The sequence below is a fragment of the Vibrio sp. 10N.239.312.D08 genome (assembly GCF_041466145.1).
In the GTDB taxonomy this organism is placed as follows: Bacteria; Pseudomonadota; Gammaproteobacteria; order Enterobacterales; family Vibrionaceae; genus Vibrio; species Vibrio crassostreae_C.
The window spans coordinates 57672-115342 of sequence record NZ_JBFSSD010000008.1 but is presented as its reverse complement, the minus strand read 5'-3'; the positions used below and the strand labels follow the sequence as shown (position 1 = coordinate 115342).

The window sequence follows — 57671 nt, the reverse complement described above, 5'->3', positions numbered from 1 at the left end:
CATCATCAACTCACGCGAGCGAAACCGATGAACAACGATAGCGCTTTACGAGGTAACTCGTTAAGTGATTAAGCAGAAGTCAGCAGACGGCATAGTAGCCAAACGCCCATCGTAATGGTTGGGACAAGGTGAAGGCCTGAACATTTAGAAGAAGGAGGAGTCTTGTCAAACTTGTCGATACCCACTACGCCGACAGGCGATTACTATCAACAGCGTAATGATAGGCAACCATCCTTCAACAGCGATCTATTCACTCAATTGCTCCGATCTGAAAATTTACAGCAAGCATGGCGTCAAGTTAAAGCCAACAAAGGTGCGGCAGGTATCGATGGCATGACCATCGACGCCTTCCCGCTTTGGCTACAACAAGGGGGCTGGCAGCAATGTAAATCTCAATTAGAGCACGGTGAATATAAACCCTCAGCGGTCAGACGTGTAGAGATTGATAAACCCGATGGCGGTAAACGCAAATTGGGGATCCCTACCGTTATTGATCGAGTGATACAGCAAGCCATTGCTCAAATACTCACCCCCCTGTTTGACCCCTTCTTTTCGACTAACAGCTTTGGCTTTAGGCCGAATAGAAATGCCAAACAAGCGGTACTGAAAGTACGGGATACCATTAAACAGAAACGAACATTTGCTGTCGATGTTGACCTGTCTAAATTCTTTGACCGAGTTAATCATGATCTCTTGATGACTCAACTGAAGGAAAAGATACAGGATAAGCGTCTACTGGCGCTTATTGGTAAATACCTCCGTGCCGGTGTGATGGTCAACGACCAATTTGAAGCAAGCTCGGAAGGTGTGCCTCAAGGTGGTCCACTCTCGCCATTACTATCAAACATTATGTTGGATAGTCTGGATAAAGAGCTGGAAAACAGAGGGCATCAATTCGCCCGCTACGCGGACGACTTCATTATTCTGGTGAGGTCTCAACGAGCGGGAGTCCGCGTGCTAAAGAGCATTACTCACTACCTCGCCACGACGTTAAAACTGGTTGTTAATGAACAGAAAAGCCAAGTGGTTAAGGTAGCTCAAAGCAAGTTCCTTGGTTTCACCTTTTCCCGAGGTAAGATCCAGTGGCACGCTAAAACGGTACGTATTTTGAAACAAAAGATAAGGCGACTCACAAACCGAAACTGGGGTGTCAGTATGAGTTATCAATTATTTAAACTACGGCAATACCTGCAAGGCTGGATTAATTACTTTGGCATCGCTAACGCTTATCAAGCGTGTGTCGATTTAGACCAGTGGATACGTCGACGAGTACGTATGTGCTACTGGCGTCAGTGGCGTAAACCACGGACAAAGGTGCAAAACTTACTTAAACGCGGAGTCTGGATCCAAACTGCCGTTGGTTGTGGTATCACAAGCAAAGGGCCGTGGCGAAGTTCGAAAACACCTGGGATACAGCAAGCACTGAGTAATGATTACCTTAGGAAAGCGGGATTATTTTCACTGAAAGACGGATGGATCGCTGTTCAATATCCAAACCAGAAGATATAAGTTAGGCGTTCTGAATGAACCGCCCTGTGCGGATCCGCATGCAGGGTGGTGTGGGGGCTGGAGGGTAAATACCTCCGGCTACCCGATTAGTTCTAATTTACCCAAGCTGATCAATAGCGCGGAGAAACAAACGACCTAAACTTGTAATCTCATGACTAGATGCCTTAATCATACCTGTCTTATCGTCAAACTCAGGGAACTCACCCTTTTTAGGCTTCTTAAATCGAGGTTTGAGTAAGTTCAAAGCTACAAGATTATTCTTATGAGTTTGATGAATAACATATTTGTCGATTTCATCCTGAGTAGATCCCATGACTGCAGGAGGTACACGAATAATGTCACCATGTTTTCCCCAAAATTCCTGCTCTTCTCCAGGAGTTTGATACAAAACATAAGACTTTAAAGTCAGTATTTCGATATCGTTTAATTGCCCTAGAATTCCTAACAAACGCTTATATTCAATATGTTTTACTTCTGGCTCAGTTAGGCTATTTTTAAGCAATGATGCGATGTAGTCGAGCCTTTCTTGAGATAAAGCTCGTGAAGCAAAGATGAAACCATCTTCTAGAATATCAATGGACTCTTCTGAGTTGAGCTTATCCTTAACTTTAACTTGCTCTTTAACTGATATTTTAGTTTCTAATTCAACCAGTAGTTTTTCGATTCGGTCAATTCTCTGGTTAGGAATTATTGAACCTACCACTTCTGCTGCTAAAGGACCCACAAATGGTATTGCACCCACCACACCCTTGCCAATCACTGCTGCCAAATCGGATTTATTCGTACTCAAAGTTGTCTCCTTAGAACTAACACTTTAATATCGTGCCAGCACGAATTTATGTATTCAGCATATCTCATGAAACCTATCTAACCAACTGAAAATTATGTATATAATTAAGATTTAATCTAATTTCTAGTTGAAAACCGTGCAAGCACATATTGCTTCCAATTTAAGGCATGTTATCAATCAAAAACTTCCCTTTAGTTCTCTATTATTCAATAGCTTAGAAATAGTTGAGCAACATATTCGTGCGTAAGTGTGATTGAAGGTTAGTCTGTTGTGGATTAGAACATTTAGCTATATTGTTGGAACTCTAGGCATGAGGAAAAGTAAGGCAAGTTACAGGGTTTCAAACTGAGTTCAATCCCTCTCTAGCTCACTTTGGGGCATTTTCGAGCAAGAAAATGCCACGGGTAAAAATTCAGCCTGTGAAGGCTTTGGATAAAAGAGTGATAGAGACGTTACTTCTACAGTCTTATCCGAGATTAAGAAAAGTAACTTGAAACCTTAAAGGCTGGCGTTTTTCTGTTTAAGTGAGCTGATAAGATACTCAATGTTGTAAGTGTCGTTTTCCGAAATTAGTTCGTTATGCTCCAGAAAAATTTCGCCGATTGGGAGTTTGAAAGCTGATATAAACACCTCATCAAATGGGAGGTTAGTGCTAGGCGTTGCCTCTAGAAAACTGTCAAATTGCCGAGAATCCCATCCTTGCTTCTGCCTTAATGTATCTCTATTTGAGAAGTACATTACGAATCCACCGCAAGTATAAAATTTAGTTGCACTCTCAATATGTTGTAGCGCAATAACACCTAGCAATTCTACTTGTGATAGAAGATGACCTTGCTCTAGAATTTCATCCGATCTTCTTACATCAACAAACTTATCTTTGATTACCCAGCTAACCGCTTCATTTTGCTTCTCTTCTTGCATAAAACAGTCATAGTGCAATGTATACATTGATGTCTGCTTGTACTTTTCAATTGCATCAAAACCAATATATTTTGCAATGAACTCGTCAGAGTATGGGTAAGTGATTATGTCACCAGTTCTAGCGTAGATCTCTTCATCATTGAGTAACACTGGCATCGGATCTATCGCTAACCTCATTACAGCTACAGTCCCAATACAACTCTCTACATATCCAACAAATTCATCGACAAATACTTCATCACCATATTTGTTTTTGATTCGATTTAATGGGTGATTTCTACTCGCATAAAGTTTGTCAAAACCCTGTTTGTGGACGTACTTATTGAGACGCTTTTTAACTTTCTCTGTCTCGTCAAAAAACTCTGAAAGTTTACTTTTGATATCCTTAAATTCGCTCTCATTTGATTCCAAGTGTTTAATCATACCTGCATACATTGGAAAATGTTGCTCAGACTTCCATTTCTCTAGTTCTCTTTTCCTAACTTCTTCTTCAGAGTCATAGAGGTACATCATCGTCATTACGACTTCTAATGACTGACGTAGAGAGTAAAAGGCACAGTCAAAATAACCCTGCTCGAACAAGGCAAGACTATTGACAATCAGGTGGCTTGCTTCAAATATGAAGGTGTTTGCAATACTAGCATCGGCTCTTCCAGTGAAACTGTCTTCAATGTTAGACACATCGAGAAGTAGTTTTTCTTTACTAGGAACTTGTAGAGGCTTGAGATGCCTCGTTACTTTATATTTTCCAAAATCCATATTTTACTCGACTGTTTTTCCCCTTGGTCGCCCATAGTCCATCAAGTAGACACTATATTGGGCGAATACACATTACGCCCACTCTATATCACCCCATATGCAGGACTAGGCTGGACGTTGGCTCTGTTATATCTAGCCATACATTCTTCGATGTATCGAAATATAGTCATTGCTGCGTTAATCATCGCCTGCGCTTCTGGTTCAAGAAGCAGTTCGTTATTATGCGCAAGACTTGCATGGTTACGAATAGTACCCAGAGCATTGATGGTAGCAGCCATACTGTTAAGAACATTCGCAACTTCTGATGGCCTATTTCCCTGAGACTGAAGAGCGGGGTGATTGCTCTTCAGTTCTTTGAAAGCCTTTTGTGCTGTAACACCTGAATCCAATGGAATACTCGCATCTTGGCAAAGGCTAACGATGTATGCATGAAGTGCAGTATGGACACGATCAATTGCACTTGCTGGCGGTAGTGTTTTTGCATCTTGCAGCGCCCTAATGACTGTTTGAGACATAGATTCTGGAGGCTCTGGCACCTGAACATTTCCTGCCATTACCAGCTTACCATTGTTGATATGACAAGGCATTCCATGCCTAGATAGAATTTGGTTTATGTGTGCGTCTGTAGGGACGGTGATTTCGAAACGAGATAGCTGCTCAAATGCATTATAGATTGCAGCAATAAAGCCCGGGCCATTCTTCCTTGCCTCTGCCATGTACCATTCCAGATCGCCTTTTGCCCAGTCAATATTAGAACTTCTGCTGAACTCTATTCCCGCTGGCTTCGCTATGTGCTTCTTATAGATTTCAATGAGGCTTTTTTCCTCACACCTTTCGTTGAAATTAACTCTCCCTATCAGTATCTGCAATTCTTTAAAAGCATTGTCAGGGATAGCAAAAGGATATTCAGTTGCAAACTGTAGTTCAGCGGGTAGTTCGAGAGGCATCTTCATCCCATTATTATGTAAATCGTCTATGAGAAGAATATTATCACTGATTTCCGATATGGAAGAAACTTTAACAGATAGTTACGCTTTTTGAGTTAAGTACATTTCGGATAAGCTGTAGTCCTTCCTATTGCTTGCACGTTAGTTGTATTAGCTAATCTAATGCAAACTTTACTCGTTTGAAAATGCGTTAAAATGATTCGTAACTTGTTTCGGGGCAAAGATTACTTAGAGTAAATGAACTAAATTGATGTGTAGAAAGAAACCAACATGGTGCAGAATTTTTATCATGGTACTGATTTGACTTATTTGGTGTTAGGATAATGGAATGAAAAAGACCACGCCAACTCCACACGATGCGCTCTTCAAGCAGTTTCTCACTCACCCTGAAACCGCTAAGGACTTATTGGATATTCACCTGCCTGCTGAGCTGCGTGAAATCTGTGATTTGACGACCCTAAAGCTCGAATCAGGCAGCTTTATAGAAGAAAACTTACGGCCTTACTATTCGGATGTCCTTTATTCTCTTAAAACGTCTCAGGGGGAAGGGTACGTCTATGCGTTAATCGAGCACCAAAGTCGGCCAGATAAACACATGGCGTTCAGACTGATGCGTTACGCTATTGCTGCCATGCAACAGCATATTGAAGCGGGTCATGGGCACTTACCCTTAGTGATACCTTTGCAGTTTTACCATGGCCAAGTCTCGCCGTATCCTTATGAAATGAATTGGTTAAAAGGGTTTGCGAATCCTGTTGTGGCTAAGGCACTCTATACTCAAGATTTTCCGTTGGTCGATGTCACGGTCATCTCCGATGATGAGATAATGCAGCATCGCCGTATCGCGTTACTTGAACTTGTACAAAAGCACGCTAGGCATCGCGATATCATGGATTTCCTTGAGCCTCTGGTCACATTGCTCTTAACCGATTACACTACAGATAAGCAAGTACAGTCATTGATGAGCTACCTACTCCAAGTGGGTGAAACGAGTAACCTAGAAGCGTTAATTACGTCACTGGTCTCATCAGTACCGAAACACGAGGAAACACTTATGACTATTGCAGAACAATTGCGCCAACAAGGCGAACAACGTGGTCGCCAAGAAGGGCGCCAAGAAGGGCGCCAAGAAGGTATACAATTAGGTGAGGAAAAAGGTCGTCAAGATGCACTCAAGGAGATGGCGCGTAAGATGCTGCTTAATGGTCTAGATCAACAAACCATTATGGATGTCACGGGATTGAATACAGACGAACTCGCACAACTTTCTCATTAGCTGCTCAAGCATAAAGGGTTGTGTGGCAAAGTGGTGGTGTTGATAAAATCTGCCTGGAGATAAAGCTACATCGTCTATGGCTAACCGTTGGCTTCTAACTGGCATAGCCAGAGCTATAATTTTTGTTTGTAGTTTTGACATTTACTATCATTTCACCTATCTGAGCGTTGTAGTATTTCAAACTCGTTTTACCGCTCGTTAGCGCCTTTTCCGCTTCATTTATTGCTCCACTCTCTTCCCAAAGCATTACCTTCTTTCGAGGTGAGTTTCAGTGAGGGACAACCTTTCTTTTTTAGAGGCTCATGGCACAACAAAACTGACTTCCGCACTCATGGTTTCGGGTGTATCGACATGAACAGCCAAGTGCAGCTTTTGCCATGCTCTGCGTTTCTTTGCATCAAGCTTTTTCACTTTCCACTCTCCCTGACCAAAAAGATGGAGGCTAATTGAGTTAATGGCTAGACGGCGAATAGCCCTTTAGATTTATTGTGATATTTGACTTGAACCGCGTTCGAACGCTTACCCTTGAAGATTGAGTACGGACGGTTCTTTTTCTAACGCCAATCAATCTATAAAGTACGTATTAAACTTAAATATTGGGCGTTCTCCCTTCGGTCGGCTCATTCCGTCGCTTCACTCCTCTCGCGATAACTTATGGCACTGTTATCGAGCAAGCTCGATGTGACATTAAGTTACTGCGAACAATCACCCAACGCCTCCGCTACTGCGTAGCTGCGCTTCGTCGTGCCTCCTTATTGCCTTTCACTGGCTTCAATTAAGTTCGAGTAAGGGCTTGTTTTCTTATGTGCCGATTTTCCTTTCGACTCGCATCACTGGATGGCGCTCGCAGACTGTTCACCATCCTCAATCAGAACCTTCTCTGCAAGGGTAAATAAACGCTTCGCGCCCCTGCAGAGAAGAACCCTGTTTGAGGTCTGGACAGCCAAGCGGCTCCATAAAAGTGATACTCAAACAAAAAGGAAACTCCTCATGGCACAACAAAACTCAACCCCAACTCTCTCTAAATCGAATTTCAGCGACCAGCGTTTCGCCGCTGGGCACGAAAGCTCACCAAAAAATGATATCTCTTTATTGCGTATTCCTCAGCGTACAGAGGAAGAAGAGCACGGATTTTCTCTTACGCCGTGTAGCGACATTACCTTAGCTGAACTCAAAATCGCGGGATTTACTTCGCGTGATTCTAAGTTCTACCCATCCACTCTGGCTGAGGTTGAGAAGAGTATCTTACACCACTTTAAAATAGGGGACTTAACTGACAATTTTATTGTGAAGGATGTATCAACCCCTTCGAGAGCCCTCTTTTCGTTCCATCGTTGCCCGTTTTAATTACTGGGATATTTTTGTATTAACGTCAGGAGTAAGTCATGAAATATCTCTCTCACTATATTCAAGCCAAACAAACGCAAGCATTTAATGAAGCTGGGGCATTTTTTGCCTTTTCCACTAAACAGTTCGATGAAGCAAAAAAAGAGGGCGTGAAATATGCGTCGTTAGGTATGGGCTTAATTTGCCCTGTTGATAAGGCGAAGCAATTAATGAACCGTTTAGATTCTATTGCTCAAGAAGGGATCGTCGAAGACATCGAAGAGAATGGTAAAAAATCGATCATTCGCCGTGAGCTATTCAATCACGAGTGTTTCTATACCAATGACATTTGTGATTGTGTCGAAAAGCTCGAAGAGTATGGCATTTCTTACGATGAAGTGTATGAGGTGTTTAATCACATTCGTAAAACGGAAGACGTTTATTAAACGCTAAAAGTAAAGCGCCTTGATATTTGCTGTATCAAATATCAAGGCAAATTCAATTTAAATACAGGGGTAAATAAAATGAACATTAAAAATGTTACATCAGGTAACGAAGAAACAAAAGAAAAAAATTATGTTTGTACGGCTGTGCAGTTTGATCTTGGCAAAGTTGTTTGTACACAAGGCATTGCTGAACTGCTAAATAACAATATTGGTGTGAATTTACCGATTTACTTACATCGTCACCAAAATGGTGATTGGGGAAATATCTGTGTTGAAGATAAAATTACCAATGACGAAGCCACCAAGACAGGCGAGCGGGTTTTATCAAGTTACACCATTTGTAATGAACAAGTCTGGATAATTACCGAGCGTGATCGTAGTTGCACTACGATTTTACTCCCTAATGAATATTGATGACGTCAATTCACGCGATATAATGGAGTTCCTTTAGACTCCATTTTTTAGCTTATGAAAAAACTAATCTTATTTTTGTCGGTCTTTCCAAGTGTCGGGTATTCGTTTTGTTTTGATGAAGCAGGACAACACTATAATGTTGATCCAGATTTGCTGCGATCGATAGCACAAGTTGAAAGCAGTCTTGATCCTAATGCTTATAACGAAAACAAAAATAAAAAAGGTCAAGTAACCAGTCGTGATTTTGGACTCATGCAAATTAACTCTAGTTGGTTTCCTCGACTGGCTGAATTTCATGTCAATGAAACCAATGTCTACGAACCTTGTTTTAATGTTTCATTAGGTGCGTGGGTATTAAGCTCTAACTTTGCCAGCCATGGCTATAACTGGAATAGCGTAGGCGCTTATAATGCAGGATTTCTTAAACGTACCGAAAGCGCCAGAAAAATATACATCAAAAAAGTTCAGAAAGTCTATTACCAGTCGCCATTAAAATAACCTTTCTTGCACCATAACGGTGCGGTGCTAGTTGTGTCACGATCTTCTTTTTCCGTTTTACATTCCTTCCCTGATGGTCTCAATCACCCTAGATTCAATCGCCAACGGTTCGGCTTTTGAGCTCGACGTTCCTAAAACACACCCCAAAAAACAAACTAGATGCAGATTCATTGGAGGTCATTGTTACCGCTTTAGAATCATCCACACCCTACGGCGCATTGAAATCAATGCAAATGGTTGTCTGTGAAAAACATAAAGATAATAAAAACAAAAAGTTAAAGATATAATAGTCGCTTAAAGTAACGTGGAAAAATTTTCAGAAATTACACTAATTAGCCGATTAAATTTCAATGGATAAATATATTTTTTCAATGATTATTAATTGATCCCTTATAGGTAAAGCGATGAGAGCGTTTTCAAGGTCCTTTAATTGGAAATCATTGAATGTTGATTGAGCCCTTTATTGACAATGCTTGAAGGGTCTTTTATAAAATTAATTGATTGAAGTTTCATTTGAATAACAATGCTTTTAATTGGGATTGAGGAGGGCAATATGACACGTTCTTATCCGCTACAAAGTTCTTTACGTGGAAAGTTAGCGCAAGATTTTAAGACGTTTAGGGATAAGGAAGCATTAAGTGATGCAGAGGCCACACGCCAACTTTTGATGTTGGCACTGCGCATCAAACTCAATGACAGTGAGGATGATAGTCCATCGAACCGTGCGTTGATGGAAGAGATTTATCGTGTCGTTCGTGGCTCATCTGCGATCACTGATGTGGTTCATGGACAAACCTTTGATGGTGAAAAATTATTCCGACAACAAAAAGAATCCAAACCCTTTAGGCAACAGGTGAAATCTGATATCGATAATAAAGTCGATGAGTTTCTGGCAGGCAAAAAAAAAGGGTAGTCCATTGGACACCCCTTTTTCTACCGCTCTAACTCTCTATCTAGTTTATTATCTTGGTCATTGTTGTTGTCACGCTCCTGATTAAAATCAAACGTTTTTTGAGGGGAGGGTTCTTTGCTGTCGAAGTGTTCAAGCTCTTTATCTTTGATTTCTTTTGTGTGTTGATTAATATCAGTGTCCGGCTCGTTGGTTAATGAATCATGGTCTTGAGTGGGTGTGTCGAATTCCTCTTTTTGTTGATGCGTTTGTTGATGGTATTGTTCAATACCCTGTTTAATTTCCTCAAGCATATCGTCAGGTGAAACAAACTGAATATTTCTCCCTGAAAAGTTGGCCATGATTTTTTCAACGTTGTTGGGATTTAAATCAGTATTTCCTTGACTCAGTACAATCACAATGTTCTGTCTGAGTTCATCGGTGGAGATATTCTGAATGTCATTCTTATGATTGACATTGATAATGTCGTATTGGCCTTGATGCGCTTGATTAATAATAAAAGCATTCTCGATTGAGGTACTGATGATGGTGGTGTGCAAATCACTGCCTTGATGGAATCGCGTTATTTGTTTGGATTTCGTGCCTAATATCCGTGGGTTGATGTCGAGTGCCGGATCTTTATTTCCTTGCCCGTCTAAATAAGTCACTTCAATCGCTTTTGTTTCTCCTTTTTTATCGTGAATGTTAGTTATCATTGCCGAGTGAAATGTCTGGTCCTCCGAGGAGTACACTGCTTGATGAAAATGAACATGGTCACTCTTAGGGTGTTCAATACCTAATTTATTGAGGTAAGTTTCGGCTAATGTGCCTGTGAGTGGCTGACTGGTTTGTATATATTCTTTCGCTCTCTCTTCAAATTGTGCCATGTGTTTTGGCGTAGTAGTCAGTAATTGTTCATGTTTAGGGTTGGCGGTGAGTTGGTATTTATTAGGATCATTAAGGATGTTGTGGGCTTCTTTCATTGCCTCCTTATAATTTATTTCCTTATGACTCATCATCAAATTGATTAATGAGCCTTTTTCACCGGTGGTATAGTCTTTAAAATACCCTCGATATTCCCCCGTGAATGACACTTTTAGAGCCGATTTACCGATACCAAAGGTTAAATAGTCACGGTCTGATTTAGATGGGTTCGGTTGTCCCAATAGGTTGATGGCTAAGCTTTCGGTGTATTTAGGGAGCGCTTGGTTGATGTGTTCTTTAAATTGGTTGTAGTCAAAATCTCCGTTTCTATTTTGATAACGTACGTCTTCATGAGGCAGAGCTTTGTCATTAAAGTAAGGGGTACTGTGTGGTGCAATGTTTTCGATGGTTTCAATGGCACTGTGTTTATTGACCTCTTTTGATAACCAGCTCTTCATCATCTGTTTTGGGTTATCGGTAAAAAGTTTGACATGAGTGCTCGCTCGGCTCAAATCGATGTAAGCGCGTCTTAAGTTCGTCAGTGCGCCTTTGCCTTTGAGAGTGGTAATGACGTACTGATACGTCGCTCCTTGCGCCATGTCCGCAGTTCTGGTGTAAGCGTAATCCCAATGCCCATCTTTGAGTTGGTTTGGATTGAGGTTTAACGTTTGCCCTTCTTTCGAAAGCGCGGTGATTTCTTCCTTGGTGGCACGGCTGATGGTGTATTCCACATTGGCTTTAATGCCTCGCGCTTTGTCGGTAAAGCGGGTCATGATTTTATCACCGGTTGAAAGCGGCTTTTCTGATTGAGCGAAGAGTGACGTGTATTTGTGGTCTTTGTTACGTGGCAAAAACGGTTTTGTCTTACCTGTATTCACGTCTTGAAGTGTCACTACTCCGTGCTCCGAATCAATGTGGGTAATGATGTCGTACTCTCCTTGCTTGGTGCTTAAAATGAGCCCTTTCTGATAAGGCATCATGGTGGCTAACTCTTCTTTGCTCTCACCTGTAGAGCGCAATCGGGTGGTGATGATGTTCTCTTGGCCTATCTCTTGTGTTTTCATCAGTCCGACACGAATGTGCTCAGTGATGTGGTCACGCTCATTATTCGTGTAAGCAATGATAAGCGTGTTTTCTCGCGTTTCGGGCGTACGGGCAAGGTAGTCCTGTGCTACAGCGTAAGGCAGCTTTTCGGTGGCAATAAGCTGTGCTTTGCTTTGGTCTTTCGCACTCTCATCGAGGGTGGAGATAATATGTTGCGTGCTACCGAGTGTATCAGGGCTTTGCTGAGAGAGTTTATCGAGGGCGCTGTGTGGCTGCTTATCCACAATGTTGTGTACGGCACCAAGCAGTATTTCATTCTTCTGACGAATGATGTCGGTCATAAAAGCCGTATCGATGAGTCCTTGTCTCATGCTCAATTCAAACGGTTTACCGGCATTAAGAGAAAGCAGCTGCTCTTTATCCCCAAGTAAGGTGGCTTTGGAGCCGCTTTGTAATACAAGGTCGGTGAGCTCTTTGGCTTGTTGGTTGCTGACCATGGAGCTTTCATCGAGGAAGAACAGCGTGTTTTTGTAGTCCTCTGGTAAGGTGATGCCACGTCTTAGGTCGGTCAGTAAGCTTTCCAGCGTTTGCGCTTGTATCCCTTTGCTTTCCAGTTCGCTGACGGCGGCGTGCGTTGGTGCAATACCTATGATTTGTGAAGGTGAGTGTTTACTGGCTTGGCTAGCGTGTTGAATCAATTCAATGTTGGATTCGAGTAGGGTGGATTTACCGGTGCCCGCTAAACCTTGCACGGCCACAAAACTGTCTTTGGTCGTTGAGATAAGGGTGATGCCGTCCTTTTGCCCTTGGGTAAGGCGAGGCTGTGCATCGAGATAATCTCTGACTTGTCTGTGGGTGGCAAACGGCTTGTGTTGATTTTTCCCTTGCTCAATGTTCCGCAAGATGTGCTTTTCGGTATCGAGCGCCGCTTGGGTGGTCCAGCGTGTGCCGTCGCTGTATTCGGCAGAGAGGGTGTCACTGCGCTTGGCGAGCTCTGTTTCAATTTGATCTTTGATTATCGGTTGATTGGCCTCTTCAAAAGCGTAACGGATCGCTTCGACGACTAACTCTTTTTGTGTAAACGCCGCTTCTTTTTCAGAAAGATGACTCAGGGCAAAGTTCAACGCTTTCTCTTGCAGTGGTGAATTTTGCTCTTTGTTTAAGAGAGTGAGGGCTTGCTGGATGTCGCTTTTGACGGTGATGGCGGTGGTGTCAGTCAGGTAGCGGTCGTTGACGCTTTGAGTGTGCATCACTCGCTCGATGGCAGAAAGCTTCACTTCGCTTTTCTCAAGCGCGGCCTGGGCTTTATCGGGGTTGTCGGTAAACACATCGATGCGCGCGCTTTTCTCGGTCAGATCATGGAAGAGCGCTTTGGATAGCGTAAAGGCTTTGCCTGAAATGAGAGTGTGCGGCCTTGGTTCGATATGACTGGTGGAATGCACATAGTCGTATTTTAGTGGTGCGTCTTTCAGCGCTGCAACGGATAAGGTTTTTGATTCGCCTTGCGTGTCGGTTAACGTTAGGGCTTCTTTAGAGATATCCGTGACCACGTAATGTTCATTGGCGTTCAACCCGGATGGAAAGTGCTTACCGGTGGTTATGAGGCGTTCACCTTGGTTGACTTGTAACGATTCAGGTTTAAAGAGCTGCATGTTGAGGGCTTTGAATCCGGCGGAAGCGGGATCGAGGGTGTATTCTTGGCCATCGGTTTTGCTGAGGACATGGACTCGATTGTTTGCCTTATCCGATGTTGAAACCACTAATTCTTGAGGTTTTCCCTCTTCCCAATGGCGAAGGGTCATGCCCGGCTTGTAGTGTTGCGCTAACTCCTGTTGGGGTTTAGACAAATAATGAGGCTGCTGAGTAAACAAGGTGATGCCACTGCGGGCAAGTTGACCCTCGTTCTGCAGAGAGGTCCGGATCGCGTCCGTCAATCTTCGTTGTTCAACGTGAGAAGTCGCCAGCACTTGTGTGTCTTCTTTGTTTGATAAGTAGGTATAAGCTCTGGCGAGGGTGCGCGTATCGCTGTTGTGCAAGGCAACCTTACTGTCTATCTGTTTGCTGTCTACCCAAGAGTGCGAGACGACGTTGCCTTTGCGGTAAAGCTCGATGGCGTTATAGGCTTTAAAACCTTGGCGACTGGACGTGTTGTTCAGCAAGATGACTTTGCTCCCCGAGCCCTTAGCTTTTGTATTTAAAGCCATCAACTCATTGGCGCTCATTTTGTGGGCGCTGTCGACGAGAAGGATGTCTTTGTTGGTCATAGGGACGTCTGAGTGCAATAAACTATGGACAGAGTGACGCTGCTCTTCTTGAAATCGGTGTTTTACCCAGGCTGCGATCGTATGACTTTCACGTTGGATGGTTTGGCTATGACGGTGTTTGTCTTTGGCGTTTTGTGACACTAAGTGGACACGTTTACCGACATGGTTGCCGACGTTCAATAGGTTTTGCGCGATTTGCTCACTGTTACCAAACACATTGACCACATGAAACTGTTTGGTGGACTGGTAAATGTCCGCCACCTTTTGGCGGTTGCCTTGAGTGAGGTTCAGTTTATCTAACGTAGCGTCATTGACGGGAGTACGCATATGGTGCGTACGCCCTTTGCTGGCCGCCATTAACACTTGTTCGGTTTTCAGCATGGTTTGAGTGGTGTATTGACCTTTCATGGAAAGGGGGATAAGCGCCCCGTCTTTCACCCATTGGTCTGCGACCACTTTAAGGTCAATTGCATTGGCTTGTACGCCGCCTTTGGTAAACTCGGCCGTGGCTAATTCTATAATCTTTTCCAGTTTTAATGCCGTGTTGTATTGCCCTAAGTGTTCAACGGCGCGACTAAACGCGTCTTTAGCGATTTGTTCAGGGTGATGCTCTTGTTGAGCTATGCCGAGGGCGTTTTTAACCAAGTCTTCGGGCTGATAGCCTTTATTGCACACCGTTTGTTGCCAGCGAGCATTGAGCGTTGCCTCACTTTCGTAGGTTTTGGCTTTGCGAGTATCGAGTGCGGCTACATCTTTTGCCGCTTGCGTCCCCCCAAAAACTAAGGCTTGTTGGTCGAGCTGTTGTTTGCGAGTAGAAAACGTATCAAGGAGGATTTGAGGGAGGCCTTTGGCTTCAAATTGGCCGTTACCCACGCCTTGCATTTGATAACCCATTTGTTCGCTCTCTTTGGCAAGCTGACTCTGGTAAAGAGCGGTGTAGTACTTTTGGAAGTTGTAAATGCGCTCGCCTGTCCCATTGATGACGCCGCCTTTTTGTTTGAGAGAAGAGGCGAGTGTACGCAGTTGCCCTTCTTTGTCGCGTGTCATGTTTGCCGTCAAAGCGTGGGAATGGAGTTGTGGGTCGTTTTCACGACTGGTTTTATGGCGCACGACCGCAAAGGCCATGGATTCGGTATTGATGAACTCACGAGCGCCTTCGTCATTGATGTGCGTGGCTTGTGCTACGTCTTTTTCTAATTGCGATAGCGCGAATTTGACCGCCGTGTTATGCGCATCGACTAAACGTGTGTCACCCCCGACGAGAGCAAGTACACTGACCGATTTTGGCGCAGAAAAGGTTAGGTCAAACCCCGATTTATGATCGTCGCGTTTGCCTTTGATGGTTTCATGGCCTAGGTGTCCAGATAAAACGGACTCTAACGTTTTTTGGTCAACCGGTTTACCGAGTAGGCCTGCTTCTTCGGCTAACTGACCATGCCAAAAGGTGTTTTCATTGGGACTGTTTTCTTTAAGGTAGTAGTTGTCGTTGCTGTCTTTTTCGAGAGAAATGTCAGGGGTCTCTTGGGTGTTTTCTTCGTTTAAGTAATACTTGGCGGCGCCAGAGGCGGATTTAAGAGGGCTAATGGACATCATAAGGTGTTTTCCTTTTGTTGGGGCGCAGCAAAGCCGCCACGTCAGCGCAATGCCGGTGATTTGGGTGTGGTACGAATGGGGTAGCGGACGGCGTTGATGTGAATGAAAGGGTGGTAAAGGCTTTTTACAGGGGAGGGCAAGATTGTGTTCGGTCTCTAAATGTTCCTTGATGTTTCATTTCGTGTGGTTAATCGTACATCTCGCCCGTTTCTGCTTGTGTCATGGACGCCTCTTCGGTCTCTTGTTGTAGTTCATTTTGTGTGTTTTCAGCGAGCTGTTGGTTTTGGGCTGCGTTATTGGTCGGGTTTTCCTTTTTCGGTGCTTTGGTAAGGGTTTGTTTTTGATGGGTTCTGGTTTGCTGCTGCTCTTCTTCGTCTTCATAGGTACTTTGTTGAATGGCAAGTAATCGGTTTCTTTGGGTTTCATCGAGCTCATGCAACGCAATTAACTCATGAAAAATCAAGGCTTGGTCGATACTCTCCATTGCTTTCCCGCCTGGTAGGCTGCGTTTGATGAAGGAGGGTTGGAGATTGCTCATGCGGTCGTACTTCAGTTGCAGCTTAGTGATGAGCATAGAGTTAGGGGTGCGTAAGTAACACTCTAAATCATCCAAACCTTGGATTTCGGCAGGAGAAACCACAGGACGCGTTTTGTTTTGATGGCCGAGTGAGACACCGTCACGCAATGCGTTCGCCCCGTAAGAGATATTTTCTCGTGAGATATCGATTTCTTGCTCACCAAGATCATCCGAGGAAATGGTGGCCATCGCTTTTGAAGGGGCGCGGAAGAAAAAACGCGTGTTGAGCAAATCAAAAATGACTCTCGCCGCGTTGCGCCCGTAAGTGGTTTCTAATTGAGCGTAAGATTGCAAACCCAGTAAATAACACCCTCCAAATTTACGCACTTCAGAAATAATGTGCGTGAGTTCAGGCAGTTTATGTAATGTAGGCATTTCATCGATGACCACCCAAATTCGGCGGTCGTCATCGGGCTCCATCCCTAGAATGGCGTTGGAGGCAATCGCGAGCCACATAGAGATCAGTGGTCTGAGTGCGGTGTGTTGTCTTGCATTGCTCGATAGGAATAAAAACCCTTGCTGGGATTCATCTTGCACCCAATCTGTGATCGAAAATGGCGCATGTTTACGGTGACCTTGGGCGTCTTTTTCATCCAAACCATGTAAGTAACGCAAAGACTTAATGTAAGTCGCCAGGACCGATTTGATGGATATCGCCGTCTTCTCGATACTTTTCGAGACTAGGGAGCTGGCTTCGGTGCCTTTTAAGTGTTCACCTAACGTTGAAAGCTCAGATGTTAAGATAATGTGCAGCAAATTTTCAATGGTACATTCGTGTTTGTCATCGAGCATCATTTGATAGGTGGTTGCTGCGAAAATGGTTCGTGCGGAATCCACCCAAAACGGATCGCCTTCGCCGTGTTGTGGAATAAGCGCGGCCGCGAGCGATTCAAAGTCAGGGGCTTCTTTGGCATCACTCCAAATATCCCAGGCAGCGCAACGCTCATCGAAGGGATTTAAAATCACGTCTTTATGCGGGTCATAGAATTTACTGACAAAATCGCAGCCTTTATCGTAGATGATGGCTTTATCGCCTCGCGCCCGTATCCAGCGCAATAGCTTGCGAATCGCAACGGATTTACCTGCGCCTGTGGTACCGTCAATCATTAAGTGCTTGACCTCAAACCTATCAACAAAAAGCTTGTGACCATCGAGCGCAAAAGGAGAGAGTTTTTTCTTCTTTTTTAGTTCTGCGGTGACGGCTTTAGGCTCAGCCAATTGAAAGCCGCGAATGTGGTTATCTTCGCTTTGCTCTTGCCCTTTTCTCTTAAACCAGTGGTTGATAATCACAAACAGCACGGTGGAAGTGACCACAGAGACTACTAGGCCAACGAACAGGGCTTGCAGTAATTCTTGGTAGCACTGTGACAATATGGGGTTTTGCAGTTGTTGGCCAAGGGTGCTGCTGTAGCGTTGCTCTTCCCATTCGATCACCACGTTGCGCTTTAGGCTAAAACCTAATTTGTTGAACAGCCAAAAGATACTGTAGTAGTAGGCACCCGTTAATGTGTTGGCCGAGGTGAGGAGGTAAGTGGTGAGAAGGCCGAGCAAGGCCGCGAAGATATTGAGGTACTTGATTGTGGTCACGTTCACTTGCCACCACATTCGAATGTTGTGAAAAGTGATTTGACCACCACGAGTCGTAGACATAGAAAAACTCCTTGTGAAGGAAAACAAAAAAGCGCCCACACTGAGCGAGGCGCTTTTGTTCGGTTTGATGAAATCTGAAATAGGGCTACAAGCTGCAAAAGAGGTGTATTACGACTGCCAAGGCTAAGATACGACAGAATAGCTTGGTGATCACAATTAAGATTGAGCCGTTTCAAAAACGTTTTTGGACATAAATGTGTTTCAGGAATTCTAACATTAGCGATTAATGAATAACTTTTTATAAGGCAAATTTGCCAATTAGTACTTCTTCGTACAGTGCGCACTTTGTCTGATTATGTTTAATGATGCATATCTTATAAAATCAGTTCAACCTCTTGTATTTAGAGCTTTTATCATTTAAGTATCGCGAAATGAGTAAGAATTACATTTTTCGAGAGTTAGAGTGCCAAATGACGAGGTAGCTGAACTGTGTTTCAAAACTGTGAGGACTGGGTACAGTTCAAAATGTTATACGATAGAATGGAGCTACCAACTGGCCAAGTGGTTAGGCCACAACAAATATTAGCAGGAATTGCTCTTTTGGGGATTCAATCGGATCTAGAGATTAAAACCTCAACGCACCTACTAAAACTTGCTAGAAGCATTATCAAAGATCAGGCCATAGAATACGTATATTGTTGAACATTAGGTGAATGATCTAAGTCGCAGTTTATGCCATATGAAAGTGATAGATTAACTCTCCTTATAAAAAGATGAGTACTATTATGAAAAAGTTGTTATTACTCGTTGGTTTAACTATTTCTACAGTTTCAATGCCGACATTGAGTCATCCCGGACGTACAGCTTCTGACGGTTGTCATTATTGTCGAACAAACTGTTCAGCTTGGGGTGTTCCTACGGGGTCAAGACATTGTCACGTTCATGCTGAACCTACTAATAAAGATCTGGAAAGTTCTGAGATAGTAAAAAAGCATAGCGACGACGATGGGCAGTTTGTAACTATAAAGCATGATGATGTATGGACAACATTCATATCAACAGCAGTAAAAGCTGACGATATGTAGCAAAGCACTTGCACGTACTGTTGATTTTAATAAGCCGGACTCATTGAGTTCGGCTTTTTCATGGCTTAAACTACATCGATAGCTTCAGGCCAAATAAAGTAAGGACCAAATCGTTTGCTGTATTTGAATTCAGCACCTTGTTCTTTGCCTGATTCAGTTAAAGTGTGTTTCCCATCTTCTAACGAGAGATACCCTTTCGACACACAGGCTTGAAGAAAATCGTCAGTTTTTAGCTTATGTTTCTTTGCGAGTTTAGAAGACGTAACTTTCGTTTCTTCAAAAACTGCATTTGATTCATCACTAATTGCAGGTTCAGCTGCGTCAGATGAAACCTTTTCTAGTGAAATCCTAACTTCATCACTAATACGAATAATACGTTGAGCTTCTTCATAAGAGTCTTTGTAAATCTCTGAGTCTTCATCTCTGTCGATGAAGATACCCATTTCATTATTATTTACTTGGCTGAACTCATATAGGTTTAAGCTAGTGATGATACAAGAGCTTTCGTTAATGTAGCACTTAGCGTGAAGGTTTTTACAGAAACTAGTACGGATGTAAGATAAACCTTTAAGCCAGTTAATCTCATCTGGTTGTAGTTCGCTTTTTCCATAAACAATTCTGATGTCGATTTTTAATCGATCTTTATCTTCTAGTAGCTCTCTGATTCGGTCATTAAGTTTCAAAAAAGGGCTGATGAGTATCAACCTTTCAGATGCATTCTTAATAAGTTCTTCTAAATAGTAGTTTGTAGCACTTGTGTTTAAAAACTTAGCCATTTCATATCCTTGACATATAAAATCTAACGCATACAAATTACGACGAGAACACAGTTAAAGCAAGTTGGTCATTTGATACATCAAACATGACGCACAATATCTGATTATGTTTGGTATGAAAGGCACAACCTATTGTTTATTCTGATTTTATCAATGCTATTAGACGTCGATGCACTGGTTTGGTCTTGTTAAGGCGATAGGCAAAATCAAAAACTAGGATGAGAAAAGTATGGTTTATCAATGCGAATTCAAAGTATAAATTACATTAACTAACACGACGTGACTCTTGTTGATAAGGTGACCATGACTGGTGCAAAGAGGTGTCTTGTTTGTGGATTAGCCAGTCCTCCTTTTTGGTCATATCAAGGAGAAAGAAGCCGGACTCATTGAGTTCGGTTTTTTAACAACAAAAAAGACTACAAACTAACTATTTCCCCATAGCATCCTTTTGTTCTTGAATGACGTTGCGGCATTTTCTAAGGAAGGCATGAGAGTTAATTTAGATATATCTAACCTATATAGAAGCTTCAATAATTCTTTAGCTTCTGACGACGGTAATGATAGACGAACGGTTGGAGGACGTGCGTAATTTAATGACTTCGAGCGTTCACTGATCACAGTTTCTTCCAAAGTCGGCCACCGTTTTTTTGCTTTATAAAAATGATTAGACGTGTTCACTAGGGTGAATAAACCTCGTTGCGCGCGTAAAAAATTGTTATTAACTTTGGGCGTCGAGATTAAGTTTATACTTTCAATATTTTTGATTATGTTGGTATTAATACAAAGAATGGAAAAATGAGTATCCGGTGCATTGTTTAACGCTGAATTAGCGGCGAAATAGGCAGCTACAAAAGGAGACTCAGTCCAATCTAATAAACGAGTCGGTACACCATGGTGTTGTGCCAAAGCAATACTAGGGAGAAGTTGGTGATCGAATGTATCATCGTCTTCAGTTACTACTCCTTTGAAAAGGTTGTAATCAATAGGAGTCTGTAAACCGATATGATCAGCAGCTTCTAGAAATAGATATACAGAGCGAATTTCTGCATGATTATGAAGTTTCAAGTATTGGCCAACATCACTTCGATTTACTGGAGATTGAGGCGTGAAATCCTTCAAGCTACTTTCGTCACGGTGAGCAGTTGGCAATAGAGACCAGGACTTGTTACCTTGTCCACGAAAAATATAGTTACAAACATATTTTTCACTCACATCAAATAAGCTTTTTGGGTTGAAAATGTTATCACCTAAGAGTTCATCAATAAGCTCTTTTGCTGATTCGTAAGTAATATCTATGTCGTACATGAGTAAAACTCTTTAAGTATAAGCCATTAAAATAGTTTCTAGCGAGAGTCTTCAGTTTTAGAAGTTCCGAACTTAAACTAACATGGTAAGTCTACTAGAGTTTTCTATTGACTAACAATCACTTATCTCTAGGCGTGTAAAAACTAGCGCGCAAGCTTGCAACTAGAGCAGGGCTATGTGAGTGCTGATAGATAGGTCGAATTTACCTCCGTGATACATCACGGGGAGTCACCGTGAAGAATATTATAAGGATGGATAACTTTCTAGAAGGGCAAACGTACATAAATAGGATGTGAATGAGTTCAAATTCTACCCAACAATGGTTGGGTGGACGACATATCTTTCTTTCGTTCCCCTTGAAAACCTTTCTTGGTGCCTATATATGCATATATGCAATGTTGCATAATTTAAAGGAGGTTTTTCCGATGAACGATTGGGATTACGTGAATTTTAGCGAAGTTCATGAAATGAATTATCATTTAGGGCTAGTTGGTAAATCGAAATCTGAAGACAACAGAAAGTACCTAAGAGATAACACTCAATGGACAGCAAAGAACAAGTTGGACAAAACACGCATTACACACACTGAGTTTAAACCCTTTGTTGTAGCCGATAAGCCGTATTTGCAAGATCCAGCTTAACGCGGGAATTGTAGATAAAGACGTCTCCCATGAGGAGGCGTTCTTCGTGACAACACAGCACTACTTGTTAAGCGTTTTGGTTCTATTCAGTTATATCCCCCCATAAATACCACTTTGAGTCTTATAATCTGAGTTAGCCCAGCTTTAACGCCTCTGGACACTTTCGAACTAGAAATTGTCACGGTAAACATTCTACCTATCAAGATTCTTGATGTTTATTAGCTATTGTCTTTGCTATTTGGCGAAATATCAATAACTAAAGGGATTGCAAAGTAAGTTGTGGGAAGCTAACGCGATAAGTAAAATTAGCGCTAACTAAAATGTCTTATTTTTGGCTAATATTACATGAGGTTACGTTAAATCTGGTTCTATTTATCTCTAACTTGAACCATTGTTGATTTATACAGATCAGTAAATGTTGGTTCCTCATCTCGATTATGAATGAACACAAAAACGGATCAGATAAACAATGTAGATAAGGGCAACTCGACAGCACCTTATGACTGTGAACCATGTTATAAAAATAATCCTTAATCTCCTCTTTCACTTTCAAAGTTGGAGATAAAGCCGAACCACTATTAAATCAACGAGAATATATAATGTTAGAACAATTAGAGATGATTCTTTTAAGCCTCAGTGCTGGGGTTGTAAGCACCCTAGTAGCAGTGCTAATCATCGGTGTATTCTTTGTAGCAATCTGGCTAGGAAAGAGAGGCAGAAACAGAGATTTCGTTAACTACGCACCAACACTTTTAACCACATTGGGTATATTTGGTACGTTCTTCGGGATTGTGCTTGGCTTGTTAGAGTTCGATCAAAACAATATCGAAACAAGCATACCTCCACTTCTAGCAGGTCTTAAGACAGCGTTCATAACGAGTCTGATGGGGATCTTCGCATCTCTATTACTTAAGACGCTCAGCACTATTCCTCTCTTCAAACCCAAAAAAGCGAAAGAGCAAAAACTTGGCGCGACACCGGAAGATATTCTTTCTGCAATACAGTCTCAATCCACAGAAACAAAGGCTTTGAAAGATGCTCTAGTCGGTAACGAAGAGTCTACGTTGCTTGGTCAATTCAAGATGATTCGCAGCGACATAAACGACAATGCCAAGCTATCCCGAAAGACGCTTGATGAAAGGGCCGAAACTGAAGAAGAGAGATTTAAAGAGTTTTCCACGAATCTGTGGCTCAAGATGCAGGAGTTTGCCGATGTCTTGTCGAAATCTGCGACAGAGCAGGTTATAGAGGCGCTTAAGCAGGTTATTACTGACTTCAATAGCAATCTGACAGAGCAGTTTGGCGACAACTTCAAACAGCTAAACGAGGCAGTGTTGCTTCTCGTTAGGTGGCAAGAAGATTACAAAAACCAACTCGAGCAAATGCAGAGTCAGTATGAGCTGGGCGTAAAATCAATTGCCTCTACCGAGTCTTCGGTCGCAACAATCAGCGAGCACAGTAAAGTGATCCCTGAAGCTATGATTCAACTTAAAGAAATCATGGAGGTCTGCAATCACCAAATATCTGAGCTTGAGAGTCATCTTGGTGCATTCAGGGATATGAGAGACAAAGCGGTTGAAGCCGTGCCGGAGATTCAAAACCAGATAGAGAATGTGGTGAGTAGTATATCTAAATCAGTCGAGACTGCTAATACCCACTATGCTGATATGCTCACTGAAGCCGAGAAAGGCATAAACAATGTCAGCGAAAAGCTAATAGAGAGCTCTGAAACTATCGGCAAGTCTATAGATTTGGCTGCAACTGAATTTACAGATAATGCAGCTAGAACGAACGAAAGCCTCAAGACAAGCTCCGACTACCTTCAAGACCAAACTGGAATTATCAAGCAGCACCTAGAAGACGCTGTTTCTGATCTGAATAACACTATGCGCGGCATGATTGAAATGCTAGTTACTGATGCCAAGCAGATGTCAGAAACGATGACCACTGCTAACCAGAACCTAGTTACCGATACCAACAAAGTGTCTGATGCGATTGTTAATTCGGCAGATAAGTTGCAACAGAGGTTGTCTGACGTTATCGACGAGGCATCAACTCAGCAAATTAACCAAGCTAGACGCACGTTCGAGGCGATGGAAGAGAGTATTCGAAACCAAGTAGGGTTAACTGGCGAGGCGGTAGATTCTCAGCTCAAGTTGATTGATGAGTCTATGCAGCAAGAGATTAACCGTGTCATTACCGAGATGGGACGAGCTCTTACTCAAGTGACAGGCAAGTTTGTAGAGGACTATGTGAAGCTGACTCAGGCAATGAATGAGATCGTTAACGAGCGAGTTGCCTAATGGACAAGATATTCGGTAAAAGCAATGCCGCTGAAGAGGAGAATGGAGAGCATTGGCTTTCCATCTCAGACCTAATGGCTGGCTTAATGATGGTGTTTTTATTTATCGCCATCGTATTCATGCTCAAGACTCAGAAAGAAAGCCAGAAGATAAAAGATGTAGCAGTTGCCTATCAAGAGAACCAAGTCGCCATTTACGATGCTTTAGTGAATGAATTCAAAGGTGATTTAGATATATGGGGAGCAGAGATTGATAAGGAAACTCTGTCATTCAACTTCAAGTCACCTGACGTACTGTTCGCAAACAACCAGACAAAGATTAAACCTGCTTACAAGAAGATCTTAAATCAGTTCTTCCCACGCTATATCGAGGTTCTTAAGCCGTTTCGTGACTCGATTGATGAAGTGAGAATTGAGGGGCACACATCTAGCGCAGGTCTTAGAGGCTCAACCAAAGAGCAGGCTTACTTTTACAATATGAGGTTGTCACAAGGTAGAACGCGCTCCGTTTTGCAATACGGTTACAGCTTAATGCCGGAAGAATCAGATTGGATAACTTCCAGAGTAGCTGCGGTTGGGTTCTCTTCATCGAGGTTGGTCAAAGTAGACGGGGTAGAAGACCCAGAGAAATCACGTCGAGTCTCGTTTAGAGCCATTACAAACGCTGACATACAGATAAAACAAATTCTTGGTGAGAACTGATGAAGTTAAATATCGACTTTGGCGCCCTGTATAAAGCTATTGCCCCGTTGGGTGCAGTGAGATCTGATTTTACCTTAACAAGGCGCTCAGACAATCTAGAGAGCGTTACTCGTGGTCTAGTTCAAGGCAAGGTACTAGGTAAAGACATTCAGTTAGATGAGATTGACGGCTCAAATGGTGTACTAAGTTACGACGGTCATCAGGTAATGCTCTACATACCCGACCAGGGGCCAAGCATAAGCGAAGTTATTAGTAACGGTAAGTGTAAGTCTGCAAGGCGTGTTCATGTCGCAGAGTGTAAAACAATAATTGATATGCGCGAAAAAGGGCGTTTTCACAATAGATATGTGGTGACAAGTCGAATTGATGGCAAGTTTCCGGTCTTTGGTCGTTCTTTTCACTCAGGTCAGGACTCAAAGGGTGAATCTGATTTATCACCATGCATTATGTGTATGAAGGAACTGAATGTAGAAGGCTATACTGAGAAGACATACGAGGAGCAGAAATCGTTCATTGCCAATTTCTCGTTCGTGAGGTTGTTTGAGTCATACAGTTCCCACTTCGAGACAATACCAACCTCTACTGCCGATTACTACAGTGGTGGGTACTCTCCTGATTGGGCATCGATATCATCGAGCTTCAGAAGTGAACTGAATTACACCTGTCAACATTGCAGTGTTTGCCTAAAAGATCACAAAAAGCTACTTCACACTCACCATGTTAACGGGAACAAGGCAGACAACAAGAGGGCGAACCTTAGGGCCTTGTGTGCTGACTGTCACAGGAAACAACCTCATCATGGTCACTTGTGCGTGAGCAACGAGACAACTTTGACCATCAACAGGCTAAGGGAAGAGCAGGGCGTTGTAACTCCGTTTGACAGCTACCAAGATCTAATGCTTTATGCCGATCCTGCTCTTGTTGGCTTGATATCAAAGTGTCAAAAGAATCGACTTCCCTGTGGCAAGGTTGGCGTAAGTAAGAACATAAAGGGAAATGAAGTCTCTATTGACTTGTGTTGGGATAATCAGAAAGTGGCGGTGGTGATTAATCACAAGAGTTCTAGAGAGCTTAAAGGCGCAGGATGGTCGGTATATACAGTTCAAGACGCATTAGATAGATTTGATTTGTTTCAAGGCGAGGTTAGATAGCCAATTCCTTTTTCATATTTTCACTCGACCCAGACCATTGGTTATCCGGATTCGTCTTTCGTACGCCCCTTTTCAACAAACGCTTGGAATGGCTTTTCCAGTTTCTCAGTCAGGCTGGTCATATGGCGTTGCTCTTGGCTGAGGGGCTCGCTCTCTTGTTGAGACTGTGTCGTGGACGTTATCAAGCCTTGTGTCTCACTAAAGTTCGCCGTAAAGCCAGGGTAGTTTGGTCGAATTTACCCCCGTGATACAACTCGGGGGTTAACAGCGAACAGCATGATAAGAACGGATAACCTTTTAGCAGGGTAAATTGACAGCTTAAAATTGCTTTTGTACCGGGCAAGGGTATTGTTCTTTGAGCCCCATCGCTAAGTAATAACCGATAGACCCGTTAATGCCTGGTTTACCGTATTTTTTAATATTACGTTCAATTTGGTTATTAATCAGCTCCATTAACTCTTCGGTTTTCCAATTCCGTAATGTTTCGCGGTTTACCTGGCTTTTCATTGGCAAGCAATAATCGATACGTTGATTGCGAGCGTCTAAGCGCGTGGTATACAGATTTATGGTATCCGCAGCAACACGAACACCGATCAATAAATCTCGATACTCAGGTCTATCCGGATGTTGATAATGTTCAACGTAGTAACGCATATCTGCAGGGTTCTTGACACTGATGAGTTGGTCAATTTCTGGAATTTGACTATTAGCACTAATAGCTAGGCTCAAAAATGAGAAACATGTGGTTAAGCCTAATACGGTCCATTTATTCATTACTAATCCTCCATTTTATACTGTGTATAATACTAGGTTGTTTTGATATCTCACTTGAGTTGCTCAATAATTAACCATTATTTATAGGTTAAGAACGGGTTTGATCCTACTCCTTCTTTGTTGGCTGCAAGGTTGATGGTGGCTCAACACGCTTGCTGGTGCCCTCAAATTGTTCACGTGTTTCATTCACGATTTGTGAGTGGTTGTCGGGGTTGTAATAACGCTCTGTGCCGCCGCGTTTCTGATGCTGCTCCAGCACCGTTTGACCGGTATTACCTAGAGCCTGGCCTTTAAATTGTTCCCCCACCATCGTTTGCCACTCGGCTTGGGTCGGCTCAGGGTTAAAGGCTTGTTCGTGCTCTTCTTGAGTGGGTACGCTGGCGAGCACAAAATCTTTAAACGTATCGGTTGTTTTAAATTCTTCCCAGGCATTCGCGCGGGCTTGACGAGCATCGTCGCCCTGTCCCGTTAGTATGAGTCCTGATTCGTCTTTCGTACGCCCGTTTTCAACAAACGCTTGGAATGGCTTTTCCAGTTTCTCAGTCAGGCTGGCCATATGACGTTGCTCTTGGCTGTTGACTTGACTGAGCGTATCGACCTCTTGTTGAGCTTGTGTCGTGGACGTTATCAAGCCTTGCGTCTCACTAAAGTTCGCCGTAAAGCCAGTGGCGTAAGTGCCCATCTCCGTATTACGTTCGTCGGCCGTGAGGCGGTTGCTCGCATCGATGGTTTGGTTGGCACCAGAGCGGTAGGATTCGATGGCGGCTTGCATTTGGCTTTGTTGTTCGTTGCTCATGCTGCTGAGCGTTTCGCGGTCTTCCTGTGTCCATTTTTGTCCCGTGGACGCGTTCACACTCCCATTAAACCCTACGGCGTCACCGAGAGCGCCGCTTGACAGTCCAGCGTTCACGTCATAACCGCCGTACGCAGAGTGTAAGAAGGCATTCGCTTTCTCATGGCTCCATCCGGTTGCCGCACTGACTTGCTCAGTGGCGGAGCTGACCTGCTCTAAGCCTTTTGATGCTGCAGCAGTTGCACCGTGTCCATGAGTTAAACCGTAACCTTGGGTTGAAGAATAACTCTCTTTCCAATCGGCCATCAATTGAGAGCCACTTTGTGTGCTTTGTGACAAGGCCGTTTGTTGTGTCGAGAGGTTGGATTGAGCGCTAGTGTGCAAGTCTTGCACCGCTTCACTGTATTGACTAGAGCTGGCGACATTCCACTGGAAATTCGACGCGGTAGGGCTAGTGTCATACACCGTTCTATCACCGTATTGCGTTGAAAGCAGACCGTCTTCGCTTTGAGTGGTACTGCCGTGTTGTTTCAGCAATGTCGACGTATCAAACTTATTGCCATTGACGTTGTTAAACGTGTGGGTCTGCATTTGCGTATTACCGTGGCTGATGTCACCACTTGAGGCCGCGGCTGAAGTACGGGCATTGGTTTGGTTTATCATCCCCGCCAGTTGGTAGTTTAAACTGCTCATCATGGCCGCCGCCCCCTTAGTTAACGCTAAGGCAATCGCGGGGGTGGACATCATCAAGTAACCAGTAATGGCGGCGTAACGTGTGTTGACGTAATCAATGCCGCTCATGTTCGAGAGGGTAATGCCGCGTAACCCTTGTGTCGCGCCCTGGGTCGCCCCTTCTAAGAACCACATCATGATCGCGTTGAGGATGGTGAATATCATTGGCCAAGTGGCCAGATAGAAAAAACTGCCCATATAGTTTTTAAGGACAGGTAACGTCATATGTGGCAGTAAGGCAATGATGGCAATGATCGCCCCAAAGCAGACAAACAAAATCACCCCTATCGAGTGCATCATCGGAATGAACTCTTTGGCTTGCAGCCCAATGTTGGCCCACATGGTTGTCGTTTGCATTTGGTTGGCGGTGTAGGCGTAGTTGGCCGCGATACCTCGGTGCGTGTTTTCGATGTTCCAGCGCGTCATGTTGATGACCATGTTCTGTTTTAAAATATCGACTGCGTTGTTACTGACCCCAATTAAATCTTGGTGACTATTCTCGATGGCGTTTCTTAAGAACGTTGATTGGATGTTGCTCTCTCGTCCCAAGATATACGCGCCCAGTTTATTCATGGTTTGATTGGCCTCTTCATCAAATTGTTGAGTGAGTTCAGGAAACGCGTCGCGGCAGGTTCTGTATTGACCCTGGGGGTTATAGAGCCCACGAATGGGGGACATCGATTTTGTGGCGAGAAAACCCAGCAAATCCGGTGCTTGCAGGATGTTTTGCATGGTGTATTTTTTGTTAATTCGAATGTCTCCGACGATGCAGTTGTGATAAAAGTCTTTCCAATAGCGTTGCAGATCAATGGTTTCGGCGTTGGCGCTACGAAGCAACGTGTATAAATTCGAACCAAACACCATGCCTGAGGAGCTGTAGCTTTCATCCTCTGTACTGCTAAAGACGATTTCAATGCCTTCGGTTAAGCCGTGCATGAACGTGGTGGCCGCCCAACCGGGTATTGCGACGATGTAAGGCACGTTATTCACGTAATAAATGCGCATAGGATTTTGCGCGTCATTGATATGGACGGTGGCTTTCATGCTGATAAGAAAAGTGGGGATAGCCAAGTAAATGAACATAAAACGCATCACATGTTTCGCGTCTCGAGACACAAAAAATAGGGTGGCACTGATGATAAAGGCCAGTTGTAAGGCGATTTCGATTAACGAGCCAAAGGTGTTGGTGGTAAAAAAAGTGGCGACGGCGTTCAAGGCTCGTTGTAATTGAGGGCCTGCGCCATAGAGATAAAAGTCTAAGGTCATTGGGGATCTCCTTTAATGGCCAAAGGTGAGGTTCGATAGGGTAGCGTCACTTGCCGATTGGCTAAGGAGCTTTCGTTTGCGTTTTAAGCGCTCAGTGAGGGCTAAGTACGCGTTCAATTTTGTTTTGTGACGGTCTCGAATGGTTTGTAAGTAATCCCTTGCACTGTTGATGCCTTCGAGAGTGCGATTGACGTCGGTTGGGTTAACCGAAGCGAGGTTGGTCATGGATTGATTGACGATCATCAGCATGTTGTTGAGATAGGCATGCAAGAGATCGGCGGCAATATTTTGAGCGTATAAATGGCTTTCTGGTTGTAGGTTGAGGTGCGCATCATCAATGAGCATTGCTAAGATAGGAATGTCACTGAGTTCAACAAAGCTCTTCTCTGAGTCGGTGATAGGTTGGTCAGATTGTAAGTGGGCATAGAGCGTATCGACGGTGTGGCGCACTTTGGCGTTAAAGGCTTGGCTTTCATTTAGGCTGATGGCGCTTAGGCTCATCGAAAGGCAGGTCTCGGTGTTGTCGCATCGATACACCTCCAAATCCCCTCCGGTCAAAAGGGCGTTAATGGCGGTGTCGTTACCCACTAACATGGCCGGAATGTAGCTTGGCGTCCCCTGCGCGTCGTAAATGACGGTGCCAGTGAGGCTTACGATAAACTCGGCGACCTCTTGATTGTCTTGAAGGTAAGCGCTTTTCATGAGCGCATCCCACACCACATTTAAGTTCACTTTCACTGCGTGCGCCGTGGCGTCATCGGTGTTGCTAGCCAGTGTGCTCTGGTTGGTACGGACGTTGCGACATTCGTGTTGCGCTTCTAACCAATCAGCGAAAGCGTTGCTTTGCGTGCCTAGGGTGGCGCAGGCATGTCGCTTGGCTTCCCCATCGGTAAAGGCCGCTAAACCAGAGACCGCCGATTGCGCTACTTGGCAAGAGTTCATCGAGGTGGTGAGGAACTGATCAGCAATGGCTTGCAGTTTGTCCCGATTCTCTTTGATGCTCGGCGCCCAAGTTTGCAGCGCTAAATCCACCGCGAAGGGCACGGCGTTGGCAATGACGGCTTTACCAAAAGCCACCAGTTGGTCAGAGTTAATATGAGAAAAGCCGCCCATAAAGGCGTCAATGCCACCGCACCCTGCGCTGACAGAAGGCAAGGTGATGGCGGCCAGTTGAATGTTTTTGATGTTGGTGCGAGCAAACAAACTGCCCGCATTATAGTAGGTGGCGGATTGACCCTGATAGGCACTTGGGTTCGTGATGTTGCTGTTAAAACTGCTGTCATCCCAAAAGCTGTTCATGGCGTCGCCCAAGCCGCCGGCATGAAGTGAACATGAAAGACTCATTAAGAGAGCCAGGAGGGTAGGTCGCGTCATTGTAAACTCTCCATGATGGCCACATCGGCGCGCAAGGCTTGGTAGCTCTTAAGCAGCTCAGTGTATGGAACATTGCCTTCACTCAAACGCACGTACTTACCATTGCTGACGTTGATTAAGAACGTGGCGGGCGTAATGGCGTTTTTGAGATCCCCAAAAAACGCAGCGGTGATGTCAGAGTTGGTCGGTATAGGCGTCGCGTAACCGGGGATGGGTTGTCCGTCAAAGGAGAAATCGTACACAGGTAGTTGAGTAGTTTGCTCTAGCCGCTTCATGGTTGGGGCAAAGTGGTGACACTCAGCGCACTGACTAAAATGGAAGAACACCAAGGCGTATTGGCCTGTCATCGCATGAGGGGGTTGCGCTTGAGTGAGGGAGGTTGAGGCGAGCGTCATCAGCGTACTCAACAATAACGTGCGGATAAAAGCGTTCATCGGGGCGTCCTTAAGTTAAAAGTCGCTGTCTTGGTAATTGGTCGCGACGTTGTGAAAGCGAGAGAGCAAGTCTTTTTGTGAAATGAAGCCGTAGGCGAGGGGCTTGAGTGCTTTGGTGTGGATATTGGCCAGCATTAAAGCCGGTGTGTAGCGCACCTGTACACGCCCTGTCTTATCAATACGGTTTTCATTAATCGTCTCAAAGGTCTGACCGTCTTTGCTGATCCCGACCAGTTCGATGTGGTACCGGTGGGCAAAGTCTTGGATTGAGGGTGCTAGGGTTTGAGATAAGGCGTCTTGCCCTTCGTAGATGAAGTAGAGGCCCCAACCTTCTTGTACCAATTGACGCACAGTGGCTTCGTTTTTGAGTTGGATACCTTGATAGTACGTCGCTCTTGCGGCTTGCTCTGTGGGGCGGTCTTTGGTGTACGAGTATTCGGGGTGTTCGTTGATGAGCTTTTTGAAGGTCATGCCCGTTTGCGTGGTCTTGCCATCGATGAATTTTTTCAGCTTCATCAATTTTAGATTTTTCTCTTCATCGGTTGGGTTAATGGTGGCATCGTTTAACGCTTCATCAAACGCGCGGTGGAACCATTGCATCTGCTCGGTGGCGCTCATCACGGTAGAGACGCTGTTGGGGGGGAGGCTCTCCTCCTCTTTGGGAGGGACTTTGGGCGCTTTGGTCTCGTTATACCAGCGCCACCCCTTGGGGGGCTCATCGGCGATACTGTGAAAGGCCAATAAAGCCAACAACATTAACGGTAGGGGTTTGATTGTTAATCGGTTAATTGAGTTGTTCACCGTTTTTGTGGATAAGTCCTTCATGGTGTGACCTCATTATTGCCAGAAACTCAGCATCTTGTGGGTGCGCGTGTGAAATAACGTCCAAAGTGCTTCATCAATGCCACGCTGTTGTTGGTGCCTCATCATTTCTTGCTTGAGCTGATGGAGTTTTCGTTTGAACAGAAGATGCCGAATAAGGGTGATGGCAAACCCGGTTGTCGACAGGGTGGCCACAAGTAAAGGGAGTAGGGGATCCATATCATGTCCTCATCATTGATTAAGTTAATGGCGATAAGCGCTGTGTAATCGCTCTTGGATTTCTGTGGCCGAAGGCAGGTTGGTGTTGCCGTGCATGTCGTCGTAGAAGTCCGAAAAGTCGAGGCGTTCAAAATCTATGTCTTGAAGCTGCTCGGGGGTAAGGGCGCCGCAAATGGGGTGTTTGGCGGTTCCCAGACTGATGCCAAGTTGACCTTTCGAGCCTTGCTCTTGGATGATGCGCGCCAATTTGCTATCAAAGACGCAGTAGGTCTTCTTTTCCCGGATACACGCGCCTAAGACCTTTTCTGCGCAATAACGGCCAAGGGCTATCGTAATGCCTTGCTCTTTGGCTTGACCGAGCGCTTTCTCTTCATCATTGCATTGGGCTATGCCAATACTCGTGCCCCAACCGCCGTCTTTACAGCAGTCGGCAAAACCAAAAGCGGCGTCTGTGCACTTCATGCCTTTGCCTGTAAATATCTTCGGTGGGTTACCCATACCGTCAGCGGCTTCTGCGAGCGCGGCTAAGGCTGAGGTGCTTTCATTAAAGCGGTTTGAAGTGGTCGCCATGGCTTCAAAGCAATCGCCATCCAGACAAAAGCTCTCTTCTCCACAGATTAATTGGGTGGCACTGCAGCGCCGCTGTGGGCAGGATTTATTGACTTTCTCCTCAATGCACACACCGTTTTGCTGGAGGCTGCAATGGGTTGACGTCGTGGTGCAATCGGCGGGCAGGACGTTGCACGTATTGGGTCGAGTGCATTGGTGCTCAACCCGATACTTCCAGCAATCAAGCGTGGTCGGTATGCCATTAATGATGCGGGTGGCTCGACCTTCAATGCATTGCTGGCGAGTGATCTTGCATGAGTTCATCAGGTTGCATTCTGTTCGCCAAGTAATGTTGTTCTTGATGCAGTTCCCTCCGGATAAGGAGAATCCGTTTGAGCAGCTCAAGGTGACTTTTTTCGTTTGTGTGGTGGGGCGACAAATCTGGTAGCGTTTATACCAGGATTCGTTACTTTTCCAGACAATGTGGTCGGTCTGTTTTAAATCGCCAAGCGTGTAGCCTTGGTTGGGAGAGACAACCTTCCCATCCCAGAAATACGTGGTATCTGACCCTGTAAACCCTCTTGTTCCCCCCGTTTGCCTCACGTAATTGTGATTATCGTGTCGGCATTGTGAGAGAGGGCGTTGGCAATTATCCCCTTGCTTTGTCCAGCCGGATGGGCAGCGGTAGATCACTTCACTAAGGCTCACGGAGGCGACGGGGACTTTGTCACACGGGACCGGGTTGTGAGTTGGTCGGTAGCATTGCTTTGCGATGTTATCAATGACGCATTGCGTGGCGTTGTCACAATCCACGTACTGATTAGACTGACCATGACTGATTTCATAGGCGTTCTCAATGCCAAGGGTGGCGAATCGATACGTATCATCGTTTGGGTCAATGGTGACACTATTATTGTCAAACCCCTCTTGTATCGCTTGAGCGTGTTCGTTGTTGCCAAACTCCGACGTGGATTGGTTTGTGATTTGTGCATCAGTCATCCCGGTTTCATCAGGCTGTCGGATTTTGCTTTCACACCCTGGATTATTGTCGCTGCAGAAGTCTGACAGGTTAAGCGTCATTTCTGAGTCATTGTAAGCCTCGTTCGGGGTGTTTTTCGCCCACTCCACGTTGTCGTAGAATGTGTTTTCTTGAGGGGCGGCAAGGGTATGAAGGGAGAGTAAGAGAGCAGCGCTGAAAGAGAGAAAAACAAAAAGTAGTGAAAAGGGCGAATTCAAGGGGAACTCCTATTGAGCACTTGTTTGGCGATGTGTCCTACATCGCCTTGGCTTAAAATCGTTAATGCGTTAGGAAGGGAGAGGTTGCCGTGAACCATGTCGTAATCACTTTGCGGGCAAGACGCTTCATTGCACGCTTCTCCAATGGCCACAAACACGGGGACGTGGGTGATGTTAAATTGACGAAACCACTGTGGACTGATGGCAAAACCGCTATCAATGGCCATTTCTTCGTCGTCCGCTTCTAACAAACTCAGTATTCGAGAGGCTGTCGGTACCATGCCTTCTGGCAGTACCCCACGTATCACGAGAGGAACCTGATATTGCTGACTTTGTTTGAGTAGCTGTCTAAGCGCGTTATCTGGCATGGAAAGCGACACAAACACCATCACACCTTGCGCCTTTTTGTTTGGATTTTCCTGAGGCACCCCAAGAACACTCGCCAGTGGCGAGTCTTGCAACACGTTATCGAGGTGTTGATTCATCGACAACGCTTCTTGCTTATGTTGCTGACCTCGTTCAAGAAAGGTGGTCAGTTCACTGTGATTGGTTGGCGCTGCAATGGTCTGCTCTTGCTTGGCAAGCGCTTTGAGCTCTTCTTGAGAGTAACCCTTCTCGGCTGTTGAGAGAGGGCTAACCAGCAGAATAAGTAACAGCCATGAGGCTCTTGGGCTAAATGACATCGTCTCATTTCCTTATAAAAATACGCAATTACGTTTTCGCCAGTTCACAAAACCAAAGTTACCGCCGGTGGTTGGGTTGTCTTTACCTTGCTCCCAAAGTGACGAGGTGGTGCCATAGGGATAACAATGAGCGGCATCACCAATCGGTGCCGACAATTGATAGCGATAGCGACTTTTCGGCAAGATAGGCTCTGGCCATTGGTAACAGATTGCGCCATCTTCGCCCCGGGTTTCCCACACAATGCCTTGCCTGTGCATTTTAAAATTAAAACGCTCTAACATCAGTGTGCCAACTTGAGGGCCGGTATGAGAGTAAGCGCTATTACCGGTTAATGGGTAGACGCTGCCTTGTGAGCCTAAACACCAAAAAAGCGCATCAAAAGGCAAAACGCGCCCGGTGGTGGTCGCCATGGCTTCGGTGATGCAAGAGAGCTGCGTGATGGGGTGGCCAAACAAAATGGCTTCGGGGTTAAGAATGAACGACATCTCATCATCATCCCAAAACGGGTCAAGCTCGGTGAGGTAGGCCACATCGAAATTATCCGTGGCCATGCAGGCGGCCGACTGCATCAGTTGTAGCCAGTAAATCACCGGATATTTGTACCAATGCACGTGATAAAAAGCATTGCCGCTGGTTTTGCTGCTTGAGTCGTGCTGCGAGCCTCCTATTTGTTGGCTATTGTCATTACTCAACTGCATCCCCATGTTGACCATGCAATAAGGGACTCGCGTCACGTCCACCAAGGAATACGGCTCCCAATACCCAATGTTTAAGCCAATTTGCATAAAAATGGGCGGGGGTTTAGGACAATAGGAGATCGGCATGCTTGGGTTGGCGGTGTCAGGGTATGTCGAGCTAATGAGAGGCACACTGCCCAGTGTCATAGGAAATAGGCAGTCCCAACAAATATCAGACAATGGATTTAAGAAATGCCCCGTACAAGCGGCGGATTGAGCTTGGGTTTGCCAAGGAAATAGGAACAAACCAAGCAGTAATAACCCATGGGATCTCAAGGTCTTTCTCCTTATTTTGTGTTCGTCGCACTCTTGTTTATGGTGGTGAACGGCGTCACATCGATCTCTGTGATCTTCCACCGCGCTCCGTCTTGTTCAATCAGAGCGGGAATGTGTGAGAGTTGAAATTGACGGCTGTAGTGACCTTGTTGGTCAAAATAAATTCGGGCGTCAAACTCCGTGGCGACGTTTTCTGGACTGCCGTTGGTGAGGGTCCATTTTATCGGCTTATCTGCGCGGTATTGTTTAGCCCAAGCGCGCTGGCTTGGGTCGTCACCATCAAGAAAGACAATCACATACGAGTAATCGAATGATTGTTTGGGAATGTCGACTGGCCAAGTGTCGGTATCAAAAGGGTTGATGACGAGGCCTTTAGCATAAAGGAGGTTACCTTGTGCATCTTTGATATCGGTGGCCAGCTTTAATGATGGGTCGATGTAAAAGGTGTTGGGCGCGGTGGTGGCGGTCAACCCTTTAACGGGAGGGGGTCTTCGCACGTTATTTTCTACGTTCTCCACAAACTGCTGTTGCATCTTTGCGGTTTCTCCCGTGGCTTCTAAGTGTGTCAATCTGCTGTTAATCCATTGCAACATGTCTACCTCTGCAATAGGGAAAAGTTCGCCTTGACGCCCAAATTGTTGACTAAGAGCGGTGGGGGCGATGGCAAGTAAAGTGAGACCGAGCACCTTTGAGAGTGCTGTTGGTTTGATGAATGAATGCCCGTGAACAATCATAAGATCATGACTCCTTTTTAAGCGCCTCAATAACGTAATGTTGGATCTCGGTGGTTCTATCCGGTGCGCCGCTGATGAGCGCGCCTGGCACGATAATCACGAGATGGTGCGCTTGCGCGTATTCTTTCAAGAGCCGCCTGAGTTCCGTATCAAAGGTCGCCAATTGCGCGCTGTGCTCCTGATCGCTGAGGTTGGCTTCAATGAGTTGGTCTTGATATTGCGCTAACGTTTGTTCGATATCGAAGACCACGATTTGAGGGGCGGTGTTGAGCTTGACGGCCATCAGCGTGAACATCATCAACACTATGGCAAACAGGGCACCGACAAGACGTGTGTGACGGATGGATTTCATTTGGCCTCCTTACCATAGATGAGGGTGTTGAAGATCTCAATTTCTGGTCCGTAAAAATGCTCTGCGGTTTGATTGACCGCATCCATGAGTGGGACGCCTTGGTTCATCAAGGTTTCACAGTACTCAAACTCATGCGGCTCTGTCGAAAGGCACGCACGAGTAAAAGGATCGGCAAACAAGCGATGAAAGGTCGTTACATCACCGGTTTTTAGCATGACAGAGCTGTAACCGGCGATGGAGGACTTTTCAAAACTCTTGATGACAAATTGCTCATAGGGTGAAAAGTGTGAAGGATTGTCTTTGATGAATTTCGCCAATCCACTGCCTTGACGCAGAGTGATGTGAATGTCGGAGTTATTGAACGCAGCGAGCGCTTCAGGTGTGCTGTAAAAATCCTCAATCCCTTGCGTCACGGTGCAAAACGAACCCCCAAATTTTCGGGCGGTGCGATAACCGGTATTGATGAATTCTTGTGCCTGTGCATTAGAGCCAGCCATCAGAGACCACGCCTCTTCAATGATGCACATCTTCGGCGTTGAACGAGAGCCTGAAAGGTACATCTGCTGAGTGATGCTCGACATCAGCGCAAAAATCACCGGTCGCATGATGTCCGAGGGAAATCCGTCGAGTTCAATGGTGGTAAAGTGGACATTGGGATCCAGCATGGACGGTTTATTGAAGGTGTCACCGTAGATCCCCTCTGAGCGGTATTTATTCAGTTGCATGGCGATATCAGAAAGGCGGCGATCACCGCCTTGTTTTTCGGCCGCCGCAAACAGCGCTTCTTGCACATGGTCAACCAACGTCTCGCTTTTGTGTGCCTGCCAAGCCGCAATGATGCAATCACCGAGGACCGATTTTTCAAAATCTCCCATTTCGTGTGTGGGGCAGGCCATGGTCGCAAAGAGTCCGGTGATGGTGTGCAGCGTTTCCTTGAGAGGGTTGACCTGTTCGCCTTTTTCATCGGTATAGTCATCCCCCATGGCAATGCGTTCCAGATGAGTGAATGGATTGAGGTAAATCTTCTCAGCCGTCATGTAGCGGCCGCCAAGCATCAAGGTGAGCTTTTTAAAGCTCTTTCCTTTATCTAACGCCCAGATTTTACCGTTCATGGCAAAGAGGGTTTCGGCGAGCTTTTGCACAAAGAAGGATTTTCCTGCCCCGGAGCCTCCGGTCAGGGCGATGTTGTAGTTATCTGAGCCACAATTAAACGGATTAAACCAAAAGGCTTGTTGGCGCATGGTGGGAAGCATCATGCCGCCACTGAAATTCTTTACGTCCATCACAAGAGGCAAGAGGTTGGCCACATTGCCGGTTTTTACGGTTTGAATGCGTCCAGCACGGTCGCAATCGGCCCAAAACCCATCGGTCATCATGAACGGTAAGGTCGTCATGAGCGCTTGGCTTTGCAGCATCGAGACGGTTTGTAAATCAATCCCGCCAGAGCGAAAGGCGTTAATGGCAGTAGTGCGATGCAGTCGCTCGGATTTTTTGTTGGTAAATAACGTCAGCGTCAGGTGCATGTATGCCATGCTGTTGATGCCATCCGACATTTCATCTCGAATTTGCTCGCGTTCGCTCTGCTCTTTCTTCGCTTGAGGGAAGAAAAATGCCATCGGGGACTTGAGTGTTTTTTCCAGCTCTCCAATGCGTCCGCCATTTTTGGTCGCAAAACTGCCCGATTCTTGATGGCGAAAATTGAGGGTCATGAGGTGTGGACATTGCACATTTTTGGCCACGCTCTTTAAGGACGCAAAACAATCGGGCAAGGCGTAAAGGCGGAAAGTTCGAGGTGTACTGCGTAAACCCAATGAAATGATCCGCGAGGTCACCGTTTGATGTTGGCGGTTACTAAAGCGAACGTCGGTGTAATGTCGGCGAGTTAAAAACTCGGTATCAGGAGAGAGGACTTGTTTGTAGATCAACGCTTCTGGTGCGTAGTCAGATCCGCGAGGGGCGGTTTGTGTGGGGTCAAAATTGAGAATGCCTTCGACGTAGTTGATTAAGCCTTCGGGGGTAAGCGGCGTGAGCTCCAGTCCAATTTGGGATAAAGTCGTGGTGAGCGCCTCTTTGCAATCCAACACACTATCAACATCGTCCGTACTGGAGACAAACAACCACGCGCTGTAATCTTTGATGTCAAAGTAATGCTTCTGACGATGAAAAAAGCCGTGGTGAGCCGCAAAGTTGGCGTAATCGGCTTCTTGTTTTGCTAATTCACTGCAAATACCCGCACGAGCGGATTTCAAGGCGGTATTTTGCTCAATCAAATGACTCACGTGGTTGTGGCCCATCATGGAAAAATGGTAATCCCATTTATGGCCAGGCGGTAAATCCATGATGAGACGGTTAAATGCCTCCACCATGTCGTCATTCGCCCCCGTTAAGACGCTCAATTTGAATCCAAATCCTACGCCCTTTTTGTTATGAAAGAGGCTGTGCTGCGCATCAAAAGTGCGGTAAGGCAGTTCAGAATGAAGGTGGTTATATTCACGTTTGGCTTCTTGATAAAAACCCTTTAAATCTTTTGAGACGCCCATGGCGTTAATCCTTCTTGATAGCCTGAACAGGGCGACCTGTCCAGGTAGACTCGTCTAACACAATGTAAATATCCATTGTGTCGAGGTAAGTGGTGGTGTCATCCGAAGTAAAGGGAAAAATCACCACCTTCCTAACCGTGTCTTGGGTTCGAATAGGATGGCCTTCACGGGTGCGTCTTGGCAGTAAGGCAAAAGGGTGGGAAGCCAGGACGTTAGCCTCGGCGACTTGTTGTGTTGTTGGGTGTGTCGAGATGTTGCGAATGTCATCCATGCTGGCGCAGCCGGGTATACCGCCGATTTTTTGGCAACTAAATTCATCTTGAAAGCCCGCAGAGCAACCTGCTAGTAGGCTAATAAGCAGCGCTGTGAAAAGTTTGATAGTCATAAAAGCCGACCTTAATTTAATTGTTGGTTAACTTCTGCCGCGAGAGGGTTGAGTGTGATGGTTTCTAAAAGGGTGTCTGGTTTTGCTTGCTCTTGCTCTTTTGTCTGATGATCAACATAGCGTTTGATCGCTTCCTCATCATCCAGAGGGAACCCTTTCGTAAAGACGATATTCACGATGCCCCCTGGATTGATTTCGATGAAGGGGTGATATAACTCGGCTAAGGCAATGTAGTAATCCGAAAGCTTACTCCCCACGTCCGAGGTGGCATTGCCCAATAAACTTAATCCCACATCCTTGCTGTTGAGGCTCGACGTTGAGCCAAGCGCTGAGGTTGAGGTGGTGCTGGCCAAGCCCGCCCCGGTCTCACCCAGTCCTGTTAAGATGCCTGAGATCCCCGCCATTTGGACGATTTTGCCGTTACGTAAAATCGAGGTGCCACGGATGCCATTGCGCCCAAAGTTAAAGACGGTGCCTTGAACGGGGATATCTAAAATTCGACCGTCCCGAATGCAGCTGAGGGTGTGAGTGCGCGCCACGCCGCGATTGGAAGAAAGGTCACCGTACACGCTCCCAATGATGGTGCAGTCTTTGAGGTGGCTCTTTTCTCCATTGGGCAACACGCCTTCATGCACGGTTTGAAACACGATGGGGGCGGTATCACTTTGGCCGAACGCCCCGGCATTGGCATCGGCGCCACCGGTGATTTTGGCGGTCACAAAGGTGCCCGACGGGACGTAATTGTCGACGGTTCGTTGGTACGCTGACTCTGAGGAGGCTGTCCAAAAAAAATCAAACGAGTCAAACGCTTGCCCTTGGTCATCAAACGAGGCCTTATCGGCTTTGCTGTATTGAAAGCTCTCTTTTTGCAGATCATTGGTGGCGTAAGAGGGTAAAGGTTTGGGAGGAAGTGGGCGCGAGCCAAACGGCGCAGGCTCTCCCATGACGGTGAGGTGACCGGCTTCCTTTGAGGATAGCGATTGGGTTGATGGCAAGGCGATGGTGCGCTGCGCTTCTTGATGTTGGCGTAATTCCTCGCGTAAGATCTCGTTCTCTTTCTTCATTTGCGAAATCGTATTTTCGTTGCTCGTCATCAAACGATCGACGTCTCGATTGAGGTTTTCCATCTTTTCTTTGACGTCTTCAATGTCTTGACCTTGTAAGGTCAAGGCTGAGCGGTTGTCTTTGTCGGTAAAATCATCAGTAATGATTTCCCCAAAATTGGGGGCTGACTCAACGACTTCTTTCGCAGTATCTAGCGAGGTTCGAGGTTGTTTAAAGGCTTTAAACGCAAAAAAAACTGCGACTAAGAGCGCAACGGCTAACAGGCTGAGTATTTGGTTACGCTGCTTACTTTGGTCATTGGCGAGCACTCCATCCTCTAAGTCTGACTCTCTAAAAAGCCACTGTTTCAATCGTTTCATTCGCGACCTCCTGTGATGATGTACAGATGTGTAGATTCACCTGGGGGTAAGGTATAACGGTCAAGTGAGGCGCTCCGACTGGCGTAACTGTAAAATTGCGCTTCGGTCAGAGTGACGGTGTCATTGGATTGGTTTTTAACTTGATAAATAAGCCCTGAGAAGGGGCGGCCTACAAAAAGGGTCTGCGGAATAATGGCCAGTGGCGACGTGTCTTTGGGGAGGGTTTCGGGGTCAATCGGATGGACACGAAACCCTGGGATAGGCGTCTTTGAACGCTGCCAATGTATCATTTGTTTGGTGAGTTGCCCCAAGGCCAAAGGGTATTCGAGATCTTTTTCAAAGACACTTTTCTCTGCAGTAGAGCGAAGCGGAATAAACTCATTCACCACCGCAGGGACGGCTTTAGGGTTGATAAAAAGCGAGAAATTTTGACCTTTCTCTGTGGTGACGTGCGCGGTAAAAGGCAAGGCGATGTTGAGTTTGACGGTAATAGAGCCCGATTGGTCTCGTTGATTGGCTTTAGCGAGACAAAACCCTCTAGGGCAATGAAGGTTTAATATCTTGTCGTCTTTCACTACTAAACGGTTGGTGTTGACCGAGGATAAGGGCAACACAATGGTATCATTTTGCTCAAAATAGTAGGTCTTTGCGTCAATCGTATGGGCGTGGCTCATGATGGGTAACAACAAACCAAAAAAAGCATAAATCAAGCGTATTTTCATAACGGTATCTCTTGGGCGATGGTGTGAAGTTCAATCAAGCCACTTGAGTAATCGGCTTGGAGTAGATACGTCACGGGCTCAGGGTCAAGTGTGCGCCCCGCGATGGTTTTGTTGAGCGTGCCTTTGACCCGTATTTTCATTTCATTCAGGTTGATAGACAGCGTGTCAACTTCAAAAAAACTGGTGACGTCGTTCTCGATGATAAATTCGGCTTCTCGCATCAACTTGTCTTGTAAGCCACTCCAGTATTTAGGCGGCACGTAGGTAATGAGTAAGTTGAATTGACGTTTAACGTTAGAGGGCGTGACATTAAATTTTAGGTGTATCCACCAATCGGCCATCATAGAAAGATACGCTTCATCAACCGCATCGCTTGAGATCGTAAACGCTCGGTCGATATGAGGTGGCACGAAGGTGCGCTTTTCCGCTTGGTTTTGGCTTAATAAAGCAAAACTCAACCCAGCGGTTCCTAAGGCGGTGATCAACACCACCGCGGTGAGGACGTAATTGATAAAGCGAGCCGCTTTAAGCGCCTCGCCGTTATGTTCATTGAGCATCAGTAAATCCAATATTTTTTTGTGGCGGGGGGCGTGCGTTTAAAAATGGTTTTATTCGCTGTGTCATCCCCATACCAGTGGATGAAGTGAATGATGAATTTGGGGCCGTGTCGGACTTTTAAGCTGCGAATGGTGAGGAAAAAGCCGATACACACGGCGACCGCGACCAACCGATTGATGTTGAACAACATCAAAAACAACAAGATAGAAGGGAGTATTTCATCGATTGGAAATCCGACTATTTTGACGTCGGTTTGTAAGTAGTTTGGAAAAGCGAAGAGGGTTTGTTTGTCTTGATGATCCATAGTGAAATAGGGCGAATAGTTTCGCGCTCTCCTTATGTGGTTTATAAGCCTACAAACCCTTTACCAACTTCCCAGAACACCACGCCAACGAAAAAGCCGATGATGCCACCCACCCAGTTCTTTTGCATGATGCCCACGATGATGCCGCCAATCAGGCCTGCCACCAGAATGTAGAACTCGCCAGAAGACCCCGTCCCTACCGTGTTGGTCACGGTATCTTTACCACTGGCAAAAAGGTCATCGGCGTAAGCGGGTGACGCACAGGCAAAGTAGACGGCCAGTAGCGTACAAAAGTGACGCCAATACGTAAGAGGAAGGTTGAAGCGTGAGGTTTTATCTTTCATGTGGTTACCTTTAAATGTAAATAAAAGAGGCACGACATCGCACCGCTTTTATCAAAAGGGGTGTCGTGCATCTGGTGGGTTGAAAAATGGACGTTGTTAGTTCCCCATATTTTGGGGAATGCTTTGGGCCGCATGAGTGAAGGTGTTGCCGTTGAGCCCCATGGTTCTTCTCGATTACATTAAAGGCAACAAGGAAGCGTTTACAGACTTCAAACCGCGATTGCGACAGACGTGTTGTTTCCAATTTTGAGGGGTCATGATCGTGTTCTTGAGTTTACGATAATGTTTTTTGCGAGCATTTTTTGATGGTGGTGGTGTGAGTTGACGGACTGATTGGGTGTGTTTTTGAACCGAAACGAAATGAACGCCCTTCCAATAGAAAGGAAAGGGGAGGCGGTCAGTAAAAGGCAACAAAGCAGCAAATGCCATGTATTCACGCCCGACCGAGCCCAGTTCTTTGAAGCTGACAAAATCCCCTTGTTTAACAAAGCGGTCCAATAAATTCCCCGCCTCATTTTTACGACAATATCCGTATACAATTTGCATTATTCAAACTCCTTTTAAGGACATTGTTTTGCTCTTTTAAAAGAACAAAACAATGGGCTCTCTCTCAAGAGCCGTGCTACAAACTGGCTTGTGCATTCTTGTAGTAGAATGCGCACACCCAAAGGATGTGGTGTCTGGTATTCCCAAGTAACTCTGTTGAACCACTCAACCAGCGTGCTTAATTGAGTAGAAAAACAGCCTTGGACGTCGCCCCAGGTAAGGCTCCTGAACTTTTTAGGCATATTACGCAGGCCTGCGCCCATCTGCGGCGCTTTTTGCAATAGTGAAGGCAGCCACTCTTACGGTGATGCGGGTGTTGGTATGCAGATGGAATAAAAAGCCGACGAATGTGTTTTTCGACTTTGATCTCAAAGACTGCGATATCAACGTAGTCAGTATGAATCAACATCAATGGGGATGACAATGTTTGAAAGCATCAGCAACGCACAAGGGACTTGGTTTTCGACCTATCGTGAAAGAACGGGCCAAAAGGGTTTTCTGACGTACATGTTCTGATGTGTAAGGCGGGAATGGTTCGTTATCCCACAAGGGGACCTTGGTGGACCACTTTAAGTAAGTGATGCCACAAATGAGCAAAGAGTGTGGTTATCTTCTTTACTCCCGACGTGTTCGTTTTATGGACTCAAATAGGCTAAACCACGAGTATTAGTAAGAGCATCTTTTCGTTGTTGACTAAGGTAAGCTCCGTGATGTTTTTAGCTGAGCGCCTCACTAACCCGCTCGTGAGTATAACCATAATCTAAAGCCCAGCGATGGAGATCTTCAATCGACATAGGTTTAGCGTAATAGTAACCTTGATGTTGAAAGACGCCTCTTAATAAAAGCCCGTTAGCTTCAAGCTTATTTTCAACCCCTTCCGCTACTAGATTCATTTCTAACTGCTTAGCCATTTTAATATACCCATCGAGAACAGCGGATTTTCCTTCATCAATGGAGCGTGTAAACATTTTGTCTATTTTGATAGTGTCAATATCGAAATAATGCAAATAGGAGTTTCCGCCATAACCGGTACCTGCATCATCAAGGCTTATTTTAAGTCCTAATGTTTTGAGTAAGGCGAGGCGCTGACTGGCAAACGCCAAATTTTCAATCGGTTGGCGTTCTGTCAATTCAAGCGTCAGTTTTGAGTAGTCGTGCTGAAACCGCTTTAAATAGTGGTAAAAATCGTCATTTTGTAGGTGCAGAGGAGTGATGTTGACACTGCAATAAAACTCAGCGTTTTGACTCATCAAAGACGATAAGTCGCGGTAAATGGTTGTAATGAGATTTTCTGTTGTTGGAATGATATCCCCACTTTGCTCTAGATAATGGATGAACTTGCTTGGTTCTATGACGCGGCCATCAGAGGGAAGCCATCGGAGTAAAGCTTCGACACCGAGCATTTTACCTGTTTGTGCGTCTACAATGGGTTGATAATAGGGGAAAAACTGGGCGTCTCGAACCGCTTTTTGAAGAGCAATTTCTTTTTTTGCGTGCCAATAGGAAACACATAACCAAAGAATGGTGAGTGAAATCATAAAGAGTAAAGTGGTGACCGGCCACAAGTTTTGCTTAAACTTCGAAAGCACTCGTGAGGCAGAGACGGAGGATTCAAAGGTAAGAGGAAGATAGTTTGAAGCAACTGAGTTCGAGTACAGGCGATCAGCATTGGGCAAACTGCCTATTTCAAGGATAGTGTAATTTTCTTTTGGTAAAGATAAACGAATAGAGCGTTGATGGTCTAAATCATTTTCAAGGAAAAGGTATTCCGTGCGTAATGGAAAGAGGAAGCCATATTGTCCATTCGAACCGTATAAATAGGGGGGATGTTTTGGGGTTGTGGAGAGAGAATAAATCGCTAAACGCCACATTTCCCCTTTTAATTGTGTACTGAGTAAGTTCTTAAAATTACGTTGTTCAAATTGCTCAACGCCGAAAGGAGAGCAATAGGTATAAGGTTTCTGCTTATCAAGATTAACGATGGGTATCGACATAAGTAGATGCGACACATAAAGCTTCTCTAACTGCTCTATAGTGTCAGTGGAGCATTCACCGCTAGCGACGCTGGCTTCAGAAAGAATGGGTTTTTCAAGCCCATATTTAATCGCAACAGAAACGATTTGATCGAGGTAGTCGACGTCATGCTTAATTTCATTATGAACTTGATAAAGACTGGTTGCTAATGAAGCCAATAAGCTAAACAACAGGGCCAATAACATAACACCAGTCTTATAGACCCATTGAGGGTGGGGACTGAATAAGCGGTCTAACCAAGGGTGTCTGGAGCGCATACTTAACTCTTTATAATTATAAATCCAACGAATTGTGTTGAGCTGTGAAATGTTATTATGCGGTTTAATTAACGTTAATTTCTATAAAACCTTTTAATCTGAAAGGGTAAGATCATAAAAGTGGAAAGCCGATCACTCTTTGTTAGGAAGTTTCAATTTTTAGGTTCTAAATCAAGCCTTAAAGAAAACACTGACCGTAATCTTGGGCCGCATTAAACATATGGCTTAAATGTAAGGCTTTCTTTGTTAAAGGGTCATATTTATGACAAGCAAAACAGCCCCTATCTTCTTTAGGATGCACTAAAGCAAACCATTGAGGGTTTTGGACATAGGTCTCCATTGTACTGTTTGATAATAACTTCGAACCCCCTATTTCATTTTTCCAAGAGGGAGGCACCTCTCCTTTATTTAAATCACTCTCGTTTGAGACTGTCCAAGATGTGCCCACAAGGAAGTAGTTAGACCAAACAGATTTACGTGATTGGTAATAATCTGACATTGCCTCGTTAAGCGCTTTTATATCTTTAGCTACTTCAGTTTTCGTTAAAACACCAACCCCATAGGGTGTTTCTCTACAGACTTGAGTAGGTTTACCAGGGAAGTAAGTATTCACTTTCTGAAAGGACATTGGGTTGAAAAATGTCCATTTACCTGATTTTTCAAAATTTGATAGGTTAGGAACATCAGCACAATCAGGAGCGTTTTCCTTGTGTTCAAATGTGGTCCAAATGAATTCAGGATGATTCCTTGTTTTTCGCACTACATGAATCCCGACCAAGCCCATTAGAACATTACTCCTTACTGCCCCGTCGATCTCAACATCTCTATGAATAGTGAAAAATTTTTCAGGGTTGTCGTTATTAGATATTAATTTCCATGAGGTTTTTACTTCAGTGGAGCCTGGGGATATTTCAAACGGTGTTTTCCCACTGTCAATATCGGCGACACATTGGCTATTGTTTAATCCGTGTTTGACGATGTCATTGTAGAATTTTTTATTGACACTTTGTTGATAGAAGACCGGATTGCCTTCTTGATCGTTCAATGGGAAATTAGAGCCGGCTTGAAGGATCTCACTTTGTACTAATCCTTGATCACCTTTATTGTCCCAACTATCGGGTATCTCTTTAAATATTCTGTCTTTCGGCATCATATTCAAGAATAAATCCGGTGTCTTGTCACTGGTATAATAAGCAAAAGATTGCCATGCAAACTGCATAAAACTGCAATTAATATCGGATTTACTCGTTTCTGTAGGCTCTTGAGGTAAGGAAGGGTAATCAATCCAAGAGGAGTTGCCAGTACAGTCAGGGGCTTCTAACTCTAACGATTTTTTATCTCTAATCTTATTTTCGTAAGAGTCATTCGATTGAAAAGCTTCCCCTATAATTTCTGTAGAATAACAATGTATTGGTGAGAGGAAAAATGAGGAAACTATTATTTTCTTTAAACAATTCATGATAATTATTATCATTCGTATTTGTATGGGTGGCTAAAATTACAATAGTTACAAATAAAATGAATCTAAATTAGTTAATAATTTAGTGTGACTCTGGAACTGCGTGTGTGCTCTGGAGTTGTTTTTGTCTCGATTCTGTCTACGTTCATAGGTGAGGCAAACTGATTATAAGAACCGCGCTCTATACAATATGCAACGTTATTAAACGTTTGACACCGATCTTCCACATCGTTAATCTGTAACGGCACTGGCAAAATCCAGTGTCGGGATTAGTCCCCCGCAATATACACCCAAGGCGCATAGACGCTAGCTTTTGCTGGTTTTTTATGTGCAGCTTCAGCACACCTGAACATAGTCGTTTTACTTATAAAACGTACTATCAGCATTATGGTGGGCTGGGCGAGGCAGCTTCGGCTGGCCGTAACCTTGGGAGCGGTAGGACTAACCTTGTTCAGCTCACCACCCGAAGATTAGTCCCTTTGTGTGGTGATTTAAAGATCATCCCCAAGGAGGCAACCATGCCAAATTTAACAATCTTTTCAAAAGATATCCGCGTGCTAGATGACTTGTACTCATTAAATGATCTACATAAAGTGAGTGGTGGGCATCAAAATCATAAGCCTGTTCATTTTCTTAAGAACAAGCAAACTCAAGACATAATTGAAGAAATTGAGCAAAGTAAGAATTCTTACTTTGACCAAAATACTAATTCTCACTTTGCTGTAAAAACTAAACGTGGCGGCAACAGTGCAGGGACGTGGGTATGCAAAGAATTGGTCTACTCATACGCAATGTGGATTAGTCCAAAGTTCCATCTTAATGTCATTCGTGCTTTTGACAGTATGACAACAAACCAAGATCCAGCATTTCCTATTCCAACCGTTCCACAAGACCTCTCCTTAAACGACTTATTCTTTGAACTGGCCAAGGCGAAAAACGTAACAACGCAAATTGTACATGTGCACTACAATTCTGTATTCAATACTAATGCTTGGTCACAAGAGCATGGCTTTGAACATGCATTGGCAAAAAGAGTACTTAAACAAGACTTAGAAAATGAATTGCGTAGTCAAACCCCAGAACTGCAGTTACTTAAGCAGCAAGCGCGAGAACACGACCTAGCATTAGTGGATGAAAGTGAATACCAAAGCTTTCAAGGCCGAATGCAAATGCAGCAAAAGCAAATCGAGAAGTTGGTAGATGATGTAATGGCGTTAAGTCGAAATCATAGTGCGCTAACAAGACATATTTTGTGATAAGTATTACTAATATTTAGTAACTCAATGGGAGAGTGATGAGTTACTTGAAATCTACTATAAATAACGCATAGAGACTGTAATTCTTATGGTTGGTTAGAAGCGGCATTAAAGCAATCGTTAATGTATAACTTTAACCAATCAACTAAATAGTATGGGCAATCAAAGTTATCTGATGTCGATACGTGCGTATATTTACTGAAAGCCACTAAATCGAACATAGACAAAAGGTTCATCGCGGATTAGCGGGAACCTTATTTTTTAGGTTTCTGGTTTTTATCTGATAGCTCAAAATATGTCGCCATTTTGTCGCCATTGTCAATTTTGATTTTTTTTAAGCTTTTGTTTTTAAATGACTTAATTCGCCATTGTATATAATGGCTTCACTAATCCAATCAGGCCTAGATCTAACACCAATCATTACTCACCACTACAAAGTGGACGACTTCCAGAAAGGCTTCGACATGATGCGCTCTGGTATGTCAGGTAAAGTAATTCTTGATTGGGAATAAGCTTTAGCTGAGTAACAAGATATTAGAAAGGCGACAGTTTTTACTGTCGCCTTTTTTACATCTCGGAACTCAAGAAAATGGGCGATATGATCAAGGTTCAGTTGCCCATTTTTTACAGCAATGAGTTGTTAACCCAATGCAGCAGCCTGCATGATTAGGCCACAGATGTAAGCGCCGTATGTACCGAGTGCGTAACCAAGTACAGCCATTAGAATACCTACTGGAGCTAATGCTGGGTGGAACGCTGCCGCTACGATAGGAGCCGATGCAGCACCGCCGACGTTAGCTTGGCTACCTACTGCCATGAAGAACAGTGGTGCACGGATTAGCTTTGCCATCAAAATCATGATAATCGCGTGGATGGTTAACCAAGTGATACCGATGAAGAAGTAGCCTGGGTTATCCAAGATAGCTGTGATATCCATCTGCATACCAATAGTGGCAACTAGGATGTAGATGAATGCAGAGCCCACTTTAGATGCGCCACTGTGCTCAAGGCTGCGTGTTGATTTGAAGCATGAAGCAATGAGTGCAAACGTAGTCACCATTACGATTAACCAGAAGAATCCAGAAGTCAGGCTGTATTGCGCCAGTTCAGGAGCATTAGTTGAGATCCATGGTGCGATAATGTCGCTAAAGAAGTGTGCTAAGCCCGTAAGGCCAAACGCAATCGCAGTGATCTTCATTAGATCCGTTGTCGTCGTCGGACGCGCGTTTTCTTCTTGGTACTTAGATACGGTTTCTTTTAGGTCTTCGATAGATGAAGTATCGGCTTTTAACCATGCATCAATCTTCTTCTGACGACCTGCCATGATAAGCAATATTGCCATCCAAATATTGGCACAGATTACGTCCACAGTAATCATCGCAGAGAACAACTGATCGTCAACTTCAAATACTTCTTTCATTGCAGCTTGGTTTGCACCACCGCCAATCCAAGAACCTGCCACCGTTGTTAGACCACGCCATACATCACCCGATACAAGGCCAGGATTTATTTGGTCGATGATCAAGATAGCCAATGGGCCGCCAATGATAATACCGACAGTACCGGTTAGGAACATGATGACGGCTTTTGAACCTAGTCCAAAGATCTTGCGCAGATCTGCAGAGATGATCAGTAGAACGAGTGCACTCGGAAGTAAGTAACGGCTTGCAACAAAGTACAGTTTAGAATTCGAAGCATCGATTATGCCGAAGCTGTTTAATAAAGAGGGAACAAAGTAACAAAGCAATAGACCCGGAACGAACGAGTAGAATTTTTTCAAAGCGCTATTTTGGCTATTTTCAGAAATGAAAACGGCGCCAAGAATTACAGCTAACATGCCCATTATTACAGCATCATTAGTAATCATTATTATTATCTCCTTTGAGGTGGGCGCAAACGCCTCACTTTTTGAAGTGCAGGACTATACCGATAAGCACGATTCGTTACAAATTGTAACGATAGACATACTTTGAAATATTTATGTTAATTTTTACGAGTAGAATTTGTAAGTGTGATGTCTCATTTATTTGGGTGGTGAATGCTTATGTGGCCGGTTGTAAGCTGGAGTTCGATATATGCAATGTAACTAAAACCATAGAAAATGGACGTTATGCATTAGCTATAGATTGAGTTGGTTAAACTTTCCGCACAATAGCCATTCGACTTGTATGGTTTATATGTCGAGGAATGTTTCAACAATGTAAAAATTGAATTCATTTTTACAGAGCGATGAGAAATTAAAAATAATGGGTAGATCACATAAATCCTAAAGATCGCCGAGTTTAGCACGCTCTACCTAGTTAGCCGGTGCCCTGTTCGAGCTGTAGGTAAAGGTATGGGCAAAGAAAAAGCGGCATGAGAGCCGCTTTATGAATTGGTATAGAGAATGGTTAGCTAGAACTTGCTTAGGACTCCTCTTCCTCAAAGCCGTCTGCATAACCTTTTGGCGGTGGTGTCCAGCCACGTTCGGAGCGAGAATGCTTGTCTGAACGGTCTTTTTTCATGTCTTCTTTCATCGCTTCTTCCAGGTGAATGAAGATCTGTCGGTAGTTATTGTCGTAGCGTGGATTTTCTTCGGCTTCAGACCAAGCTTGATAAAGCTTTTCAGACTTACGGCTCTCAACGCGTTGATAAGTCGATTTTTGCTGCTCGACGAAGAATGGGTGATGACCCAAAGAACGCAAGGCTTCAGCGCCCATTTCAAGAGCAGAATGGTAGGTCTCTGATTCAACAAAGTCTGCCCCCGCTTCTCTTAGGCGATAACTATGACCTCGGTCGAATGCACGCGCTAAGACTTTCACTTTAGGGTAGGTGTGTTTAACGTATTTCACTAATTCAACGCTTGAGTCTTGGTTGTCGATTGCCACTACTAGCATCGCGGCTTCTTCGATTCCGGCGGTATGCAATAAGTCGTGACGAGTCGCATCACCAAAGTAAGATTTGATATTGATAGAGCGCAGCAAGTCTACTTGGTTCGCTTGGTGATCCAGAACCACCGTATTGACATCGTTCGACACCAACAAGCGGTTAACGATTTGACCGAATCGACCAATGCCCGCAATGATTACGGTGCCTTTCTCTTCTATGGTATCTTCTTCGCGGTCGTTAGATTTTTGTTCGTAACGAGGAAGAATCACTTTATCAAATAGAATGAACAGCCCTGGTGTTAGGAACATTGAAAGTGCCACAACCAGCGACAATGTTTGGACGATGTCAGCAGGTAATACGTGGTTTTGAGCTGAGAAGCTTAGTAGTACAAAACCAAACTCACCGGCTTGCGCCAAGCTCAGTGTAAACAGCCAACGGTCACTGTTTTTGATTTTGAATATCAATGCCAACGTAAATAGCACCAAGGCTTTAAGAAGCATAACGCCAAGGGTGAGGCCAATGATCAAACCAAAGTCGTTGAATAGAACATCAAAGTTAATGCCTGCACCTACGGTGATGAAGAACAAGCCAAGTAGCAGCCCTTTAAACGGGTCGATATTGGACTCAAGTTCGTGGCGGAATTCACTGTTCGCTAAAACCACACCCGCAAGGAAGGTACCCAAAGCCGGAGATAGGCCGACTAGGCTCATCAGTGCAGCAATGCCAATCACCAACATCAGTGCGGTTGCAGTAAAGATTTCACGCAGGCCTGAGCTTGCCACGAAGCGGAACAATGGACGACTCAAGAAGTGTCCGCCGACCACAACAATCGCAATAGATGCTGTGATCACAAGGCCATAAGCCCAACCGGGTAGGCCAGCGACGAGGCTTAACTCTTCATGGTGATCAGAAGCCGAAGCAACCGCGCTTTGTGCAGCTTCAATTAATTCTGGCAAGGAAAATAGAGGGATAAATGCCAACATAGGAATGACGGCAATATCTTGGAACAGTAGGACTGAGAAAGCGTTCTTTCCGCCTTCTGTTTTGGATAGCCCTTTTTCGTTAAAGGTTTGGAGTACAATCGCGGTAGATGACAGTGCGAAGATCAAACCGATAGTCAGTGCGATCGTCCAAGGCTGCCCAAAGAACTGTGCAATTCCCATCACGATAGCGGTCGTACCACCAACTTGAAGGCCACCAAGTCCCATCAATCGGTTTCTCATCGCCCATAGCATCTTAGGTTCAAGTTCAAGCCCGACTAAGAACAGCATCATCACTACACCGAACTCGGCAAAGTGCTGGATGGTTGTTGTCTCTTCGCCAACCAATCCAATGATGGGACCAATCACAACGCCAGCGATTAAGTAGCCGAGAACTGATCCAAGTCCAAGTCTTTTGGCAATAGGGACCGCAATCACGGCTGCAATTAAATAGATAAATGCTTGTAGAAAGTATCCCGTCATTATTTAACCTCTGCCATCAATTCTTCCACAATATGGTTCAACTTTTCTGCCTTGTTGGCTCTTTTGATGTTGATATCACCTGCAACCAAGGCCTGTAAAAGCGTTCTGTAGCTATCGACATGTTGTTGAATACGGTTTTCTTCTAAAGCGGTACGAGATCCAAAAAGCGCAAAAGGCGCAAGATAGTTCATCCCACATAAAGACGCGGTTTGTTCAATTGGGTGAAGCAGTTCTCGAATAGTGAAGTGGTTGTAGCCATCACTTTGGTAAGCATCCTTTTTACCGCCAGCAGTGATGCAACACAGTAAGCTCTTACCTTGTAACTCGTTGCCATCGGTTCCATAGGCGAAGCCATACTCTAGAACGAGATCTTGCCACTCTTTGAGAATTGCCGGTGTGGAGTACCAATATAAGGGGAACTGAAAAATGATGATGTCATGGTCCAATAGGCGTTTTTGCTCACGATCGATGCTGATCTTGAACGTTGGATATTCGGCATAGAGGTCGACGCACGTGACACCGTCAACGCGTTTTGCTTGCTCAAATAACGGTTTGTTTGCTTCAGAACGATGTTGAGAAGGGTGTGCGAATAGCACTAAAACTCGATTTTTCGACATATAGCCCTCTTTGTATATAAACGAATAATACCTATTGAGATTATAGATATACAATAATAGAAGAATGCTTGAAGAACAACGAATTAGCTAATAGTGATTGTTTTTTCATTATCTCATTTCGTATAGTTTACCTTGTTTTAAGGCACTGTATTGTTTATACAATTCAATACTTCGAAAGGATATGAGCTTGTAAAACTAAATATTCGTTAATAATAAAAGCTAACATTTTTACTTTATGTCACCTTAACGTTAGAACGAAACCATTCGACAACTTTTCATACAATGATAACGAATAAAGGAAAGAGTATGAGTACAGATCTGCGTCAACAATGTGATTTTTTGCTTTCTGGTCACTTAGAACCAACTCCGGCACAAACATTCGCTCAGATGGCTCACTGGTGTGAAACAAATAATGTTACTCACGATAGCTACGGTGATGGCGAGTTTATTGAGAGTTTTGAAAAGAAAGTGGCAGATCTGCTCGGTTATGAAGCGGCTGTGTTTGTTATTACGGGCACCATGAATCAACCGACTGCACTAGAAATTGCGTGCCAAGAGAGAAGAAACCCAGTAGTGGCGATGCATGAATCGAGTCATATTATGCGCCATGAACGCCAAGGGTATCAGCTTCAAAATCGTTTTAGTGTTCTTCCTGTCGGTAACGTATTCCGCACTTGGAATGTCGATGACTTAAAGGCATGGCCTGATGAAATCGGAGCCGCATTATATGAACTGCCGATGCGAGAAATTGGTGGGCAGTTACCCGAATGGGAAGAGCTTGAGGCGATTAAACAGTACTGCAAAGAGCAATCGATTCACCTTCATATGGATGGTGCGCGTTTGTGGGAATGCGGCGCCTATTACCAAAAGTCATACAGCGAGATTGCTCAGGGCTTCGATAGTGCTTATGTTTCGCTGTACAAAGGTCTCAATGGCCTTGGTGGTTCGTTATTGTTGGGCGATAAAGCCTTTGTAGCGAAAGCATCTGCGTGGATGAAGCGCCAAGGTGGCAATGTTTATCACCGAACGCCTTATGTGGTTTCAGCAGCAATGCAGTTTGATGAGCGATTAGAGTTGATGCCATCACTGTTTGAGCGAACAAAACAGATCTACCAAATCTTATTAGACTATCCTCAGTTCACTGTTAATCCGCAGCAACCGCAGGTCAACATGCTTCACCTATATTTACCTGTGAGCTATGAAGACGGCATTATTGTGAGAGATAACATAGCGAAGAAACACAAGATTTGGATAGGAAACCCAGCGATCAGTGAGTTGCCAAACCAATGTAAGATTGAATGGTATGTAGGGGATAACCTACTAAATTTGCCTGATCATGAGCTGATAGACATTCTAGATTTTATTAGCGAAGAGCTGGCTTAAGAAGAACTGATCTAATTGGAACTGAAATGGATACAGGAAAGGGTTCTTATATCCATTTATATAGCTAGGATGTCCGGCTCTGTTACATATACTGGTTGATGTACACATCAACTAAGAACATGAACACTGGAACAGTGCTGAGAAGTCCGAAGAAGACGATTGGCACCCAGTTTTTCATTTTCTTTTTAGGTTGCTCAGTGTTATTCATAAATTCGGCCTTAAATTCGTTGTTGAGTCTGTTTAGCTTTTTGGTACTAAAAATCTAAGTGTATGGTATCAAATAAATGGGTTTAGCCCTATGTAGATTTAGAGAACCGTGGTGTATATCAATCACATAAAATGTAAGTGATTCATAAACGGTTCATAAAGGTTCAACAATAATGAACCTATTACAACAATCATTGCCTTACTCGGCATATTAAATCAATAGCATTCAAAGATTTGGAGAATACAGAATGAAAACAATAGGAAACATCATTTGGTTTCTGTTCGGTGGCGTATTTATGGGACTAGCTTGGTGGTTCTTCGGACTGCTCGCATTCCTAACCATCGTTGGTATTCCATGGGGTAGAGCATGTTTTGTTATGGGTAACTTCTCATTCTTCCCATTTGGTCAGGAAGCGATTTCGCGTGATGAGCTAACCAATGAAATGGACATCGGCACGAGCCCGCTAGGTGTGATTGGTAACGTTATTTGGTTCTTATTTGCGGGGATCTGGTTGGCGATTGGTCACATCATGTCAGCAGTAGCGTGTTTCATTACTATTATAGGTATTCCGTTTGCGATTCAGCACCTTAAGCTCGCGGTTATCTCATTGGCGCCAATCGGTAAAACCGTTGTCGACAAGCGTGAAGCAGAAGCGGCACGAGTAAGAAACTACAAGGGTTAAGACTACAGTTTAAGCCTTATATAGAACTGAAAAAGCACATCACATGATGTGCTTTTTTGTGCCTCGTTTTCTATCTAACGATGCCCCAATCTCACAAACACTCACTAGACATTGTTGAACAAGACTTCAAGCCTAAGGGTGATGTTGGCTTCTTCGGTGTGTTTCTCATGAGGTTCTCGTTCCCATTGATAACGAGGGATGAGTTCGTAGAACAGCCACTCTTTCCATACGTTTTGTCGGTAGGTAACCGAAACCTGAGCGTATTCGTAATGATTATGAGGCTCATCCGTTGCATTAATCGTGGCGCTATATTGAAGTGCTTGGTCTTGGGCAAGGTAGTGATACAAGGTTAGCCCTGTACCATAGTTCCAACCTTTAAGGTCGTCGTTATATCCTGCAAAGCTTGACCATCGAGCCAAGAAATCATCACTTAAAGAAAGATCAAAGTCGATGTCGGTGATCTCACCAGTCTCTTGTTTTTCTTGATACACACGTTGGGTTAGCCGGAATACTGCATCTGTGGTGAGCGGGTAGGTAAAACGATAGCGAGCCTCTATTCTTGGGCGTAATGTCGCTTTGATATTGAAACTACTGTAACCCTTGGCATAGGCGTCATAACGAAGGCCAAGTGCATTTTCTAACTCTTCAGAATCTTGTGGGAAGAAGTCTAAGAATTCTTCATCGCCAACAGACTCGTAGATTAGCTTAAGCCTTTTGCTGACAAAGGGTAAATGCAGGCGTGCGTTGAGCTTGGTGGAATAATCCACGTCACCGCCCTCAGAATAGATGAAATCATTATACCAACGTACAGAGGTTCCGGCTCTGGCGTCCTCGGTAATACGGTCATCCACAAAGAAGTTATCGAACCATATTGCGGGCTGACAAAACTTGCTGTTTAGGTAGTGGTAAGCTTTTTCGACGCGCGTGTCTTCTAACGGTTGGCTGTGACACTCATCCTGTTCCTCCGCGAAGGCAGAGTGGGAAACGAGCGATGCTAATAATGAGGAGTTAACTATCCAACGACTCAATGGAACCTGTTTGTCATTCTATGTATCAATAGTTTGACTATAACTAAGCAGTTATGACAATGCGACTTTTAAAGAGATTTATCTTAATCAGTGGCTATTCAAAACAGAGACTTGAATAACATATGGCAGGTAAAGAAAACGGGCTCAGTAGGTGAGCCCGTTTGTCGATAAGTTTATAAGTGACTTAATGGCAGATTACATTGCCGCTTCGAAAATCGCAGAGATTTCTTCGTGGGTCGCTTGTTTAGGATTAGTAAAACCACATGCGTCTTTCAGTGCGTTGTCAGACAGAGTAGGGATATCTTCTAGCTTCGCACCAAGTTGCGCGATACCTGTTGGGATGTTCACGTCATTTGCTAGTTGAACAATTGCTTCGATCGCAGCTTCTGCACCTTGCTCTGGTGACATACCTTCAACGTTAACGCCCATTGCTTTTGCAACATCACGTAGACGCTCAGGACAAACTTGCGCGTTGTAGCGTTGAACGTGTGGTAGCAAGATAGCATTACACACACCGTGTGGAAGATCGTAGAAGCCGCCTAGCTGATGCGCCATCGCATGAACATAACCTAGTGACGCGTTGTTGAACGCCATACCCGCCATGAACTGTGCGTAAGCCATTTGTTCACGTGCTTCAATGTCTTCGCCGTGCGCTACTGCCGTTCTTAGGTGAGCTTGTACAAGTTCAATGGCTTTAATCGCTACAGCGTCTGTAATTGGTGTCGCTGCGATAGAAACGTAAGCTTCGATTGCGTGCGTTAACGCATCCATACCAGTTGCAGCAGTTAATGATGCAGGTTTAGCAAGCATCAACTCAGGATCGTTTACTGAGATAAGCGGTGTTGTGTGCTTATCAACGATAGCCATCTTAATGTGACGAGC

Annotated in this window: 50 protein-coding genes and 3 pseudogenes (1 of these 53 only partly in view); 17 read left to right on the top strand and 36 right to left on the bottom strand. The window is 44.5% G+C overall.

Annotated features, from left to right (window positions below; all coding sequences use genetic code 11):
* The first annotated feature begins 162 nt into the window (after nucleotides 1-162).
* Nucleotides 163-1509: a group II intron reverse transcriptase/maturase gene (gene ltrA, locus AB6D58_RS06555; protein ID WP_076653296.1), complete on the top strand. Its 1347-nt coding sequence runs from the start codon at nucleotides 163-165 to the stop codon at nucleotides 1507-1509.
* A 97-nt stretch (nucleotides 1510-1606) separates the two neighbouring features.
* On the opposite strand, the gene AB6D58_RS06550 is transcribed toward ltrA, so the two are convergent.
* From AB6D58_RS06550 to AB6D58_RS06540, 3 genes are all read right to left on the bottom strand, one after another.
* Nucleotides 1607-2299 carry a hypothetical protein gene (locus AB6D58_RS06550; RefSeq protein ID WP_229647739.1) on the bottom strand — a complete coding sequence of 231 codons (693 nt, stop codon included), beginning with the start codon at nucleotides 2297-2299 and terminating at the stop codon, nucleotides 1607-1609.
* Between the two features lie 498 nt (nucleotides 2300-2797).
* Nucleotides 2798-3979 carry a hypothetical protein gene (locus AB6D58_RS06545; protein WP_229647740.1) on the bottom strand — a complete coding sequence of 394 codons (1182 nt, stop codon included), beginning with the start codon at nucleotides 3977-3979 and terminating at the stop codon, nucleotides 2798-2800.
* A gap of 83 nt (nucleotides 3980-4062) precedes the next feature.
* Entirely contained in the window at nucleotides 4063-4695 is a 633-nt protein-coding gene (locus tag AB6D58_RS06540; protein WP_372156790.1) for an abortive infection family protein, read from the bottom strand.
* Between the two features lie 559 nt (nucleotides 4696-5254).
* Between AB6D58_RS06540 and AB6D58_RS06535 the strand changes: the two genes are divergently transcribed.
* Nucleotides 5255-6202: an Rpn family recombination-promoting nuclease/putative transposase gene (locus AB6D58_RS06535; RefSeq protein WP_229647742.1), complete on the top strand. Its 948-nt coding sequence runs from the start codon at nucleotides 5255-5257 to the stop codon at nucleotides 6200-6202.
* Between the two features lie 90 nt (nucleotides 6203-6292).
* Here the strand turns inward: AB6D58_RS06535 and AB6D58_RS06530 are convergent.
* Nucleotides 6293-6723: pseudogene (locus tag AB6D58_RS06530) on the bottom strand (IS5/IS1182 family transposase); the annotation flags it as partial.
* A gap of 469 nt (nucleotides 6724-7192) precedes the next feature.
* Between AB6D58_RS06530 and AB6D58_RS06525 the strand changes: the two are divergent.
* From AB6D58_RS06525 to AB6D58_RS06505, 5 genes are all read left to right on the top strand, one after another.
* Nucleotides 7193-7549, top strand: coding sequence for a hypothetical protein (locus AB6D58_RS06525; protein WP_017060516.1), 357 nt, complete (start codon nucleotides 7193-7195; stop codon nucleotides 7547-7549).
* 38 nt (nucleotides 7550-7587) lie between these two features.
* Nucleotides 7588-7974: a hypothetical protein gene (locus AB6D58_RS06520; RefSeq protein WP_102429047.1), complete on the top strand. Its 387-nt coding sequence runs from the start codon at nucleotides 7588-7590 to the stop codon at nucleotides 7972-7974.
* 78 nt (nucleotides 7975-8052) lie between these two features.
* Nucleotides 8053-8388, top strand: a complete 336-nt coding sequence (locus tag AB6D58_RS06515) for a type I restriction endonuclease subunit M (protein ID WP_102488478.1) — start codon at nucleotides 8053-8055, stop codon at nucleotides 8386-8388.
* 54 nt (nucleotides 8389-8442) lie between these two features.
* Complete coding sequence (locus AB6D58_RS06510; protein WP_016800257.1) at nucleotides 8443-8886, top strand: lytic transglycosylase domain-containing protein; 444 nt, start codon at nucleotides 8443-8445, stop codon at nucleotides 8884-8886.
* A 553-nt stretch (nucleotides 8887-9439) separates the two neighbouring features.
* On the top strand, nucleotides 9440-9799 hold the full coding sequence (locus AB6D58_RS06505; RefSeq protein ID WP_016800258.1) for a hypothetical protein: 360 nt from the start codon (nucleotides 9440-9442) through the stop codon (nucleotides 9797-9799).
* Nucleotides 9800-9819: 20 nt separating this feature from the next.
* Here AB6D58_RS06505 and traI read toward each other — a convergent pair whose 3' ends face one another.
* Together traI and traD are read right to left on the bottom strand one after the other, a co-directional pair.
* Entirely contained in the window at nucleotides 9820-15600 is a 5781-nt protein-coding gene (gene traI, locus AB6D58_RS06500) for a conjugative transfer relaxase/helicase TraI (protein WP_372156787.1), read from the bottom strand.
* 187 nt (nucleotides 15601-15787) lie between these two features.
* Nucleotides 15788-17827 (bottom strand): type IV conjugative transfer system coupling protein TraD, encoded by a 2040-nt coding sequence (gene traD, locus AB6D58_RS06495; protein ID WP_017102203.1) that lies wholly within the window; start codon nucleotides 17825-17827, stop codon nucleotides 15788-15790.
* 410 nt (nucleotides 17828-18237) lie between these two features.
* On the opposite strand from traD, the pseudogene AB6D58_RS06490 reads away from it, so the two are divergent.
* Both AB6D58_RS06490 and AB6D58_RS06485 read left to right on the top strand, forming a co-directional pair.
* Nucleotides 18238-18469, top strand: a pseudogene (locus AB6D58_RS06490) (regulator).
* An 83-nt stretch (nucleotides 18470-18552) separates the two neighbouring features.
* Complete coding sequence (locus AB6D58_RS06485) at nucleotides 18553-18852, top strand: hypothetical protein (RefSeq protein ID WP_133152788.1); 300 nt, start codon at nucleotides 18553-18555, stop codon at nucleotides 18850-18852.
* A 65-nt stretch (nucleotides 18853-18917) separates the two neighbouring features.
* On the opposite strand, the gene AB6D58_RS06480 is transcribed toward AB6D58_RS06485, so the two are convergent.
* The gene (locus tag AB6D58_RS06480) at nucleotides 18918-19628 is read right to left on the bottom strand and encodes a phospholipase D family protein (RefSeq protein WP_017061854.1); all 711 of its coding nucleotides are present in this window, start codon (nucleotides 19626-19628) and stop codon (nucleotides 18918-18920) included.
* A 423-nt stretch (nucleotides 19629-20051) separates the two neighbouring features.
* Entirely contained in the window at nucleotides 20052-20933 is an 882-nt protein-coding gene (locus AB6D58_RS06475; RefSeq protein ID WP_017061853.1) for an FRG domain-containing protein, read from the bottom strand.
* Nucleotides 20934-21358: 425 nt separating this feature from the next.
* Here AB6D58_RS06475 and AB6D58_RS06470 point away from each other — a divergent pair, with 425 nt between their 5' ends.
* The 4 genes from AB6D58_RS06470 to AB6D58_RS06455 all read left to right on the top strand — a co-directional run bounded on the left by AB6D58_RS06470 (nucleotide 21359) and on the right by AB6D58_RS06455 (nucleotide 25729).
* The gene (locus AB6D58_RS06470) at nucleotides 21359-21574 is read left to right on the top strand and encodes a hypothetical protein (protein WP_029236513.1); all 216 of its coding nucleotides are present in this window, start codon (nucleotides 21359-21361) and stop codon (nucleotides 21572-21574) included.
* 599 nt (nucleotides 21575-22173) lie between these two features.
* A complete protein-coding gene (locus AB6D58_RS06465; protein WP_017061851.1) occupies nucleotides 22174-23877 on the top strand; it encodes an anion permease in 1704 nt (567 codons plus the stop codon).
* Nucleotides 23877-24578, top strand: coding sequence for an OmpA family protein (locus tag AB6D58_RS06460; protein WP_017061850.1), 702 nt, complete (start codon nucleotides 23877-23879; stop codon nucleotides 24576-24578). The genes AB6D58_RS06465 and AB6D58_RS06460 overlap by 1 nt, the downstream gene beginning before the upstream one ends.
* Nucleotides 24578-25729 (top strand): HNH endonuclease, encoded by a 1152-nt coding sequence (locus tag AB6D58_RS06455; RefSeq protein ID WP_017061849.1) that lies wholly within the window; start codon nucleotides 24578-24580, stop codon nucleotides 25727-25729. Before AB6D58_RS06460 ends, AB6D58_RS06455 begins: the two co-directional genes overlap by 1 nt.
* A 41-nt stretch (nucleotides 25730-25770) precedes the next feature.
* Here AB6D58_RS06455 and AB6D58_RS06450 read toward each other — a convergent pair whose 3' ends face one another.
* The 22 genes from AB6D58_RS06450 to AB6D58_RS06345 form a co-directional block, all read right to left on the bottom strand.
* Nucleotides 25771-25914 carry a hypothetical protein gene (locus AB6D58_RS06450; RefSeq protein WP_155492541.1) on the bottom strand — a complete coding sequence of 48 codons (144 nt, stop codon included), beginning with the start codon at nucleotides 25912-25914 and terminating at the stop codon, nucleotides 25771-25773.
* Between the two features lie 133 nt (nucleotides 25915-26047).
* Nucleotides 26048-26503, bottom strand: a complete 456-nt coding sequence (locus AB6D58_RS06445) for a hypothetical protein (protein ID WP_017061848.1) — start codon at nucleotides 26501-26503, stop codon at nucleotides 26048-26050.
* 106 nt (nucleotides 26504-26609) lie between these two features.
* Nucleotides 26610-29294 (bottom strand): conjugal transfer protein TraG N-terminal domain-containing protein, encoded by a 2685-nt coding sequence (locus AB6D58_RS06440; protein ID WP_017061847.1) that lies wholly within the window; start codon nucleotides 29292-29294, stop codon nucleotides 26610-26612.
* Between the two features lie 12 nt (nucleotides 29295-29306).
* A complete protein-coding gene (locus tag AB6D58_RS06435) occupies nucleotides 29307-30593 on the bottom strand; it encodes a conjugal transfer protein TraH (protein ID WP_241904846.1) in 1287 nt (428 codons plus the stop codon).
* 71 nt (nucleotides 30594-30664) lie between these two features.
* Nucleotides 30665-31102 carry a conjugal transfer protein TraF gene (gene traF, locus AB6D58_RS06430; protein ID WP_016799993.1) on the bottom strand — a complete coding sequence of 146 codons (438 nt, stop codon included), beginning with the start codon at nucleotides 31100-31102 and terminating at the stop codon, nucleotides 30665-30667.
* A gap of 15 nt (nucleotides 31103-31117) precedes the next feature.
* Nucleotides 31118-31927 carry a type-F conjugative transfer system pilin assembly protein TraF gene (gene traF, locus AB6D58_RS06425; protein ID WP_170962716.1) on the bottom strand — a complete coding sequence of 270 codons (810 nt, stop codon included), beginning with the start codon at nucleotides 31925-31927 and terminating at the stop codon, nucleotides 31118-31120.
* Nucleotides 31928-31939: 12 nt separating this feature from the next.
* Complete coding sequence (locus AB6D58_RS06420) at nucleotides 31940-32143, bottom strand: hypothetical protein (protein WP_016799995.1); 204 nt, start codon at nucleotides 32141-32143, stop codon at nucleotides 31940-31942.
* A gap of 24 nt (nucleotides 32144-32167) precedes the next feature.
* Entirely contained in the window at nucleotides 32168-33928 is a 1761-nt protein-coding gene (gene traN, locus AB6D58_RS06415; RefSeq protein WP_102561068.1) for a type-F conjugative transfer system mating-pair stabilization protein TraN, read from the bottom strand.
* Complete coding sequence (gene trbC, locus AB6D58_RS06410) at nucleotides 33925-34611, bottom strand: type-F conjugative transfer system pilin assembly protein TrbC (RefSeq protein WP_016800267.1); 687 nt, start codon at nucleotides 34609-34611, stop codon at nucleotides 33925-33927. The genes traN and trbC overlap by 4 nt, the downstream gene beginning before the upstream one ends.
* A 12-nt stretch (nucleotides 34612-34623) precedes the next feature.
* Complete coding sequence (traU, locus tag AB6D58_RS06405) at nucleotides 34624-35640, bottom strand: conjugal transfer pilus assembly protein TraU (RefSeq protein WP_029222902.1); 1017 nt, start codon at nucleotides 35638-35640, stop codon at nucleotides 34624-34626.
* Nucleotides 35637-36359, bottom strand: a complete 723-nt coding sequence (gene traW / locus AB6D58_RS06400) for a type-F conjugative transfer system protein TraW (RefSeq protein ID WP_017061842.1) — start codon at nucleotides 36357-36359, stop codon at nucleotides 35637-35639. The genes traU and traW overlap by 4 nt, the downstream gene beginning before the upstream one ends.
* A 4-nt stretch (nucleotides 36360-36363) precedes the next feature.
* Nucleotides 36364-36711 carry a TrbI F-type domain-containing protein gene (locus AB6D58_RS06395; protein WP_016800271.1) on the bottom strand — a complete coding sequence of 116 codons (348 nt, stop codon included), beginning with the start codon at nucleotides 36709-36711 and terminating at the stop codon, nucleotides 36364-36366.
* The gene (gene traC, locus AB6D58_RS06390) at nucleotides 36708-39251 is read right to left on the bottom strand and encodes a type IV secretion system protein TraC (RefSeq protein ID WP_016800272.1); all 2544 of its coding nucleotides are present in this window, start codon (nucleotides 39249-39251) and stop codon (nucleotides 36708-36710) included. Before traC ends, AB6D58_RS06395 begins: the two co-directional genes overlap by 4 nt.
* A 4-nt stretch (nucleotides 39252-39255) precedes the next feature.
* Complete coding sequence (gene traV / locus AB6D58_RS06385) at nucleotides 39256-39636, bottom strand: type IV conjugative transfer system lipoprotein TraV (RefSeq protein ID WP_016800273.1); 381 nt, start codon at nucleotides 39634-39636, stop codon at nucleotides 39256-39258.
* A gap of 11 nt (nucleotides 39637-39647) precedes the next feature.
* Nucleotides 39648-41060 (bottom strand): TraB/VirB10 family protein, encoded by a 1413-nt coding sequence (locus AB6D58_RS06380; RefSeq protein ID WP_017061841.1) that lies wholly within the window; start codon nucleotides 41058-41060, stop codon nucleotides 39648-39650.
* Nucleotides 41057-41782 (bottom strand): type-F conjugative transfer system secretin TraK, encoded by a 726-nt coding sequence (gene traK / locus AB6D58_RS06375; RefSeq protein ID WP_016800276.1) that lies wholly within the window; start codon nucleotides 41780-41782, stop codon nucleotides 41057-41059. Before traK ends, AB6D58_RS06380 begins: the two co-directional genes overlap by 4 nt.
* Nucleotides 41779-42339 (bottom strand): type IV conjugative transfer system protein TraE, encoded by a 561-nt coding sequence (gene traE / locus AB6D58_RS06370; RefSeq protein WP_016800277.1) that lies wholly within the window; start codon nucleotides 42337-42339, stop codon nucleotides 41779-41781. Before traE ends, traK begins: the two co-directional genes overlap by 4 nt.
* Complete coding sequence (gene traL, locus AB6D58_RS06365) at nucleotides 42339-42644, bottom strand: type IV conjugative transfer system protein TraL (RefSeq protein WP_016800278.1); 306 nt, start codon at nucleotides 42642-42644, stop codon at nucleotides 42339-42341. Before traL ends, traE begins: the two co-directional genes overlap by 1 nt.
* A 41-nt stretch (nucleotides 42645-42685) precedes the next feature.
* Nucleotides 42686-42988, bottom strand: a complete 303-nt coding sequence (locus AB6D58_RS06360) for a type IV conjugative transfer system pilin TraA (protein WP_016800279.1) — start codon at nucleotides 42986-42988, stop codon at nucleotides 42686-42688.
* Nucleotides 42989-43162: 174 nt separating this feature from the next.
* A complete protein-coding gene (locus AB6D58_RS06355) occupies nucleotides 43163-43534 on the bottom strand; it encodes a hypothetical protein (protein ID WP_017061840.1) in 372 nt (123 codons plus the stop codon).
* A 716-nt stretch (nucleotides 43535-44250) separates the two neighbouring features.
* Entirely contained in the window at nucleotides 44251-45825 is a 1575-nt protein-coding gene (locus tag AB6D58_RS06350) for an EAL domain-containing protein (protein WP_016800281.1), read from the bottom strand.
* A gap of 178 nt (nucleotides 45826-46003) precedes the next feature.
* Complete coding sequence (locus AB6D58_RS06345; RefSeq protein ID WP_016800282.1) at nucleotides 46004-47284, bottom strand: hypothetical protein; 1281 nt, start codon at nucleotides 47282-47284, stop codon at nucleotides 46004-46006.
* Between the two features lie 518 nt (nucleotides 47285-47802).
* Here AB6D58_RS06345 and AB6D58_RS06340 point away from each other — a divergent pair.
* Together AB6D58_RS06340 and AB6D58_RS06335 are read left to right on the top strand one after the other, a co-directional pair.
* The gene (locus AB6D58_RS06340) at nucleotides 47803-48540 is read left to right on the top strand and encodes a KilA-N domain-containing protein (RefSeq protein ID WP_229647744.1); all 738 of its coding nucleotides are present in this window, start codon (nucleotides 47803-47805) and stop codon (nucleotides 48538-48540) included.
* Between the two features lie 371 nt (nucleotides 48541-48911).
* Nucleotides 48912-49052 (top strand): annotated as a pseudogene (locus AB6D58_RS06335) (L-threonine 3-dehydrogenase); the annotation flags it as partial.
* A 128-nt stretch (nucleotides 49053-49180) separates the two neighbouring features.
* Here the strand turns inward: AB6D58_RS06335 and AB6D58_RS06330 are convergent.
* The 3 genes from AB6D58_RS06330 to AB6D58_RS06320 all read right to left on the bottom strand — a co-directional run bounded on the left by AB6D58_RS06330 (nucleotide 49181) and on the right by AB6D58_RS06320 (nucleotide 53488).
* Nucleotides 49181-50407, bottom strand: a complete 1227-nt coding sequence (locus tag AB6D58_RS06330; protein WP_372156783.1) for a DUF819 domain-containing protein — start codon at nucleotides 50405-50407, stop codon at nucleotides 49181-49183.
* A gap of 538 nt (nucleotides 50408-50945) precedes the next feature.
* A complete protein-coding gene (locus AB6D58_RS06325) occupies nucleotides 50946-52871 on the bottom strand; it encodes a monovalent cation:proton antiporter-2 (CPA2) family protein (protein WP_372156781.1) in 1926 nt (641 codons plus the stop codon).
* Complete coding sequence (locus AB6D58_RS06320; RefSeq protein ID WP_010428887.1) at nucleotides 52871-53488, bottom strand: NAD(P)H-dependent oxidoreductase; 618 nt, start codon at nucleotides 53486-53488, stop codon at nucleotides 52871-52873. Before AB6D58_RS06320 ends, AB6D58_RS06325 begins: the two co-directional genes overlap by 1 nt.
* Before the next feature lie 306 nt (nucleotides 53489-53794).
* On the opposite strand from AB6D58_RS06320, the gene AB6D58_RS06315 reads away from it, so the two are divergent.
* A complete protein-coding gene (locus AB6D58_RS06315) occupies nucleotides 53795-54871 on the top strand; it encodes a low specificity L-threonine aldolase (RefSeq protein WP_372156780.1) in 1077 nt (358 codons plus the stop codon).
* Nucleotides 54872-54953: 82 nt separating this feature from the next.
* On the opposite strand, the gene AB6D58_RS06310 is transcribed toward AB6D58_RS06315, so the two are convergent.
* Nucleotides 54954-55079, bottom strand: a complete 126-nt coding sequence (locus tag AB6D58_RS06310; protein WP_017060906.1) for a hypothetical protein — start codon at nucleotides 55077-55079, stop codon at nucleotides 54954-54956.
* 247 nt (nucleotides 55080-55326) lie between these two features.
* Here AB6D58_RS06310 and AB6D58_RS06305 point away from each other — a divergent pair, with 247 nt between their 5' ends.
* A complete protein-coding gene (locus AB6D58_RS06305; protein WP_004730224.1) occupies nucleotides 55327-55761 on the top strand; it encodes a YccF domain-containing protein in 435 nt (144 codons plus the stop codon).
* Between the two features lie 104 nt (nucleotides 55762-55865).
* On the opposite strand, the gene AB6D58_RS06300 is transcribed toward AB6D58_RS06305, so the two are convergent.
* Nucleotides 55866-56789, bottom strand: a complete 924-nt coding sequence (locus tag AB6D58_RS06300; protein ID WP_029235256.1) for a hypothetical protein — start codon at nucleotides 56787-56789, stop codon at nucleotides 55866-55868.
* A 195-nt stretch (nucleotides 56790-56984) separates the two neighbouring features.
* Nucleotides 56985-57671, bottom strand: the 3' portion of a protein-coding gene (gene yiaY / locus AB6D58_RS06295) for an L-threonine dehydrogenase (RefSeq protein WP_372103250.1). The gene runs 462 nt beyond the window's last position; 687 of the gene's 1149 nt are visible here — the last part of the coding sequence; its start codon lies beyond the right edge, outside the window; its stop codon occupies nucleotides 56985-56987.

Coding starts and splice junctions, on each gene's coding strand:
- AB6D58_RS06545 (WP_229647740.1), bottom strand. CDS start 3,979: ATGGATTTTGGAAAATATAAAGTAACGAGGCATCTCAAGCCTCTACAA.
- AB6D58_RS06540 (WP_372156790.1), bottom strand. CDS start 4,695: ATGGCAGAGGCAAGGAAGAATGGCCCGGGCTTTATTGCTGCAATCTAT.
- AB6D58_RS06535 (WP_229647742.1), top strand. CDS start 5,255: ATGAAAAAGACCACGCCAACTCCACACGATGCGCTCTTCAAGCAGTTT.
- AB6D58_RS06525 (WP_017060516.1), top strand. CDS start 7,193: ATGGCACAACAAAACTCAACCCCAACTCTCTCTAAATCGAATTTCAGC.
- AB6D58_RS06520 (WP_102429047.1), top strand. CDS start 7,588: ATGAAATATCTCTCTCACTATATTCAAGCCAAACAAACGCAAGCATTT.
- AB6D58_RS06515 (WP_102488478.1), top strand. CDS start 8,053: ATGAACATTAAAAATGTTACATCAGGTAACGAAGAAACAAAAGAAAAA.
- AB6D58_RS06510 (WP_016800257.1), top strand. CDS start 8,443: ATGAAAAAACTAATCTTATTTTTGTCGGTCTTTCCAAGTGTCGGGTAT.
- AB6D58_RS06505 (WP_016800258.1), top strand. CDS start 9,440: ATGACACGTTCTTATCCGCTACAAAGTTCTTTACGTGGAAAGTTAGCG.
- traI (WP_372156787.1), bottom strand. CDS start 15,600: ATGATGTCCATTAGCCCTCTTAAATCCGCCTCTGGCGCCGCCAAGTAT.
- traD (WP_017102203.1), bottom strand. CDS start 17,827: ATGTCTACGACTCGTGGTGGTCAAATCACTTTTCACAACATTCGAATG.
- AB6D58_RS06485 (WP_133152788.1), top strand. CDS start 18,553: ATGAAAAAGTTGTTATTACTCGTTGGTTTAACTATTTCTACAGTTTCA.
- AB6D58_RS06480 (WP_017061854.1), bottom strand. CDS start 19,628: ATGGCTAAGTTTTTAAACACAAGTGCTACAAACTACTATTTAGAAGAA.
- AB6D58_RS06475 (WP_017061853.1), bottom strand. CDS start 20,933: ATGTACGACATAGATATTACTTACGAATCAGCAAAAGAGCTTATTGAT.
- AB6D58_RS06470 (WP_029236513.1), top strand. CDS start 21,359: ATGAACGATTGGGATTACGTGAATTTTAGCGAAGTTCATGAAATGAAT.
- AB6D58_RS06465 (WP_017061851.1), top strand. CDS start 22,174: ATGTTAGAACAATTAGAGATGATTCTTTTAAGCCTCAGTGCTGGGGTT.
- AB6D58_RS06460 (WP_017061850.1), top strand. CDS start 23,877: ATGGACAAGATATTCGGTAAAAGCAATGCCGCTGAAGAGGAGAATGGA.
- AB6D58_RS06455 (WP_017061849.1), top strand. CDS start 24,578: ATGAAGTTAAATATCGACTTTGGCGCCCTGTATAAAGCTATTGCCCCG.
- AB6D58_RS06445 (WP_017061848.1), bottom strand. CDS start 26,503: ATGAATAAATGGACCGTATTAGGCTTAACCACATGTTTCTCATTTTTG.
- AB6D58_RS06440 (WP_017061847.1), bottom strand. CDS start 29,294: ATGACCTTAGACTTTTATCTCTATGGCGCAGGCCCTCAATTACAACGA.
- AB6D58_RS06435 (WP_241904846.1), bottom strand. CDS start 30,593: ATGAACAGCTTTTGGGATGACAGCAGTTTTAACAGCAACATCACGAAC.
- traF (WP_016799993.1), bottom strand. CDS start 31,102: ATGAACGCTTTTATCCGCACGTTATTGTTGAGTACGCTGATGACGCTC.
- traF (WP_170962716.1), bottom strand. CDS start 31,927: ATGAAGGACTTATCCACAAAAACGGTGAACAACTCAATTAACCGATTA.
- AB6D58_RS06420 (WP_016799995.1), bottom strand. CDS start 32,143: ATGGATCCCCTACTCCCTTTACTTGTGGCCACCCTGTCGACAACCGGG.
- trbC (WP_016800267.1), bottom strand. CDS start 34,611: ATGTCATTTAGCCCAAGAGCCTCATGGCTGTTACTTATTCTGCTGGTT.
- traW (WP_017061842.1), bottom strand. CDS start 36,359: ATGATTGTTCACGGGCATTCATTCATCAAACCAACAGCACTCTCAAAG.
- AB6D58_RS06395 (WP_016800271.1), bottom strand. CDS start 36,711: ATGAAATCCATCCGTCACACACGTCTTGTCGGTGCCCTGTTTGCCATA.
- traC (WP_016800272.1), bottom strand. CDS start 39,251: ATGGGCGTCTCAAAAGATTTAAAGGGTTTTTATCAAGAAGCCAAACGT.
- traV (WP_016800273.1), bottom strand. CDS start 39,636: ATGACTATCAAACTTTTCACAGCGCTGCTTATTAGCCTACTAGCAGGT.
- AB6D58_RS06380 (WP_017061841.1), bottom strand. CDS start 41,060: ATGAAACGATTGAAACAGTGGCTTTTTAGAGAGTCAGACTTAGAGGAT.
- traK (WP_016800276.1), bottom strand. CDS start 41,782: ATGAAAATACGCTTGATTTATGCTTTTTTTGGTTTGTTGTTACCCATC.
- traE (WP_016800277.1), bottom strand. CDS start 42,339: ATGCTCAATGAACATAACGGCGAGGCGCTTAAAGCGGCTCGCTTTATC.
- traL (WP_016800278.1), bottom strand. CDS start 42,644: ATGGATCATCAAGACAAACAAACCCTCTTCGCTTTTCCAAACTACTTA.
- AB6D58_RS06360 (WP_016800279.1), bottom strand. CDS start 42,988: ATGAAAGATAAAACCTCACGCTTCAACCTTCCTCTTACGTATTGGCGT.
- AB6D58_RS06355 (WP_017061840.1), bottom strand. CDS start 43,534: ATGCAAATTGTATACGGATATTGTCGTAAAAATGAGGCGGGGAATTTA.
- AB6D58_RS06350 (WP_016800281.1), bottom strand. CDS start 45,825: ATGCGCTCCAGACACCCTTGGTTAGACCGCTTATTCAGTCCCCACCCT.
- AB6D58_RS06345 (WP_016800282.1), bottom strand. CDS start 47,284: ATGAATTGTTTAAAGAAAATAATAGTTTCCTCATTTTTCCTCTCACCA.
- AB6D58_RS06340 (WP_229647744.1), top strand. CDS start 47,803: ATGCCAAATTTAACAATCTTTTCAAAAGATATCCGCGTGCTAGATGAC.
- AB6D58_RS06330 (WP_372156783.1), bottom strand. CDS start 50,407: ATGATTACTAATGATGCTGTAATAATGGGCATGTTAGCTGTAATTCTT.
- AB6D58_RS06325 (WP_372156781.1), bottom strand. CDS start 52,871: ATGACGGGATACTTTCTACAAGCATTTATCTATTTAATTGCAGCCGTG.
- AB6D58_RS06320 (WP_010428887.1), bottom strand. CDS start 53,488: ATGTCGAAAAATCGAGTTTTAGTGCTATTCGCACACCCTTCTCAACAT.
- AB6D58_RS06315 (WP_372156780.1), top strand. CDS start 53,795: ATGAGTACAGATCTGCGTCAACAATGTGATTTTTTGCTTTCTGGTCAC.
- AB6D58_RS06310 (WP_017060906.1), bottom strand. CDS start 55,079: ATGAATAACACTGAGCAACCTAAAAAGAAAATGAAAAACTGGGTGCCA.
- AB6D58_RS06305 (WP_004730224.1), top strand. CDS start 55,327: ATGAAAACAATAGGAAACATCATTTGGTTTCTGTTCGGTGGCGTATTT.